Origin of the sequence: Desulfuromonas thiophila (genome assembly GCF_900101955.1) — a bacterium.
GTDB classification, from domain to species: Bacteria; Desulfobacterota; Desulfuromonadia; order Desulfuromonadales; family Desulfuromonadaceae; genus Pseudodesulfuromonas; species Pseudodesulfuromonas thiophila.
Window position 1 is genome coordinate 1 of sequence record NZ_FNAQ01000005.1, and the last position, 54,671, is coordinate 54,671.

General features: G+C 61.7%; 63 protein-coding genes and 1 other RNA gene (1 of these 64 running past the window's edge). 7 read left to right on the forward strand and 57 right to left on the reverse strand.

Going from position 1 to position 54,671, the window contains the following annotated elements:
• The 36 genes from BLR80_RS06315 to BLR80_RS06485 form a co-directional block, all read right to left on the reverse strand.
• The coding region (locus BLR80_RS06315; RefSeq protein ID WP_281241613.1) for a BRO-N domain-containing protein at positions 1–392 on the reverse strand (392 nt) is incomplete at its 3' end.
• Positions 393–777: 385 nt separating this feature from the next.
• Positions 778–1,188 carry a glycoside hydrolase family protein gene (locus tag BLR80_RS06320; RefSeq protein ID WP_092077476.1) on the reverse strand — a complete coding sequence of 137 codons (411 nt, stop codon included), beginning with the start codon at positions 1,186–1,188 and terminating at the stop codon, positions 778–780.
• Complete coding sequence (locus BLR80_RS06325) at positions 1,185–1,439, reverse strand: hypothetical protein (RefSeq protein ID WP_092077479.1); 255 nt, start codon at positions 1,437–1,439, stop codon at positions 1,185–1,187. The genes BLR80_RS06320 and BLR80_RS06325 overlap by 4 nt, the downstream gene beginning before the upstream one ends.
• Complete coding sequence (locus BLR80_RS06330; protein ID WP_092077482.1) at positions 1,412–1,918, reverse strand: DUF1353 domain-containing protein; 507 nt, start codon at positions 1,916–1,918, stop codon at positions 1,412–1,414. Before BLR80_RS06330 ends, BLR80_RS06325 begins: the two co-directional genes overlap by 28 nt.
• Positions 1,915–2,061 carry a hypothetical protein gene (locus BLR80_RS12905; protein WP_171906346.1) on the reverse strand — a complete coding sequence of 49 codons (147 nt, stop codon included), beginning with the start codon at positions 2,059–2,061 and terminating at the stop codon, positions 1,915–1,917. The genes BLR80_RS06330 and BLR80_RS12905 overlap by 4 nt, the downstream gene beginning before the upstream one ends.
• A gap of 18 nt (positions 2,062–2,079) precedes the next feature.
• Positions 2,080–5,328, reverse strand: a complete 3,249-nt coding sequence (locus BLR80_RS06335) for a host specificity factor TipJ family phage tail protein (RefSeq protein WP_092077484.1) — start codon at positions 5,326–5,328, stop codon at positions 2,080–2,082.
• Complete coding sequence (locus BLR80_RS06340) at positions 5,297–5,713, reverse strand: NlpC/P60 family protein (protein ID WP_092077486.1); 417 nt, start codon at positions 5,711–5,713, stop codon at positions 5,297–5,299. Before BLR80_RS06340 ends, BLR80_RS06335 begins: the two co-directional genes overlap by 32 nt.
• Positions 5,710–6,192 (reverse strand): DUF1833 family protein, encoded by a 483-nt coding sequence (locus BLR80_RS06345; protein ID WP_092077488.1) that lies wholly within the window; start codon positions 6,190–6,192, stop codon positions 5,710–5,712. The genes BLR80_RS06340 and BLR80_RS06345 overlap by 4 nt, the downstream gene beginning before the upstream one ends.
• Positions 6,192–6,833 (reverse strand): hypothetical protein, encoded by a 642-nt coding sequence (locus BLR80_RS06350; RefSeq protein ID WP_092077490.1) that lies wholly within the window; start codon positions 6,831–6,833, stop codon positions 6,192–6,194. Before BLR80_RS06350 ends, BLR80_RS06345 begins: the two co-directional genes overlap by 1 nt.
• Positions 6,834–6,842: 9 nt before the next feature.
• The gene (locus tag BLR80_RS06355; RefSeq protein WP_092077492.1) at positions 6,843–8,177 is read right to left on the reverse strand and encodes a hypothetical protein; all 1,335 of its coding nucleotides are present in this window, start codon (positions 8,175–8,177) and stop codon (positions 6,843–6,845) included.
• Entirely contained in the window at positions 8,177–8,575 is a 399-nt protein-coding gene (locus tag BLR80_RS06360) for a hypothetical protein (protein ID WP_092077494.1), read from the reverse strand. Before BLR80_RS06360 ends, BLR80_RS06355 begins: the two co-directional genes overlap by 1 nt.
• Positions 8,575–11,643 (reverse strand): phage tail tape measure protein, encoded by a 3,069-nt coding sequence (locus BLR80_RS06365; RefSeq protein WP_092077496.1) that lies wholly within the window; start codon positions 11,641–11,643, stop codon positions 8,575–8,577. Before BLR80_RS06365 ends, BLR80_RS06360 begins: the two co-directional genes overlap by 1 nt.
• A complete protein-coding gene (locus tag BLR80_RS06370) occupies positions 11,640–11,834 on the reverse strand; it encodes a hypothetical protein (RefSeq protein WP_092077498.1) in 195 nt (64 codons plus the stop codon). The genes BLR80_RS06365 and BLR80_RS06370 overlap by 4 nt, the downstream gene beginning before the upstream one ends.
• 110 nt (positions 11,835–11,944) lie before the next feature.
• Positions 11,945–12,358 carry a hypothetical protein gene (locus tag BLR80_RS06375; protein ID WP_092077501.1) on the reverse strand — a complete coding sequence of 138 codons (414 nt, stop codon included), beginning with the start codon at positions 12,356–12,358 and terminating at the stop codon, positions 11,945–11,947.
• Positions 12,359–12,424: 66 nt separating this feature from the next.
• Positions 12,425–13,111: a hypothetical protein gene (locus BLR80_RS06380; RefSeq protein ID WP_092077503.1), complete on the reverse strand. Its 687-nt coding sequence runs from the start codon at positions 13,109–13,111 to the stop codon at positions 12,425–12,427.
• Entirely contained in the window at positions 13,112–13,504 is a 393-nt protein-coding gene (locus BLR80_RS06385) for a gp17 family tail completion protein (RefSeq protein WP_092077508.1), read from the reverse strand. It abuts the gene before it with no gap.
• Complete coding sequence (locus BLR80_RS06390; RefSeq protein ID WP_092077511.1) at positions 13,501–13,890, reverse strand: HK97 gp10 family phage protein; 390 nt, start codon at positions 13,888–13,890, stop codon at positions 13,501–13,503. Before BLR80_RS06390 ends, BLR80_RS06385 begins: the two co-directional genes overlap by 4 nt.
• Positions 13,887–14,234, reverse strand: a complete 348-nt coding sequence (locus tag BLR80_RS06395) for a phage head closure protein (protein ID WP_092077514.1) — start codon at positions 14,232–14,234, stop codon at positions 13,887–13,889. The genes BLR80_RS06390 and BLR80_RS06395 overlap by 4 nt, the downstream gene beginning before the upstream one ends.
• The gene (locus tag BLR80_RS06400) at positions 14,210–14,965 is read right to left on the reverse strand and encodes a head-tail connector protein (RefSeq protein WP_092077517.1); all 756 of its coding nucleotides are present in this window, start codon (positions 14,963–14,965) and stop codon (positions 14,210–14,212) included. Before BLR80_RS06400 ends, BLR80_RS06395 begins: the two co-directional genes overlap by 25 nt.
• A gap of 14 nt (positions 14,966–14,979) precedes the next feature.
• The gene (locus BLR80_RS06405; protein ID WP_092077520.1) at positions 14,980–15,450 is read right to left on the reverse strand and encodes a hypothetical protein; all 471 of its coding nucleotides are present in this window, start codon (positions 15,448–15,450) and stop codon (positions 14,980–14,982) included.
• A complete protein-coding gene (locus tag BLR80_RS06410; RefSeq protein WP_092077523.1) occupies positions 15,447–15,665 on the reverse strand; it encodes a hypothetical protein in 219 nt (72 codons plus the stop codon). Before BLR80_RS06410 ends, BLR80_RS06405 begins: the two co-directional genes overlap by 4 nt.
• Positions 15,666–15,728: 63 nt before the next feature.
• Positions 15,729–17,057 carry a phage major capsid protein gene (locus tag BLR80_RS06415; RefSeq protein WP_216095183.1) on the reverse strand — a complete coding sequence of 443 codons (1,329 nt, stop codon included), beginning with the start codon at positions 17,055–17,057 and terminating at the stop codon, positions 15,729–15,731.
• 2 nt (positions 17,058–17,059) lie between these two features.
• Entirely contained in the window at positions 17,060–17,755 is a 696-nt protein-coding gene (locus BLR80_RS06420; RefSeq protein ID WP_092077526.1) for an HK97 family phage prohead protease, read from the reverse strand.
• 2 nt (positions 17,756–17,757) lie between these two features.
• The gene (locus BLR80_RS06425) at positions 17,758–19,749 is read right to left on the reverse strand and encodes a phage portal protein (RefSeq protein WP_092077529.1); all 1,992 of its coding nucleotides are present in this window, start codon (positions 19,747–19,749) and stop codon (positions 17,758–17,760) included.
• On the reverse strand, positions 19,749–21,449 hold the full coding sequence (locus tag BLR80_RS06430; protein ID WP_092077532.1) for a terminase large subunit: 1,701 nt from the start codon (positions 21,447–21,449) through the stop codon (positions 19,749–19,751). Before BLR80_RS06430 ends, BLR80_RS06425 begins: the two co-directional genes overlap by 1 nt.
• Positions 21,442–21,900, reverse strand: a complete 459-nt coding sequence (locus BLR80_RS06435) for a phage terminase small subunit P27 family (RefSeq protein ID WP_092077535.1) — start codon at positions 21,898–21,900, stop codon at positions 21,442–21,444. The genes BLR80_RS06430 and BLR80_RS06435 overlap by 8 nt, the downstream gene beginning before the upstream one ends.
• The gene (locus BLR80_RS06440; protein WP_092077537.1) at positions 21,887–22,654 is read right to left on the reverse strand and encodes a DNA methyltransferase; all 768 of its coding nucleotides are present in this window, start codon (positions 22,652–22,654) and stop codon (positions 21,887–21,889) included. Before BLR80_RS06440 ends, BLR80_RS06435 begins: the two co-directional genes overlap by 14 nt.
• The gene (locus BLR80_RS06445) at positions 22,641–23,207 is read right to left on the reverse strand and encodes a ParB/Srx family N-terminal domain-containing protein (protein WP_092077539.1); all 567 of its coding nucleotides are present in this window, start codon (positions 23,205–23,207) and stop codon (positions 22,641–22,643) included. The genes BLR80_RS06440 and BLR80_RS06445 overlap by 14 nt, the downstream gene beginning before the upstream one ends.
• A 163-nt stretch (positions 23,208–23,370) precedes the next feature.
• Complete coding sequence (locus BLR80_RS13370) at positions 23,371–23,841, reverse strand: HNH endonuclease (RefSeq protein WP_342743345.1); 471 nt, start codon at positions 23,839–23,841, stop codon at positions 23,371–23,373.
• 58 nt (positions 23,842–23,899) lie between these two features.
• A complete protein-coding gene (locus BLR80_RS06455) occupies positions 23,900–24,238 on the reverse strand; it encodes a hypothetical protein (RefSeq protein ID WP_092077545.1) in 339 nt (112 codons plus the stop codon).
• 39 nt (positions 24,239–24,277) lie between these two features.
• Positions 24,278–24,646: a VRR-NUC domain-containing protein gene (locus tag BLR80_RS06460; protein ID WP_092077548.1), complete on the reverse strand. Its 369-nt coding sequence runs from the start codon at positions 24,644–24,646 to the stop codon at positions 24,278–24,280.
• Between the two features lie 233 nt (positions 24,647–24,879).
• A complete protein-coding gene (locus tag BLR80_RS06465) occupies positions 24,880–26,232 on the reverse strand; it encodes an AAA family ATPase (protein WP_092077551.1) in 1,353 nt (450 codons plus the stop codon).
• A 51-nt stretch (positions 26,233–26,283) separates the two neighbouring features.
• Complete coding sequence (locus tag BLR80_RS06470) at positions 26,284–28,347, reverse strand: AAA family ATPase (protein WP_092077554.1); 2,064 nt, start codon at positions 28,345–28,347, stop codon at positions 26,284–26,286.
• Positions 28,348–28,374: 27 nt separating this feature from the next.
• A complete protein-coding gene (locus BLR80_RS06475; protein ID WP_092077557.1) occupies positions 28,375–28,938 on the reverse strand; it encodes a nucleoside triphosphate pyrophosphohydrolase family protein in 564 nt (187 codons plus the stop codon).
• Positions 28,939–28,986: 48 nt separating this feature from the next.
• Entirely contained in the window at positions 28,987–29,724 is a 738-nt protein-coding gene (locus tag BLR80_RS06480; RefSeq protein WP_092077561.1) for a hypothetical protein, read from the reverse strand.
• Positions 29,717–30,058, reverse strand: coding sequence for a hypothetical protein (locus BLR80_RS06485; protein ID WP_143012092.1), 342 nt, complete (start codon positions 30,056–30,058; stop codon positions 29,717–29,719). Before BLR80_RS06485 ends, BLR80_RS06480 begins: the two co-directional genes overlap by 8 nt.
• A gap of 58 nt (positions 30,059–30,116) precedes the next feature.
• Between BLR80_RS06485 and BLR80_RS06490 the strand changes: the two genes are divergently transcribed.
• Positions 30,117–30,431: a type II toxin-antitoxin system RelE/ParE family toxin gene (locus BLR80_RS06490; protein WP_092077567.1), complete on the forward strand. Its 315-nt coding sequence runs from the start codon at positions 30,117–30,119 to the stop codon at positions 30,429–30,431.
• Entirely contained in the window at positions 30,421–30,699 is a 279-nt protein-coding gene (locus tag BLR80_RS06495) for an addiction module antidote protein (protein WP_092077798.1), read from the forward strand. The genes BLR80_RS06490 and BLR80_RS06495 overlap by 11 nt, the downstream gene beginning before the upstream one ends.
• A gap of 60 nt (positions 30,700–30,759) precedes the next feature.
• On the opposite strand, the gene BLR80_RS06500 is transcribed toward BLR80_RS06495, so the two are convergent.
• From BLR80_RS06500 to BLR80_RS06540, 9 genes are all read right to left on the reverse strand, one after another.
• Positions 30,760–32,427 carry a DEAD/DEAH box helicase gene (locus tag BLR80_RS06500; RefSeq protein WP_092077570.1) on the reverse strand — a complete coding sequence of 556 codons (1,668 nt, stop codon included), beginning with the start codon at positions 32,425–32,427 and terminating at the stop codon, positions 30,760–30,762.
• Positions 32,424–32,849: a hypothetical protein gene (locus BLR80_RS06505; protein ID WP_092077572.1), complete on the reverse strand. Its 426-nt coding sequence runs from the start codon at positions 32,847–32,849 to the stop codon at positions 32,424–32,426. Before BLR80_RS06505 ends, BLR80_RS06500 begins: the two co-directional genes overlap by 4 nt.
• The gene (locus BLR80_RS06510) at positions 32,846–33,154 is read right to left on the reverse strand and encodes a hypothetical protein (RefSeq protein ID WP_092077575.1); all 309 of its coding nucleotides are present in this window, start codon (positions 33,152–33,154) and stop codon (positions 32,846–32,848) included. The genes BLR80_RS06505 and BLR80_RS06510 overlap by 4 nt, the downstream gene beginning before the upstream one ends.
• Positions 33,155–33,225: 71 nt before the next feature.
• Entirely contained in the window at positions 33,226–33,906 is a 681-nt protein-coding gene (locus BLR80_RS06515) for a hypothetical protein (RefSeq protein WP_092077578.1), read from the reverse strand.
• Positions 33,903–34,766, reverse strand: coding sequence for an ATP-binding protein (locus BLR80_RS06520; RefSeq protein ID WP_092077581.1), 864 nt, complete (start codon positions 34,764–34,766; stop codon positions 33,903–33,905). Before BLR80_RS06520 ends, BLR80_RS06515 begins: the two co-directional genes overlap by 4 nt.
• A 15-nt stretch (positions 34,767–34,781) precedes the next feature.
• Complete coding sequence (locus tag BLR80_RS06525; protein WP_092077584.1) at positions 34,782–35,603, reverse strand: hypothetical protein; 822 nt, start codon at positions 35,601–35,603, stop codon at positions 34,782–34,784.
• Positions 35,604–35,620: 17 nt separating this feature from the next.
• The gene (locus BLR80_RS06530) at positions 35,621–36,445 is read right to left on the reverse strand and encodes a ParB/RepB/Spo0J family partition protein (RefSeq protein ID WP_092077586.1); all 825 of its coding nucleotides are present in this window, start codon (positions 36,443–36,445) and stop codon (positions 35,621–35,623) included.
• A 2-nt stretch (positions 36,446–36,447) separates the two neighbouring features.
• Positions 36,448–36,888 (reverse strand): hypothetical protein, encoded by a 441-nt coding sequence (locus BLR80_RS06535; RefSeq protein WP_092077589.1) that lies wholly within the window; start codon positions 36,886–36,888, stop codon positions 36,448–36,450.
• Between the two features lie 136 nt (positions 36,889–37,024).
• A complete protein-coding gene (locus BLR80_RS06540) occupies positions 37,025–37,432 on the reverse strand; it encodes a hypothetical protein (protein WP_092077591.1) in 408 nt (135 codons plus the stop codon).
• A gap of 180 nt (positions 37,433–37,612) precedes the next feature.
• On the opposite strand from BLR80_RS06540, the gene BLR80_RS06545 reads away from it, so the two are divergent.
• From BLR80_RS06545 to BLR80_RS06555, 4 genes are all read left to right on the forward strand, one after another.
• Positions 37,613–37,819 carry a hypothetical protein gene (locus BLR80_RS06545; RefSeq protein WP_092077594.1) on the forward strand — a complete coding sequence of 69 codons (207 nt, stop codon included), beginning with the start codon at positions 37,613–37,615 and terminating at the stop codon, positions 37,817–37,819.
• The gene (locus BLR80_RS12910; protein WP_171906347.1) at positions 37,816–37,980 is read left to right on the forward strand and encodes a hypothetical protein; all 165 of its coding nucleotides are present in this window, start codon (positions 37,816–37,818) and stop codon (positions 37,978–37,980) included. The genes BLR80_RS06545 and BLR80_RS12910 overlap by 4 nt, the downstream gene beginning before the upstream one ends.
• Positions 37,977–38,303 (forward strand): hypothetical protein, encoded by a 327-nt coding sequence (locus tag BLR80_RS06550; RefSeq protein WP_092077597.1) that lies wholly within the window; start codon positions 37,977–37,979, stop codon positions 38,301–38,303. Before BLR80_RS12910 ends, BLR80_RS06550 begins: the two co-directional genes overlap by 4 nt.
• Before the next feature lie 83 nt (positions 38,304–38,386).
• Positions 38,387–39,553: a tyrosine-type recombinase/integrase gene (locus tag BLR80_RS06555; protein ID WP_171906348.1), complete on the forward strand. Its 1,167-nt coding sequence runs from the start codon at positions 38,387–38,389 to the stop codon at positions 39,551–39,553.
• Between the two features lie 122 nt (positions 39,554–39,675).
• Here the strand turns inward: BLR80_RS06555 and ssrA are convergent.
• The 12 genes from ssrA to BLR80_RS06615 form a co-directional block, all read right to left on the reverse strand.
• Positions 39,676–40,033: a transfer-messenger RNA gene (ssrA, locus tag BLR80_RS06560) on the reverse strand.
• A 73-nt stretch (positions 40,034–40,106) separates the two neighbouring features.
• Positions 40,107–40,565 (reverse strand): SsrA-binding protein SmpB, encoded by a 459-nt coding sequence (gene smpB, locus BLR80_RS06565; RefSeq protein WP_092077603.1) that lies wholly within the window; start codon positions 40,563–40,565, stop codon positions 40,107–40,109.
• A gap of 6 nt (positions 40,566–40,571) precedes the next feature.
• On the reverse strand, positions 40,572–41,090 hold the full coding sequence (locus BLR80_RS06570; protein ID WP_092077606.1) for a SoxR reducing system RseC family protein: 519 nt from the start codon (positions 41,088–41,090) through the stop codon (positions 40,572–40,574).
• Between the two features lie 35 nt (positions 41,091–41,125).
• The gene (locus tag BLR80_RS06575) at positions 41,126–42,421 is read right to left on the reverse strand and encodes an amidohydrolase family protein (protein ID WP_092077610.1); all 1,296 of its coding nucleotides are present in this window, start codon (positions 42,419–42,421) and stop codon (positions 41,126–41,128) included.
• Positions 42,418–43,275 carry a pantoate--beta-alanine ligase gene (gene panC, locus BLR80_RS06580; protein ID WP_092077612.1) on the reverse strand — a complete coding sequence of 286 codons (858 nt, stop codon included), beginning with the start codon at positions 43,273–43,275 and terminating at the stop codon, positions 42,418–42,420. The genes BLR80_RS06575 and panC overlap by 4 nt, the downstream gene beginning before the upstream one ends.
• A 32-nt stretch (positions 43,276–43,307) precedes the next feature.
• Complete coding sequence (panB, locus tag BLR80_RS06585; protein ID WP_092077615.1) at positions 43,308–44,111, reverse strand: 3-methyl-2-oxobutanoate hydroxymethyltransferase; 804 nt, start codon at positions 44,109–44,111, stop codon at positions 43,308–43,310.
• Positions 44,112–44,237: 126 nt separating this feature from the next.
• Positions 44,238–48,977, reverse strand: a complete 4,740-nt coding sequence (locus BLR80_RS06590; protein WP_092077618.1) for an NAD-glutamate dehydrogenase domain-containing protein — start codon at positions 48,975–48,977, stop codon at positions 44,238–44,240.
• Between the two features lie 127 nt (positions 48,978–49,104).
• The gene (locus BLR80_RS06595; RefSeq protein WP_143012094.1) at positions 49,105–49,698 is read right to left on the reverse strand and encodes a hypothetical protein; all 594 of its coding nucleotides are present in this window, start codon (positions 49,696–49,698) and stop codon (positions 49,105–49,107) included.
• Positions 49,699–49,740: 42 nt separating this feature from the next.
• On the reverse strand, positions 49,741–50,805 hold the full coding sequence (locus tag BLR80_RS06600; RefSeq protein ID WP_092077624.1) for a type IV pilus twitching motility protein PilT: 1,065 nt from the start codon (positions 50,803–50,805) through the stop codon (positions 49,741–49,743).
• Positions 50,806–50,846: 41 nt separating this feature from the next.
• Complete coding sequence (locus BLR80_RS06605) at positions 50,847–52,235, reverse strand: type IV pilus twitching motility protein PilT (RefSeq protein WP_171906349.1); 1,389 nt, start codon at positions 52,233–52,235, stop codon at positions 50,847–50,849.
• Positions 52,222–52,614 (reverse strand): DUF6812 domain-containing protein, encoded by a 393-nt coding sequence (locus BLR80_RS06610; RefSeq protein ID WP_092077629.1) that lies wholly within the window; start codon positions 52,612–52,614, stop codon positions 52,222–52,224. Before BLR80_RS06610 ends, BLR80_RS06605 begins: the two co-directional genes overlap by 14 nt.
• A 757-nt stretch (positions 52,615–53,371) precedes the next feature.
• Positions 53,372–54,364 (reverse strand): YhdH/YhfP family quinone oxidoreductase, encoded by a 993-nt coding sequence (locus BLR80_RS06615; protein WP_092077632.1) that lies wholly within the window; start codon positions 54,362–54,364, stop codon positions 53,372–53,374.
• A 122-nt stretch (positions 54,365–54,486) separates the two neighbouring features.
• Between BLR80_RS06615 and BLR80_RS06620 the strand changes: the two genes are divergently transcribed.
• Positions 54,487–54,671 carry the 5' portion of a winged helix-turn-helix transcriptional regulator gene (locus BLR80_RS06620; RefSeq protein WP_092077635.1) on the forward strand. The gene runs 160 nt beyond the window's last position, so 185 of the gene's 345 nt are visible here — the first part of the coding sequence; the start codon lies at positions 54,487–54,489; its stop codon lies beyond the right edge, outside the window.

Genomic DNA, 54,671 nt, shown 5'->3' on the forward strand with positions numbered 1-54,671 from the left:
AAGGCGACAACCTCTTTCGACGTGGCTGGCCCCTGGGACTGGGTAACGAAGGAGTAGCTGCCGGTCTTGCGAATGGTCGGCAGCACCTCTGCCGTGATCCACTTGCGAAACGGCTTGGCCTGTGGCTTGTTGGAGCGAAGCACCAGGGTGTAGAGGCCGGATTCGTTAATGACAGCTAGGCTTTGCTTGCCGCCAGGGGTAGGAACTTTACGCAGACCCTTTTCGTCGTCATCAAGTCGGCGTATTTGCTCCGTGCCCATCTCAAGGATCTCGCACGCGTCCTTAGCCACGAACCAGATCGAACCGTCTTCGTGCAAGAGGGTCCTGATTTTGTGCTCTGCGCTGTTGTGGAATTGAAACGAAAATACGGTGGGCTGTGCTGCGGTTTCCATGGCTGTGCTCCTTTTGTGGGGGGGGGGGGGGGGGGGTATTGCCCCTTTGCGTCGCCAAACGCAAAAAGGGCGACCGTGCGGGTTGGCGAACCGGCCAAAAGGCAAACCGGCGAGCCCGAAGGCTCCCCACACAGCCGCCCAGACAAAGCAGAGCAGACCATGCTGGACACAAAAACACCGCCAAAAAACATGCGGCGGCTGTATCCGCCAATTGGTTCGGGTCGCCAAACCCGGCTGCCGGATTTTGCCGGCAGCATTGGCACCCTAGCCCGTGGCGGTTGGGTTGTCAAGAAAGGAACAGCCCTCTTTTTGAGGGTTCCCGTTTGGGAGCTTTTCCCATTTGGGAAGACTTGTCAACTCAAAGTTCAACGATGAAGAAATGCTTTTACTCCCCTCCCCTCATCCGCTTGGCCAGCCGCAGCGCCCTGCGGCCGACCTGCTTGGCCCATCTGCTGTCCAGCATCTCGCGGGCGGCCAGGGCGTAGTCCCCGGTCGCGACGGCCGCCAGCATCCTGCGAAACTTCAACAGACCGGCAAAGCCCAGGTTGAAGCACATGTTCGTCAGCACGTCCTGCCGGACCGGATCAAGCGCCGGGAACCAGGGCAGCACCGCAAGCGCCGCCCGACAGCGGGCGACGTCGTTTCGTAGCAGGACCAGCGCCTCTTCTTTTGTAATGCCGACGTCCTCGATGTTGCGGCCAACGCCAATGGTCAGCTTGCCGGCCGGGCAGCGGTAGGGCTTGAGCGCCAGCTCCTCGTCCTCTATCAGTTGTTTTTCCAGGTCCGTCATGGTCATTTTCCAAACCTTAGCCCGGCGATGAACGCCGCGCCAATCAGCCCGATAATGGTCAGAAAGGCGGGGAACAGCCCCCGCTCGAACGACCGCCGCACCTTCCGGCCAAAGCGCAGATCATCCTGGAACTCGGCAACCTGCGCCGGGTCGTGAATGTCCACGCCCAGGATGGCGAAGGTCTTGGCGACGGCCTTTTCCGCCGCCTCCACCGCCTGCGGACAGGGCGTTATTTGTGCTGGGTTGTTGCAGTCCATTGGCCCCCCGCTGTCAGTCTCTCCATGCGGCCCCGATCGTCGCGGAGCCAGGCCCACCACCCGCCGACCCGGACGCCCGCCCAAACGAGCGCCGCCTGCCGAATCCTGAACTTCTCGCACAGCCCCCGCAGCAGGGCATCGGCCAGCCCCCGGCCGATCGGCTCACGGCAATCACGCCACACCGCGCCGTCCCGGACCTGGTAGACGCCCGCTGGCATCCGTCCTCGGTGCCGGTAGATCAGATCATGGAACAGTGCCGGGGTGTCCATGACACCGTGAGGCGCGAGGCCCAGCACCGACCAGACCAGCCGGGGAATGCTGGCCCCGTCGGTGATTTCACCGGCGAAGGCTCGAATCCGGCGGAGCTTGCCCGCGTGGCAAAAAACCAGATCACCGTCCGTCTCCAGCCGCGACAACCGCGTCCCGACGGCCCGGAACGGCAGGTGCTCCTGGGGCTGCAGAATAATCGGTCGCTTCATTTTCCGGCCAGCCTCCGCAAAACGCCACTGGCCAGCTGCACCCAGGAGTTGCTTTTCCACTTCGGGTTCAGCGCGATGACCTCGGAGCCGATCAGCAGAGCAACGGAGGCGTAGGCTGTAATCTCTGTGAGTGTGAGTTCCATTTTCTTCTCCTTCTTAAGTTAGCTGATCTTGGTGATCATCAGCGTGCCGCTGAACGACCCGCCGGAAATCGTCACCGTGCAGCTGTTGCCACTACCGCTGCTGGTCGCCGTCAGGCTGGCGCTGGTCGGGTTTCCGCCGCCATCGCCGGAACACCAGGCGCTGCCCGATCCGCCGCCGGTCAGGGAGGCGGTCACCGTTGCCGCGGTGGCCGTCGCCGTGCCGGTCAGCTGGTAGGTATAGCTGCTCCCGCCGGCCGGGCCGGTGAATGTGCCCGAGCCGGTCACCGTGTGGACCGAAACGTCCGCTGTCGCCGGCGTCACGGTCAGTGCGCCGGAGAAGTTCAGATCCCCGAACGCCTCGCCGTGCCCCGTCAGCGCCGCGACCTTGAAATGGTGGGCATAGCTGCCCGTCATGGCCAGCCCGCCGATGGTCGCGGCCGGCTGGCTGCCCCGGTAGACAACGTTGCTTTGCGTTGGCGTGAAGCCGCTCGATGAGCCGCCGTAACACACCACATACTCCGCCGCGTTTGCCACCTCGTCCCACGACAGACTCACCCCGTTGGCCAGCCGGGCCTGAAAATCCACCGTTGCCGGCGCGGCCAGGGCCGCCACATTGACGGCCAGCGACGCCCGCGCCGTCGGTCCGCTGGCCGTGTTGGCCGACAGGTAAACGGTGAATGAATCCCACGGCCCGCCAGACAGCTCCAGCTCCTGCATGGTCACGCTGGTGCTAGTGCCCTCGGCGTCGGTCCCCAGCACCTCCTCGCCGCCGACCTCGATCGCCACATCGTAACTGGTCGCGCCGGAGTAGGCGCTCCAGCTCACAGAAATCCCGACGTCGCTGGTGACCACGGCCAGGCCGGTCGGCGCCGCCAGAAACGCATGGTCGTCCGTCTGGGCGCTGCCGGTTTGCAATACGCCGCTGCCGTTGTAGGGCGTTATCTTGACCGTGATGGTGCTGGCCGTGGTCGTGAATGCCTTGCTGTGGCTGGTGTAATTGTCCTCCAGCGTCGCGTAGCCGCCGCCCTCGTTCAGCTCGATCTTGACCTTGGCGGCCGATCCGGTCCAGGAGACGACGAACGCATGATCGCTGCCGCTCTCGCCCGTGTGGCTCAGCGACAGGCCCGACAGTAATGGCGGAGTGCCGACGCTGGAGCCGACAGCCGGAGCGGTGCCGGGGTCCGCGTAAACATCGTCGTTGATGACCCGCCCGCTGATTTTGATCTTGTCGCGCCCCTGCGGCTGAACCTTGTTCACCCGCACGAACATGGGCGCTTGTTCCGCCGGGCCGAACAGGTAGCGCGTGGCCTTCAGGTCGTGGTCGCTCAGCGGCAGCAGGGCCGGGATTGTGCCCACAACACAATGCGCGTAATCGGTGGGCGTCACGGTGTAGGGGCCGCCGCTGCCGCCGTCGGGCAGGCTGATGTAGAGCGCGCCCTCGGACGCCCCGCCGAAATCGACCGGCTCGGACAGCCAGATCAGCCCCGGTTCGACCGCCATGATCAGCCCGTCCTGGCCCCAATCAATCAGGGTGTTGGGCACGAGAATCTTGGACAGCAGGTTCGGGATGTGGCCGATCAGCCCGGTGGTGAACTCGACGGCCGTCCGCTCCAGCCGGTCCTGCCAGTAGAGAAACATGCCGATTTCGTATGCCTGCTGCCTGCTGGCGCAGCCGTCCAGGGTGATCTCGCTGGGGTTGTCCTCGCTGCCGCCGAGCGCCAGGCAGACGACATCCTCCTCGTCCCAGGTGCCGGGGTTGGTGTAGGTCACGTTGACGCAGGTCGGGCTGTCCGGCGTCCGGGGGCTGGTCGTGATCGTCAGGTCGGCAATGTTGTCGCGGGTGAAAACGCAGGTCGGCAGCGCCTGCAGCTCGTCGCGCACCACCGAGAACAGTCCGCCCGGCATGTAGGGCACGGCCCGGCCGCAGGTGGTGGCCATCGCCACCGCGTCCATGACCGATTGCACAGAGGTGAACCGATAGTCGAAATAATGCCCGGCCGCCTCCCAATCGCCCCGCAGATCGTAAAGCGCCGCGAAGTCGACGATGGCGTCGGCCTGTCGCCCGCCGTTGTCGGCCGTCACCATGTAGGCGCAGACATCGGCGATGGACCTGGAGGCCGTCAGGGTCGTCCCGAAGCCAGAAGCGGTCACCGGATAGAGCTTGCGGGTGCAGATCACGTTGATCTGGCTGGCGGCGTCGCCGCTCAGCTGGTCGCTGGCCTTGATCTTCGCCTCGATCAGCGTCACGTCACCATAATCGGGGTGCGGCCCGCCGTGGGCCCGCAGGCCGGACAGGGCCACCTTGTCCATGGCGCTGCTACTGGTGCTGGCCTCCGTGGTGCGGCAGACGCGGAACTCGTACCGGCCGGGGCCGAGCGGGGCGGCAATCTTCCGCGAGTAGCGTAGCGGATCCTTGCTTCGGGCCGTGAACGTCTGAGTCTCCAACGTGGTCCAGGCGCTGGTGCCCGTGCCGCTGGCGTCGACCGTCCGTGCCTCCGTCTGAATGGTCACGCTTTTGGAGCGCGCCTTGCCCTCCTTGTTGTAGCGCACCAGCCCGGCCGGGAAGGTCAGGTCGTACTCCAGGAAATACGCCTCGGTATCGACGGCCGACACAACGTAGGAAATCCAGTCGGTCTTCAGCTCCTGGTTGCTGGCCTCGTTGCAGGTCCAGACCACGTTCGGAATCAGCGCGGGCGACCCGCCCGGCGCCACGACCTGGTAGGAGCTGTCGGCGTAATCGGTCAGCGGGGTCTTCTCGATAAAGACGCCCTCCACGTCGTACCGGCCAACGCCGAGAATCCCCAGGAAGTAGAGGTATTGGTCGTTGTCGATGTTCTGGACATAGCACTGCTGCGCCAGATCGGGAAAAATCCGCTGGCGGCCGAACGACTCCGCGAATGGCTCGCCGATCCGCAGCCGGTTGCGCCCGGTGCTGAAGCTGTAAATGCTGCTCGGGGTGCCACGGTCGCCCGCGCTGCCCGGCGACATGGACATGGCATACACGAGCGACCCAATAGACAGCACCACAGCGATTATTGCGACGGCCAGCGCGCCGGGGATCTCGACGAACATCACCAGCGCCCCGGCCGGAAACGGGTCATCCCATTGCGCCCGGCCCCAGGCCTCGCCGTTTACCACCAGAACAACCGGCCGGGCAAACGATAGCCCGCACTCGGCAATGGCCTGATTCGGGGTGCTGCCGTCTCGCGCTTCAAAGGCGGTCGCGTCCGCCGGGTTAAGCGGGTTTGTGCTGTGCAGTAGTTTCATGGGTCCAGAATCCCTGAATGGATAGCCCGTTGGCCCGCAGGGCCGGCAGGTCGCTGACAACCACGCCCAGACCGTCCAGCGCGTGGAGCACCTGCATTTTTCGGCCGGGGAAGATCACCATGCCGATATGGTGCGAGGTGCGGCCGTTACTCGATAAAAAAACCGCGTCACCCTCGATCGGGTGCGCGGTTGGGTGGTAGCCGAACAGGCTATCCGCGTCGGCGCTCATGATTCGCGCCGCTCGCCTCGCCAGGTGGTCCGGCGGCAGGCCGATCGGCGGCAGATCCCGGCCGAACTGCTCGCGGGTGATCCGCCGGAACCACTCATAGCAGTTGCATTCCGGCGTCCATGGCTGGCCGATGTATTTCAGCGCCCAATGGCTCACACGCGGCCCCCCGGCAATATGCCCGTGGTCATGATCCGGCGACAGAACGGGATGTTGACAAGGTCGGGGTAGAGGCAGGTGACCACCGTCTCAAAATCCCCCTGGAACTCGATCGACGCCACGGACAACGACACCGGCAACTCCGCGTCCGGCGCCACGCCGGGGCCGGTGTACTGGCGGTATTTGACGTAAACAGGGTCCGTCTCCTGCGCGGCGGCAAACAGGGCGTCCCGGTGGGCCTTCGGCAAACAGTTGATGGTCAGCTTCATCTGGCCACGAACGCTGCTGTCTGTTTCCGGCAGGCTCGCCTTGATCGTGGCCGGCCGGAAATCGCCCTGCGGCGTTGATAGCGCCCGATCGGCGTCCACCAGCAGGATGTTGTTCAGCCAGGTGCTGTGACTGATCTCGAATGTCTCGTACAACGTGACGGCCGGGTCGGCGTAGGCGTAGGCCTCCTTGATCGCCTCGGTCATATCCATCAGATCGCCTCCAGCGCGGCCAGGGCTGTATCGCGGGCGGCCAGGGTCGCCTCGGCGGTTTCGGCGGCGGCAACGGCGGTCTTCCCGCCCATGCGGGCCGCCTCGACGGCCGCGCCGAGGGCCATCCACCGCACCCGGGTGTCCGCCACATACCGCGCCTGCGCATCAATGGTGCGCCCGCAGGCGGTCGCCTCGGCCTGTAAAAACGGGTAGTCATCTAGGTCAGGCGTGCGGCCCTCGGCAAGCGCCCGCAGGTAGGCAGCTGCCTCCTCGGCCTTGGCCAGATAACGGCTCTCCTGCCCCACGCCCTGCGTGATGTGCCTCGCGCTGGCGTCACTGGCCGCCTGGTCGATGGCGGCGCGGGCCTCTGCCTTGAGCGTATCGAGGTCGCGGGCCACGGCCGGAAAGACGAACCGCCGGTTCTCCCCGTCGTAGACCGGCGCAAGGCCGTGCCGGTGGGTCTCGGGGTTGCCGATCGTCTCATAGACCACCGGCACCCAGCCCAGGCCGAACAGCGCCGCTTGCGGGAGGGTGTCGAAGCCGTTGATGGTGGCGCCGCCCGCCGTGGTGAAGCGTTGCGGCAGGGTTTGCGCGCGGCCGATCATCTGGAGCGTGTCAGGGTTGATCTGTGCGTATAGCATGGCTATTCCCTATGTTGGCGGCAAGATGCCGATGGTTGAGACGGTGAGAAGTTGAGTGCTGCCGGAGCTAACAAATTTCGTCGTCGCCCGGAACTGCTTATAACCCGTCAGAAATGTCTTGGTGCCGGAAGTGGGCGGAGGGGTTGAGATCCCCGCCCCCCACCAGAGGAACTGGCCGTCCTGGTGCTGGGCCAGACCGACATATTTGCTGGTGCTGCTGTAGTGCCCCTCCAGAAATACCGGAACCAGCCCCGCCGGCCGGCCGGTGGTCATGACGTAGGAATTTTTGTCAGTCCAGGTGCCGTCGGTATTGTAAAGCGAATACCCCCAATTTGGGCCAGTCGGCACGAGAACCCGCTCGACCCCGGCTACATTGTCAAAGCTGTCTGGTCGGGTGGCGGATGGAATTAGGCTGTGAGCCACGTTGTTTTCATCGACGATCCCCCCGAGGCCGGTCTGTTCAAAGAACGCGACCTGCACCGGGCGATAAATGTCCACGCCCGACGGAAAATAGGAACCCGCGGAACCGCCCCACGCCTCGATCAGGCCATCGGCGTTCTGCGCCAGGCCAACCCTCCCGCTGGCCCAAATCTTGGTGTAGCCCGCGCTGGTCGGATACCCGGTGCCAGCCCGGGGGGTGCCGAGGTGGCCGATCACGCCCGATGAGGTCAGATAGTAGAGGCCATACGTCACCGAGGAGTAGGTACAGTAGCAGTTAAACGCGATATCTATCAGTCCGCCAATCGCCGCCCAGCCTGGATATTTAGAGTCCACTGACACTCCCCACAGCCGCAGAGCCCCGCCGTCGGTGATGCCGCCCCAGATGCCGGTAAGCGCCTCGCAATCCACAAGCACGAACTGCACGTCTGTCGGCGCCGGATATGCTGCCGATAAATGCCCGGTACATTCCACCAGTCCCGCCGGCGACGGCTCACCCCCGCTGCCAGTCCCCGGCCCGGCGCTCGGCCAGAACGTATCCTCGGGCGCAGAGGCGGCATCCTGGATCAGCAGCGTCACCGAGTAATCGGAATACCGCACGCCCCTCCCCTTGCGCTTCGGGTAGCCCAGAATCCGCGCCCGGTGCGACGGGTAGCCCATCGCCGCCAGCCAGGGCGCCGAAAACCAGTTGACGCCGTGGTTGGCTGTCCGATCGCAAAAATACTGGAACGCCGCGCAATCCTCGTTGAACAGCCGGAACTGCACCGTTACCTGGTCGGGCGCGCCCGCTCCGAACCGGCGAACCTCGGCCCGGCCGCTCTGCCAGGTCTGGCGGGTCAGATTGCTGCCCGGCCGGACGCTGATGGTGCGCTGCGGGCCAGGCAGGTTGCTGGGCCATGCCGCCATTATTCTGTCTCCTCGGGCAGGTAGATTGCCGGATTGCCGTCGCCGTCCGTCTCCACCCCGGCGATGATCTCCACCGGCAGCGTCAGGGCCCAGCGGCCACCGCCCAGGTGCGACCAGCTCGGCGGCTCGCGCAGCCGCAAAAAATGGAACCCGTAGCCCATGGCCGCCAGCCAGGGCGCGGTAAACGGGGCGGATTGGTTCAGGGTCGTGTCCCACCACGCGCGGAACGCCGCCAGCTGCGCGGCGGTCATCATCATCTGAAACCTGGTGTCGCGCTCGGGGTAGGTGCGCAGCCGCTGTGGGTTGCGCTCTTCCTTTTCATCCGCCAGCCCACAACCGGGCTCGGCCTCGAATTCGGCCAGGGGTGATTGCGGCAGTGTGCCGGGCCATGCTTCCATCAGTAGCGCCTCCCGTAGCGCCGGTCGAAATACCCGGCCACGCCGGTGCCCCGGTCCATGCGGCCGACGATTTCCCGCTCGACTTGCTCAATGATCACGTCCAGCCCGCCATCGTCGCGTTGCCGGGTGGTGCTGGTGGTGCCGGGAGCCTCGTAGACACTGACATTCATCGGCTTGGCCGGGCCTGGGGTGCCTTGCCCCTGGTCGATCCGCGATAACACCCGATCAAGCTTGGCGCTGGTTTCGGCGGTGGTGACCCGCTCGCCCTTCTCCAGCAGCCAGGTGCCGGACTTCGGCACGGAGTCGATGCCGTCGTGCGCCATGCCGACGGCGGCAATGTTGGAGACAAGTCCGCCCATTGCCGCAGCAACCGACGCCATGGCTGCGAGGTTTAGTGGCCACGGGTTGTTTCCTGCTTTTGCGATAGCAGCCCAAAGATTTACAGTGGACTCAGCAATGGCAAACGCCTTGGACACGGCAAACATTGCCTTGTAAGCCTCTGACTGTTCGCCGGCAAACTGCGCCGTCATTTCCGCCATGCCGCCAAACATTGCTGATGCGGATGACAGGGCCATCTGGTAACGGGTGCCCTCGATCCGCGCCAGGCCCGCCTCGTGTTGCCGCTTAACCTCGGCCTCGCGCTCGTCCCATACCGCGTTCAGGTCGGCTTTTTGCTGCCGGTATTGCTCCAGCAGATCCAGCTGTTCGGAATACCACTGCTCCAGCGCCTCTGACTGCTGACTGAGCCGGTCGCCCTCCCCGTAATCGTCGAAGCCTGTCAGGCTGGGGGCTTCGGTGAACCCCTTTCCCGCCTGCTCCATGACCGCCCGGCCGTAGGTTTCGGCACTGATCGCCTCGGCCCGGTAAAGCTCGTCCAGGTGCTTCAGCTCGTCGGCAAGACGCTCAGTCTCGGTCCGCAGGCTGGCCTTAAGCGCGATGCCCTCGGCCTCGGCCTTCGCGTCGCGTTCCTTGGCCTCGATGGCCTCGTAGACGGCGCGGGTTGCCTCGATCTGCGCGGTACCTGCCTGTTCCTGCTCCAGTCGCCAGATGGCCGCCGCCTTGGCGCTCATGCCGAAGGTCTCGGCCTGCTCCTTCAGTGCGGCAATCTGCTGTTCAATCTGGCTGTCGCGTTCCTTGGCCTCGATGGCCTCGTAGACGGCGCGGGTTGCCTCGATCTGCGCGGTACCTGCCTGTTCCTGCTCCAGTCGCCAGATGGCCGCCGCCTTGGCGCTCATGCCGAAGGTCTCGGCCTGCTCCTTCAGTGCGGCAATCTGCTGTTCAATAGGGTCAACCGGCGCCTTGGGGTTCATGCGCCGGTTCAGCTCCGCCATCTGCTCGGCGTAGTACGCGGCGGCGGTCACCTTGTCGCCGGTGTCCGCGATGAACGCATCGCGGTCGGCCCGGTATTTCGCCTGCATGGCATCGTAAGTAGCCTGGGTGATCCGCTCCATGCTGGAGTAGGCAGACTGGTAGGCCTTGGCGGCGGCATCGCCCCCGGTGTTGGGCGTCTTGGTTTCCGCTGTCGGCGTGGGCGGCGTCTGGACGGTCCGCACCGCGCTGGCCGCTGCCTGGCCCTGACGCTCGATCTCGGCCAGATGCTGTTTTAGCGCCTGCAGGTTCTGCTGTTGCTGCTGCGCGTAAACCAGCCCGCCGACGCTGTTTTTGTAGCGCCGGGAGCCACGACGGTATTTTTCGAGCGCGGCCTCGACGTCGGCAATCTGCCCCTTGACCTCCTCGGCGCCGGTGCCGAGATCGACCGCCGAGACGCCGGCGGCCAGATCCTCGAAGTATTGCTTTGCCTGCCCGATCAGCAGCAGGTAGCCGGTCAGCGTGGCCGCGCCCTTCTTGCCGCCGAGGATCGCGCCGACAAAGCCGGCCTCGCGCACCACGGCGGGCAGGGCGTTCCAGCCCTCCAGCACGGTGGCCGACAGTTCCCCGGCGGCCCCGGCAATAACGACAAGCTGCCGGCCGATCTCGGTGGCGTTGCGGGCGAAATCGACAAGCTCGCCCCTGTTCTGCCGGACGTAGTCGGTCAGATCCTGCAGGTTCCGCCGCAGGTCGCCCTCGATGGCCTCGAACGACGCGATACCCACGCCCTCGATGGCCGACTTCAGGGTTTTGAAATCCCCGGCCACCGTGTCCAGCTTGACCTTGGCCAGGGCGTCGGTCTCGCCCCTGACGTTGCGCAGCTGGCCCTCCAGCTTGTGGTATCCGTCCAGCTGGTTCATCAGCACGAGGACGGACTTCGAGGCGATCATGCCGTAGTTTTCGGTCACCTCGTTGACGCCCCAGCCGGCCGCCTTGGCCGCTTTCAGGGTGCCGATCAGGTCGGTCTCGGCCGTGCCCAGCTCACGCGCCGCCTTTTTGTTGCGCACCATGGCCTGGCGCAGGTCGGTGCCTGAGTCACTGGCCTTGATGCCGGCATTGGCAAGGGTGCCAATCAGCGCCGCCAGTTGCTCCACGTCATACCCGAGCTGTGAGGCGATAGGGGCGGCGTAGCGCATCGACTCGCCCATCATCTCGATATTAGTGTTGCTGCGGGTGATGGTGCCGACCAGCACATCATTGAAGCGGGACAGATCCTGAACGCCCATGCCCATGGCGGTGAGGGAGTCGGTCACAATGTCCGACGCCCGGCCCAGATCGAGTCCGCCGGCAGTCGCCAGATTCAGCACGCCCGGCAAGGCGGCGACGGCCTGCTCGGCGCTCCACCCGGCCATGCCCATATACTTCAGGGCCTCGGCCGACTGCGTGGCGCTCCACTCGGTGGTTTCGCCGGCCTGTTTGGCGGCAGCCGCGAGGGCCTGAAACTCCTGCTCCGACGCCCGCATGACGCCGCGAACCGTCGCCATTTCGGATTCGAAGCGGGCACCGGTGCTGACCATGGCGGTGGCCAGCCCGCCGATCCCCGCCACGCCCGCCAGGGAGGCAAACGAGGTGGTCACCCCGCGCACGGCGGCAAGCGAGCGCTGGCCGAACTGCTGAGTGGTGTTCTCGGCGCTCTTCAGATCCTTTTTGTACTGGTCCGTTTTGGCACGGATCACAACGTCAGCGGTTCCGAGTCTCATTTTTTCGCCATCCTCTTCTTGGCGTCTTCCGCCCGCACCCGCTCAACCTCGGCGGCCAGCAGCTGCACATCCCGAACACACTCCGCCGCGTCGTCCACCCCGGCCAGCCGGATCGCATCCATCAGCGGCACCGGAACCACGGCGGAACACTGGCAGTAAATGGTGATGGGGCCTTCAATATCGTCCGTCATCGGCGGGCGGCAGGTGGCGCAGGGCGGCTCGCCGCCAAACTCCGCCCAGGTGAATTGGCAGGTGGGACAGTCGAGGCGGTCAATACCGGACAGCCACTCCGCCCACCTGATCAGTTTTTTTCGCGCGCCTCGTCCTGCTTCTTGATCTCGGCCGCCAGCTTGCGCCGGCAGTCCTGCACGAACAGCACGAGCGCGGCGAAGTCCGCCTCGGATAGCTCGCGGCACAGGCGGAGCCTGTTTTCCGCGGTGCATTCGAGGGGTGCGCCGTCAGCGTCAAGAATGTTTTTCCACCCGGCGACGGCCTCGGCGATCACCCGCTCCCGCTCGCCTGCCCCGTCGGTTTCGAAGATCGGGATCGGCTCCAGCTCGCCGGATTCGCCCTTGCGGAACTCAAAGCGGCGCTTGCTGGTCGCCTCGGTGATCTTGGCGATTTCGCCGGCGCGAAGGTGTTTGATTTCAAAGGCCGCACCGTCGGGATCGCCCGGCAGGTCAAACCATGCCTGTGTCATTTTCTGGAGTTTCATGCGTCACCCTTCAAAAAAAAAGCCGGCTACCCGCAGGCGACCGGCCCGGTTTTGGCTGGCTGCTGGTTACTCGGTCACGCCGATCTGACCGCCGTGGATCCTGGTCCCGGCCAGCGCCGATTCGGCCGTCAGGGTTCTCACCTTGGCCGTTACCGTCAGGGTGCCGGCCGCGACGGCGGTGACGATGCACGCAACGTCGTCATTACTGGTGCTGCCCTCGATGATGATGGTGTCGCCCACGGAGAAGCCGGCGGTGACAAAGCCGCTGCCGGAATCGGTGATCGTGGTCGTGGTGAACGCCAGCGTGGCGCCGCTGACGTGGGCGTCGAAGCGGGCCAGCAGGCCCTGCACCAGCAGGGTGGCCGAAAACGGGATGACGCCGGACTTGGTGACCTCGGTGCCGGCCACGCCCTTGACGTAAATCACGCTGCTGTCATCGTTCGCCAGGTCGGGCGCCCAGAAGTCGGACTCGTTTTCGTACAGGCGCAGGTTTGGCAGCCCCTCGTTGTCGAACAGCCGCTGGCGCAGGACGGTCTGGCCGGTCGAGTCGTTGCCGACATAGTTGCCGGCCAGTGCGCCTTCGGTCCACTTGGCCGAGGTGGGGACGGTGAAGTCGAAATCCTGGTCAAATTCCTCCACGTCGATGGTGTTGCGCTCAACGCCGGGGATGGTCAGGCTGTTCAGGCCCTTGATGGTGGTGGTGCCAATCGCTGCCTTGGCCTTGGCGCCCTTCTGGTAGTTGGGTGTGCTCATTTATGTCTCCTGAATGATGGTGGAAAACTCGATGGCCGCCGCCCATAGGTCGCCATCGCGCCAGGGCGGGGTCTGCATTTCGCGGGTGATCATGATGTCGTAGCCGTTGACGGTCAGCACCGCGCCATCGAACAGCGCCCGGCAATGGCTCAGGATCACGGCAACCTCCTGGTAGGTGCCCGAGCCGTAGACGTTCACCTGAAAGCTGAAATCGTCCAGTTCCTCGCTGAACGTGTCGGTGGGGAGGCTGGTAACGCCGAAGAACACCGCGTAGGGGGTCGCCCCTTGCGGCAGGGCCTCGCCGTAGGAGAACCGGCCGCCGATGGCGCTGTAAAAAGCGTTGTGCGGCTCGGTCGCGAACAGGGCATGAAGGGCGTTGAAAAAGGCGTTCATTGCTTCAACCTATTTCTGAACTTTTCTTGGACAAGTGTTCGGTTTCTTTTAAGTGACGGCCGCAGGTAAGGCTTCGCCTTGATTGGCCTGCGAGACTTCCCCTTGCGTTTTCCGGCCCGGTAGGTCGTGCCAGGAGTGCCAAGCTCGACAAATCGCGCAACGTGCCCGAGCTTGTCGCCGCCTGCCTTGACATAGGCCCCGATCGCATCTGGCTTTTCCCATGTGGCAACCTCGATGGTGTTTTTCAGCTCGCCAGAATCCACCGGGCAGAGCCGCCGGGCGTCGGTTGCAATAGCCTCGGCACCCTCGCGGATTGCCTCGCGGCATTCGCCCCTCACCTCGGCGGTCAGTTGCGCCCCGTTCCAGTCCAGCCGAAAGTTGCTCATTTCAGTTCCTCGCACAGCAGGTCGAGGTAGAGGTTCGCTTCCTCGGGGTTGACGATGCCCTTGATCTCGAAGGAGCGGCCGTCGAACAGGACGCGCATGGTCTCATTGATGCCGGGCCGGTAGTCGATTCGGATATTGTGCGTCACGGTCACGCCCTCGCGCATGTTCTCCCGCGCCTCGCGGGCCGACGTGGGCCAGATGGCCGCCCGCGTCGTGCAAACGGACGTCACGGCCTTGTCAATCACACCGCCCGCGCCGATGGCCTCGCCGTCGGCCACAATGGTGGCCGGGTGACGGAATGCTGCCCGTGGTGTCCGTTTCAAAACCGCCTCCAGATTCTCCACGGCGTCAGCAGCGCCTCAACCGCCCGCGTGTTGTACCGCTGCACGTCCGAAACGCTCTCCCGGTTCTGGTAGAGGTCGGCGAGCAGGATCTTGATCGCCGCCTTGATCGGCTCGGGCACGGTCTGGCCGACGCAGGTCCATTCGACGGTGCCATCTGTTACGGTGCCGCCAATCGCAACCGGCCAGGCCGGTTCGGTGGTGCCGGTATCGCCCGCCGTGGCGCATTGGTACGCCAGGCCGTTTGCCGTGGTCGGCGTTACGGCATCGCCTTCCACGGTGGCCGTCTCCGCCGCCCAGGTCTCGCCCGCGTGCCAGCCGCAGGTGAAGCGAATCCGCACCGGGTTGACCGGCCACGGGTCCGCGTCCGGCCACTCGCCGCCCTCCGGCAAGGCGATGAACCCGGCGTCGTCGGTGTCGGAGACGGTGCGATAGTTCGCCGCGTCCCATTCGGTTTCGGCCTCGGTCGTGTCGGTGTAGTAGACACCCCCCACGGATTGCAGGCTTCCCCAGGGGAGGTACAGCCGATCCTCCCCTGGGAAGCCGCCGGGGTAATAATCCCATGTCTGCGTGACCAGCCTCCGGCCCGTCTCCTGCTCGGCGGCGGTGATGGCGGAAAGCAGCAGCGCATGAATCAGCGTGTCGTCGTTGTCGTGGCCGAGATTCAGGTGCGCTTTTGCCTCGGCCAGCGTTACCGGCGGACGGGACGTTCCGGAAACCCGTTTGCAGATCATGGTTTGCTTACTCCTTAGTCAACAGTGGCCGACGGCGGGGCGGCCTGCTGGTAGCGGCCTTCGAGCAGGTAGGTTGCCTGCACGATGTTGGCCGCGTTGCTGGCCCCGGCCTTGACGCAGATGCAGTCGTAACCGTCGCCCAGCGTTACCGGGTCGATCTCGAAAATGACCTGCTTGTTCTTGACGGCGGCGGAGGTGGTGAACGCCACGGCGTCGGTCTGCCGGGTCAGGGTATCGCCGGCGGCCGTGTCCTCGTTGGCCCAAAGCTTCGCGGCGGTGGTGATGGCCGTCGAGCCGGTGCCGTCAACGGCGGTGGCCTTTTCCAGCGTCAGGGCGACGGTCGCGGCGTTGCCCTGGGTGAGGGACACGGCCACGATGGCGCGGGTGCAGTGCTTCAGGCTGACATAATCGCCGTCAACGGCGCTGCCGCCGGCCTGCGGCGCGATGGCTTCGACGATCTTGAACTGCTCGCAGAGTGCTTTCATTTGTGGGGCTCCTTATCCTTGGCGGCCGGGCGTCCGGTCGCGGTTTCTCTTTTTTCGGCCTTCGGGCTGGTGGCCGCCTCGACGGCCGCCGGCTTTTCGCCGGTGAAAAATCTGGCCTTGCCAAGGCCGATCAGGCGACGGGCCAGGGTGATCTCGATATCCTTGACCTCCCCTTTCTTCCAGCCGTCATGGTCATTCAAAAATTCAATAATCATGGTGCGCTCCCTTTCAAGAGGACCAGGCAGCCGGTCCTCTTGATTATTCCCTTTTGGGAATTATTAGGCCCGATTAGCCAGCGCGACGAAGTGCGACAGGGTGTTGGTGCCGTTCTTCGGCGTGATGGCGGAGGCCAGCACCGGCTGGCCGTCGAAGCGATAGGTGAAGCGGAAGGCCGCCTCGTCCTCGACGAACTTGACGTGCATCGACACGTCTTTTTTCATCGCGCCTTTGTCGATGGCGACATACTGGCCGAAATCGCACAGCATGATGTCGCCCTTGTCGCCCAGGGTCTGCGCCTGCTCGATGGCAATGACCGGCCGGCCAAACAGCGTCCCGTAGGGAGAAGCCGAAGCGCCGCCGGGGGGCAGGTAGACGGGGCCGCCGCCAGCCGTGCCGACAGCCAACGACATGGTGAACAGCTGTGGCTCGATGTCCTGGTTGATGATCCAGACCGCGTTGCGGCGGCTGGAGGCAATCATCCGCGCCCACATTTTGCAGATGTTCTCATATTTCACGGTGTCCGCCGTCTGACCGCTTTCCTTGGCGACCGTGACCAGCGAACCGGCGTTCATGATGCCGAGCGGCTGCCCGGCCCCGGTGCCGTTAATAACGGCGTCGGTGATGCGGAAGTCGAACTCACTCTGGAAGCCGGTGGAGATAACCGATTCCAGCGCGGTGGCGTCGGCCAGGAGCTCGTCGGTGGCGTAGCACAGGCCAATCAGCTTGTTGAGCTTCAGGTCGATCTGGCGGAACTTGGGTTTACTGCCGGTGGCGCTTTCGGCCTCGCCCTTCCAGTAGGAAACGATGCCGCCGGCCCGGCTGCCATTCGCCCGGCTGGTTTCGTCCAAACCGTTGATGGAGAGCGAATTGGCCGCGCCGCCCAGGGTGATCTTGTTCAGCCGCTTGGGAATCTCGCCGTTCTCCCACACGTTTTTCAGCAGGCCGGTTGCGTGTTCGGTCTGCACCAAAAAGCCGCCGTCGGCGCCGACACCCTCATTGAGCCCGCTGGCGCGGGTGGTGATCAGGCGTGGGTCAACGGATCGCTCGGAACTGCACGCCCGGCGCACGGCGACGAGCATCTCCCCGAAGCTGTGGAACTTGTCGCGGGTTTCCTGCTCGTCACGGCCAACCTCAATGCGGCTGTGACTGTTGGGATCCGGCTTGATCACTTCGCCTTTTGGTTTTTCGACCCGACTGATAATGTTCTGGGTGCGCTCCTCCAGGGCAATCTGCTTTTCCAGCTCCTCCACCTGGTCGAGATGATGCGCCATGTTCTGCCGCTCCTCCTTGGAGGGGTCGCGGCTTTCGGCCCGGCAGGTAGCGCGGATTTCGCCCACCTTGCCAAGATGCTGATTAACTTCTTCACGCATTACGGTCAGTGTCTTCATGGTCAGAAATTCCTTTTCCAGTCGTTGAGTTGGTTGAATCTTGCCTCAATCTCTTCTGCCGTCGGCGGATCAGCGGCCATTGGGCTTGATTCCTCGCCGGTTGGAGCCTGCCCGGTCTCATTGGAGCCGGTCGGCGGGTTATGGTTGGTGTTTGCGGCGCGGGCTGCCTCCAGGCTACGGAAAGCAACCTCCAGCCCAACGTCCCGGATCCCTGCCTTTGCATCCAGATAGGCCGGAAACACCACATAGCTAAAATCGTAAAGCTTCCCTATCTTGCGGACCGTCCGCACCGGGGTGTCCTTATCCAAATCGCTCCACTCGTCCTCTAAAACGGTGAAACCAAAGCTCATTTCCCGCACGTCGCCGCGCTCGATGGACTCCAGCAGGGCGTCGACAAAGGCGTTTTTCCTTGGCGGGTCCGCCTCGATCTCGACGCCCTGGTCGGTTTCGATGGCACGTAGAGTGCCGGAAGATTGCCGGGCAATCGGCAACAGGGTTTTTGATTCGTGCCCGTACAGCAGCAGTGCGTCCGACGTTTTCAGCGCCTCGGCAGCTGCTCCGGGTGCGATATATTCAAAAAAACCCATATTCTCGGAGCTGCGGTTATAAACAATCGGCATTCCCACCAGCTTTTTTTCTCCGTTTTCAGCGGCGCGGACCTTGATATCAAAAGCCCGCCGCTCGATCTTGTTTTCCATCTTCACCCCGCTGTCAGATAGCAATCACAACCGCGATGCAGCGGCGGATGCGCCTTGGTTCCGTTGATCGGCATGGCGTCCTTGCCCTCGGGCGTGATCTCCTGCCCGTTTTCCACATAGGACTGGCCCCGGACAATCCTTTTGCCGTTCAGCTCCTTGCAGTAGGGGCAGGTTTCAGCCCCACGAACACGCCAGACCGTGCCCAGGCCCGCCGCAAAAACAACGGCCTGATAAACGGCATTGCTGGCCCGCGTCGTTTCGTTCCGGGCGATTTTTTCCGGCCTGGTTTCGCGCCATTCATCCACACGCTGTTCCAGATCGGCTATTGCTCCGGCCAAAAGCGCCCGCAACTGACCCTCGGATGACTCAATGTGTCGCTCGGCGTACCGGGCCACGAAGTCGTCAATCAGCTTCCTGACTTCCGCGCGGTCCGGGTCAATGCCGACCTCATCGCCGGCCGCGTCGCGGATCGCCTCGCAGAAGCTCCGCAGGACCGGCCCCATTTTTTGCCGGATGTACTCGGGAAAATCCCGGTAGAACTCTCCCAGCCATTCGTCCATCGACCGGAAGGCGCGGCCGGCGGTCATTTTCGTTACCTGCGCCTTGACGGCCTTGGCCTCGCGGTTGACCACCGCTTCGGCTGCGCTGCGGATCAACGGATGATACTGTTTGGCAATCCGGTCGCGGACCAGGATTGACCGGGTTTCCCGCGCCGATTTCCCGTCCCGGCGCTCGACGCTTCGCCCCTCTTCGCCGGGTTGGGGCGCGGGCTCCTTCGCTATCTGCGCGGCCTGGTCGGCGGGGATGAAGTTCAGCGGCACATAGGTTTTGTCGCCCTCGCCCGCGGGCAGGGGGTTCATATTCTCCTTGCCCCGGATCTCGTCTTGCGTGATCGCGCCGACCTGCCAGAGCTTGGTGTAAAAATCCGCCCGCGCCTGGCTGTCGCCACGCAGGAGGCCGGCCAGATTGAACTCGAAAAAAAACCCGGCCAGACGTTCGGCGCGGGTCAGTAGTTGTTGGTTGATGCAGCACTCCCAGCGCCTGACCCAATGGATCAGGCAGGCGTCGATATAGTGCTGGTTCTCCTGTTCCAGGTTGTTGTAGTTGCTGTTCGCGCCGTGGATGGCGATTTTGTGCGGCGGGACGTGGTACATGCCGCAGATTTCGATTTTCTGGAAGTTGCGCGTCTCCAGGAATTGGGCGTCCTCCAGCGGTATCGTCAGCGGCTTGAACTCCTCGCCGTTGGAGAGCACCATCAGGCTGTGAGCCTTGCCCAGCCCGGCCCACTGCTCTTTCAGCGCGGCGTGATACTGCCCCGCCTTCTCGCCGAGCTTGACCCCCTGCGGAAACTGCACGACGCCGGTCGGGTGCGTGCCCTCGCCGAAGTATCTGGCACCGAACTGCTCCACGCCCAGGCCCAGGCCGACCGCCTCGCGGGCGACGGAAATCTGGGACATGCCCTTGAGCCCGTTGAAGCCGAAGCCGGGGACGTGGAAAATCTCGTCGCGTCCCCTGTCAACCGTCCTGCCGCCCGCGTCCCATCTGTAACGTAGTTCCCCCGCGCCATTCCGGTACACCTCGACATTGCCGGGGTTGTCAAGCGGCCAGATTTCAACCACTCGGTTACGGTCGTTCCGCCGCACCAGGCTGTAATGGTTGCCCCACAGCAGGTTCTGGCCGATGCCCGCCTCGCGCCAGTTGAAACTGTTGATTTCATCATTTGGGGCGTTGTGGAGCAGGTCGTAAATCACCTGGTCCGTGACCGTGTCCTTGCCGCCGTCCCTGCGTTTCCGGTACAGGTTGAGCGGCAGTCGGGCCACGTCGCCGGCAATCAGGGACACGCAGGCATAAATGGTCAGGTATTTGATGGCCGTCTCTTCGCTCACGCGGACGCCGGCGGACGTTGCCTGCTGGGCGCCGAACGGGAAATACCAGTAGTCGTCAAGGGGTCCGGCCGGACGCGACCGCCTGAAAATCTTGTCAAAAAGTCCCATTAAACCCCCATCGGCATTGAAATCTCGCCGCCGTCCTCGACCATGGCCCGGCACATGGCGTTGATCGTCGCCACCGCGCCGTCGATCTTGTTTTCGTCGCCCTCCTTGAAGGGGAAGACGTTGTCCTTTTTGTCCTTGCGGGCCATCGTGTTGGCGAAGCACCAGTAGGTGACCGGGTTACCATCGTGGTGGAGATTGCCCGCCGAGATGATCGCGTCCAGCTCCTTCATCGGCTCGGAGAGCATGTTGACCGTCTGGCTGATCTCGGTGACCGCGATGCCCTCGTTTTCCAGCCCGGAGACGAGCTGCTGCGCGTTCCAGGGGTCGTTGCAGACCTCGCCGCCGCCGTTATCGGCGCCGGAAAGATCGTGATCCCTGGCCAGCTGCTTGATATCGTCCTCGATATGGCTGTAATCGATCCGGTTGCCGGGCGTCGTCATGATGTAACCGTCGTGCGCCCAGCCGGCGTAGTGGGCCTTGTCTTCCCCCCTGGTTTCCTCCTCGGGAAGGTAGTAGCGCGAAAAAAGAAAATAATCCGGCCCTTTGCGGAACAGGATCATCAGCGCCGCCAGGTCTTTCTTGGCCGCCAGGTCGAGGCCGACATAGGCCGGTTCGCCAAAAAAATCATTGATGTCCAGGGTTGAATCGGCACATTTCTCGAACTCGACCATGTTGAAGAACGCCTCGCCGGCGTTGCTCCAGATGTTCAGATGCTTGCACTTGAGGATGTTCTGCTTCCGCGCGTCGCGGATCGCGGTTTGGTGCTGGCGGCGAAGGTAATCCTCAAAAACGGAAACCCCGTAATTCGGATTCGCCTTCTTCCAGACCTCGAAATCCGTCCAGTCGTCGTCGGCGTCAACCGTATAAATCAGCGCGAACAGCTGATCGTCCACGACCTCGCCAGACAGCACCTTGATGGCCTGCTTGCGCCGGTGAAAGCAGGGGCTGGCGGTGTTGGTTCCGGCCGTGGTGATCACCGCTAAAAGCGGCTGCTCGCGGCTCCCCATGCCGGTGGCGAAACAGTCGTACATGTGATCGTTCTGGTGCTCGTGGTATTCGTCGACAATGCCGCAATGCACCGACGCGCCGTCGCCCGGCTTGCCGATGACCGCCTCGAACCGGCTGCCGGTCGCCATCGAGTAGATGTTGCCGGGGTTCTTGTCGGTGCCGCCCAGCTCCACGCCGAACCGCTGCCGATAGCCGGGCAGTTTCTTCGCCATGAGCCAGGCCGGCCGGAAAACCTCCATCGCCTGATCAAGCGAGGTCGCGCCGCTGTAAACCTCCGCGCCGGGTTCTCCGTCGGCGGAAAACATATAGTTGCCGATGACCGCGCCGAGGGAACTTTTCGCGTTCTTCCTCGGGATTTCCCAATAAATTTCACGAAATCGGCGCTTGCCGTCGCCCTTTTTGAGCCAGCCGAACAGGACGCACAGCGCGAAGCACTGCCACGGCTCCAGCGTGATCGGCCCGCCCGCCCACTTGCCCTTGACGTGTGGCATCAGCTCGGCGAAGCCGCAGACCCGCTGCGCCGCCGCCGCGTCCCACCGGTACGGAAAGGCGGCCGTTTTTTCCCGCTTCAGGTCGTCAAGGTGGCGCTTGCACGCCTGAACGACATACAGGCAGGCCGGAACCTTGCCGGCCACCACGTCGCGGGCATGGCGGTTCGCCTTGTTGACATGCGGGTGTTTTTCCTTAGCCACCGAACGCGCTCCAGGGGTCCGCCGTTTTCTTCTTGCCCTCGCCGGCGCAGACCTTCGCCCGGCTGCTCGGCGTCATGCCGAACTCGGTCAGGAATTTGTGGCACTGCTCCATCGCCTTGTTCGCCACCCACATGGCCGGAGAGGTCTGGACGTTGCCGTTGATCGTTTTGTAAAGCTCGCCCTTCTCCGCGATGATTTTTTCGTACTTCACCCACCGCCCGTAAGCCTGGCAGTACATGGCAAGCTCGGTCCGGTCCAGTTCCGTCAGCAGGCCCAGCCGGTCCAGCTCAACGGTTATCCGGCCCCACTCCTCCAGTGCCTCGGCCGAAAGGTGCGGCGGCGGATCGGGGATACAGGCTTCAGGTTCCGGCTCACTGCTATTACGCCGGTCGGCCCGGTCGGTTCCCTTGAGGATGTGAAGTTTCGTTGGGATTTTTTTACGTCCTGCCACTTGCCACCTCGCTAAACGGTCGGCCTGTCGCCTCAAGCACCGCCGACTTTCCCGTAAAATGCTGCCAACGCCGCACAATCACGTCGCAAAACAGCGGGTCCAATTCTACCAGGCGCGCAAGGCGGCCATGCGCCTCGCAGGCGATGAGAGTAGACCCGGACCCCGCGAAGAGATCCAAAACAATATCGCCTTTGCGAGTTGAATTCTTCAGCATCGAAGCAATTAACTCCGGCGGTTTCATCGTCGGATGGTCGGCCGAGGATCTCGGCTTTTCCGCCCGGAACAGCGACGAGCAGACCGGAGTCGCCCGCAGATTTTCGCCAGAAATAATTAAGATTTCGCCCCCGACCGTCACCGTCACCGACCCATCGTCATTTACCGCGAACGCGGACCCACCACCATCGACCAGGGTGGTTTGTTTCCGGCCACCGTACCACCTGTGCGCCGCACCAGGCTTCCATCCGTACAAAATCGGCTCGTGCTGCCACTGGTAGTCGGACCGCCCAAGTACTAAAGAGTTCTTCGCCCAAACCAGACACCCCGACAGCTTGAATCCGGCGCTCTGGAACGCCGACCGGAACGCCAAGCCCTCTGTGTCGGCGTGCGCGACATAGATCGGAGCACCGGGCTTCATTACCGCGAATGAGGACTCGAACGCCCCGCGCAGAAGATCCAGAAACGCCTCCGCCTTAAGGTTGTCATTCTTAATTTTTCCGGCCTGCTTGGATTCGTAGTTAACGTTATAGGGGGGGATCTGTCCAGCATGCGTCCGCCATTACGCCGCCCATAGCCCGGTCAATATCTGTGATGACCGTCGCGTCACCGCAGGTCAACCGATGCTGGCCCAACAACCACACATCGCCCTCCAACGAAACCGCGACTGACTCGAGCGGAGGCCCCTCGTCCCTGTCCAACGGGGTGTCCGATTCTTCCTGTAGGTCAAAGCCCGTCAGCAGCGTGTCGAACCCCTCCGCCCGCAGCGCCTCAAGCTCAACCCGGACCAGCGCCTCGTCCCATGTCGCGTTTTCGGCGATCCGGTTGTCCGCCAGGATGTATGCTTTCTTTTGCGTCTCGGTCAGGTGCGCCAGCTCGATTGCCGGCACCATTTCGAGCCCCAGCTTCCTTGCCGCGAGCAACCGGCCATGGCCGGCGATGACACCCTTTTGGCCGTCGCAAAGTATCGGGTTGTTGAATCCGAACTCCCGGATTGACGCCGCGATCTGCGCGACCTGTTCATCGCTGTGCTGGCGCGCGTTGTTGACATACGGGATCAGGTCCGTGACCCGCATCGCCCTGACTTCGATCACGTTTTGCCCCCCCCCTTCAAAATGGCACAGCGAAAAAAAGGCTGCCCGTCCGGTCTATAGCGTTAAAATCACAGCGATTTTGACCGCCCTACCCCCGTACTTGCCCACCAGGCGCGCCAGGTTGCCCCGTGTCGCGTTTTTCTTGCGAGAGGCGGGGGTAAGCCTACCCATTGCCGAAGCCGCCGTCCTCGCGGGCCGTCTTGGCCGAGTGGCACCGATGGCACAACGCCTGAAGGTTGCCCAGGGCCCAGAATTTTCCCTTATCGCCCTTGTGCGGCTCGATGTGGTCGACGTCCGTCGCCACCGTCACCCGGCCTCGCCGTTGGCACTCGGCGCACAGCGGATGCTCGGCCAGGAACGCGGCCCTCAGCTTGCGCCACCGGTGGCCGTAGCCACGCGCCGCCGCCGATCCCCGTCGCCGGTCCTGCTCGTTCGCCGCCTGCTTCCTCCTCGGCTCGCACCGGTCACAGTACCCGCCGGCATTGCGCGTTGGGCGCCTGCAACGCCTGCATGGTCTCGCCGGTGAGGTTGGCATCCTGGCCCCAAAATACGAACGCCCGACGGGAAGCCGCCGGGCGTTTTGATGTTGTTTTTTAGTTTTTTCGTGCTGCTCACACGAATTCCACGATGACATTTTTGTATCACAAAAACCCTCTGCATGAAAACAGGTTTTTTTCACACTGTCATTTTTTTTACGGCCGCTCCAGATATCGGTCTCCCTCGGCCAGCAGCTGGCGAGCGGACAGCCGGGAATAGAACCCCCGCATCGCCCCGCCACACTGGCGAATCTCCAGGCACGTCCATTGCCCCTCTGGCGCCAGGTGCGCCCGGATGACCAGCTTCCGCAGACAGTCAATCGCCGGCAGGCAGGCCAGGTAATCCACCGCCCACTCGATGATCGGCCGCTGGCCCGGCAGGCTCGACGACTGCACCCGGGTGGCCGCCGCGTGATCCATCGCCTTGCAGCCATTGCACTCCAGGGCCTCCACCGCCAGTCCGAACACGTCCTTCTGATGCTGCGTCAGCGCCATTGCATCCTCCTTCGCCTCGCCCGGCTTCCGGGCCAAGAATCAAACCCCGAGGTAATCCCTGACCACCGCTACCGCCTCACGCCAGCCCCGGCAGACCTCCACCCGGTAGCCCTGCGACCGCAGTAGTTCGTGGAACCGCTTCTGCTCGGCCGACACCGTTCCGCCCGCCTTCCGCTTCATCTCGATCCGCAGCCCGCAGCACTCACCACGCCGGACAGGCAGGTCGATGTCGGGAACGCCAGGCCGCAGCCCTTGCCCCTTCAGCCTTGCCCGCAGACTCGGCGATACGCGAATGCCGTTCATCGAGCCGTTGGCCAGCTGCAGCTCGGGGATCCGGATCTGGTTCGAGATGACCCACCGGAAAAATTGCTCCTGCTCCCATGACTCCAGGGGTGTTTGGTTTTTCATTTTTCTCCTCCCGTCTTTCGGGTCTCCCACTCCCAGGGAGGAGAGAGACCCTTTCAAGGGACTCTCTCTCCCTTAAGGGAGAGTGCACAGACTGCACAGTCTAAGTATTTGTTTTTGCGCTACTTTTGTCTGTGCAGTTGACTGTGCAGCGACTGTGCAGTGCACAGTCTAAGTTGTTGTTTTTAAAAGGTTCGTCTGTGCAGTGTGCAGTGCACAGTCGTCAAACTGCACAGTCAACTGCACAGACGATTTCGGGGGAAAACGTATGTTTTCGAGCCGCGTGCCCCACCCTCGATTTCAACGATCAGGCCGCAATCGCGGGCGTCGAGAATCCTGCCAATTGCCGCGCGCTGCTGGATTCCGCCCTCTTCCGCCACCATCAAACCGAACGTCCTCTGCCCCTCGATCCGTCCACCGGCCTGCGTCAGAACATCGACCACGCATTGCAGCCGTTCATCCTCGACCCTGGCGGCCTTGTGCTCAGTCAGCTCGAACGATAGACCCATCGTCCTGGTGATATAGAAGGGATCCGCCTGCTCGAAGTTGCGGGCCTTGTCGTGGATAACCCTGATCCGGGCCTCGCCGTCCTCAACGCGGTCCAACTCCAGTTCAAGAGCGTTCGCCGCCCAGTCCCGAATCGCTCCCGCACCTCGGGTTTTCCCACTGCCCTTCGTGGTGTGGTGGGTAACAACCACGGTCACGCCGGTATCGGCCAGCGCCGCCATGAACGCGTCCAGGACGCGCCGCATCTGCGTGTTGTCGTTTTCGTTGACGGGATTGAACGAGATCAAAGGGTCGATGAACAGAACGTCGGCGCCGGACCACCGAATGGCCCTCACGATCTCCGCATGGAACGCTGGATCGTCCAGCTTCCCAACCACCCGGCATTTGGCATCGTCATACGGCGCACCCAGCATAAAAACACGGTCGTTCGCCAGCTCCGGGTTGTCCGTCAGGAGTCGGCCCAGCCGGTCCCGTTGCGCGAAACCATCGACCTCCGCCTGAACGATAAGCGAGACGGCGGGGCGCGGCACCCTGTAGCCCCACAGCGGGCCGCCGCTCGCCAGAACGTGCGCCAGATAGTTGACCAGCAGGCTCTTGCCGATACCGGCCGGGCCGGAAATCAGCAGGGACTCACCCCGGCCCAGCAGCCCGTCGATGATCGGCTCCGGCGACTCCCTGTCCATTTGCAAAAGGCTGCTGACGTTGATCGGGGAAAAGCTCGGCGCCTGCCAGATCCGCCGCGGGATGTAGGGATCATAGACGTATGACATCGCCGCCTCGGCCCGAAGCGTCCTCAGTACCGATATCGCCTCCTCGCTCTGGACGACGCCGATATAATGGCCGTCGCCGTCGTTGGCGTAGCCTTCCCGCCAATCTTCCGACATGCCGAAAAAGATATTCCGGCAGCCTTTTTCAAACCCATCGAAAAAGATGAAATTCGGGTACTCCTCGCGGTGCTCGGCAATCCGCGTCAGCTGCTTGTTCTCGCCGAAGCAATCCAGGGAAACGCCCTTCGGCACCTCGTTTTCCGCCGCGAACGCTTCCATTTTCTCCTGGTTCCAGAACACTAAAACCTTACTCATGGCTGCTTTCCTTTCCGTTGTTGGTGGTGTTTTGTCGAGGCTTCGGCCACCCTAAAAAGGTATTGCCACCAGGACGATTCTCGGTCGCCCAATGGCGGAATCGCTCGCCTCGACTTCATATAATCTTTTCTCATTGATCAGTTTTTCAATCATCCACTCCATGTCGACCGCCCGCCGGAAACCGGGAAACTTGTCTTTCATTTCCCTGGCAATCCCGTCTCCCGCGCCGCCCTTGACCAGGTCCAGCCGGGTATATTGCCGGGGGTCCAGCGTGATCTTCTCGATCAGGGCCGCCGCCATCTTTTCTTTGTGTTCCCTGCCCGGCTCGGTGTATTCCAGCACGCCACCCTCGCCCCGGCGGAAGCAGATCACCCCCGGCAGATCGGCCGCGTAGTTGGACTTTGGCGCGTCGAACAGGACATACTCGCGTGCCCGCTCAACGCCCAGCCTGGCCGCCATTTTGTCGTCCATGCGCACCAGCCCGCCCTGCCAGCGACACCCGTCCACAATGGCGGAACTGCCCCGACTCATGTTCTGGCTGATCTTCCCGGCACTGTCCTTGCTGGTGTGGTGACTGAAAAGGATGGTCAGGCCATGACGCTTCGCCAGGCCCTCAAGCGCCTGGATCCATTGCGTCGCATGTTCGCTGTTGTTTTCGTCCAGGCCGTAGAAGCGGGATTTCGGGTCGATGATCAGCAGTTCCAGCCCCGGATGATTCTTGATGGTCTGCTCCAGCCAGAAATAGGTGTCGGCCAAAACCGGCAACGATCCGTCCAGTCGCATCAGCGGCCCCAGCTCGCCATAAACGGAGGCCGCGTGCAGCTGCTCGGGAAACTGGCCGTGGCCGATATCCCACAACCGCCGGTCCAGCTCGTCCTGCGTGTCCTCGCCGACGATGACCAGGGTCTTGACGGGCGACGGCGCCCGGATCGGCCCGAAGTTGCCGCCCGCGGCCCCCGCCATCGCCAGCGACAGCAGGAAGAAGGTTTTGCCGGTCCCGCCCGTGGCCGTAAGCACCCCGATCACGCCGCGCGGGATCAAGCCCTGGTCGTTGAATTTAAAAATAAATTCGAGGGGTTTTGGCCTAAACTTCAAGCGGTTTCCAACTTGCGAACCGGCCGGGGACAACGGCGGCAGCCGCCCCCGCTCACCCGGATTTTTAATCTGCAGCGCAACGGTATCGTTACCGGCCACCGCCGCCAGATCATTGAAGTCCGACCATTTCAGGGCCTGGTCGTCGCCGCCCGGAATGCCGTCGAAACAAGGGAACACCAGCGTTGCCCCCGTGGCCTTGGCTGCCTCGCCCGCCTTGGTGATCCCGGGGTTTCCCGCCGTGAATCGGTCGTTGTCCGCGCAAATGGTCAAAGGGGTAGTGGGGCAGCGCTCCCGGAACGATCGCGCCACGGGCGGCAGATTCCCGGCGTTGAACGCGCAAATCACCGTTGCCCCCGTGGCCGCGTGAATGCTCGCTCCCGTCGCCACGCCCTCGCAGAGCATGACCCGCCCGTCGCCCGGAATGGTGAACGACAGCCCCTCGACACGGCCGCCGAACAGAAACTTCTTCTCCCCGCCCGGCTTGATGAACTGGACGTTGTGAATCGCTCCGTCGGCGTCGCGCAGGGGCGCTATCAAGTCACCCCGGCCCGTTTTCAGATCGCGACACGCCACGCCCTTTTTAACCAGATAGGGATGATCCGGCGCGGCCGGCTCCGCCCGGTCCCAGATCTCGCCCGCCTTGACCCTGGCCTCGGCCTGCAGCCGGGCCTCTTCCTCCTCCCGCTGCTTTTTGGCCCGCTCCACCGTGCGCCGGTATTCCTCCGCCTGCGCGTCGGTCAGCTCGCCGGGCCCAAACTGACACCAGTTTTGCTTGTCACCGGATTTCCAGCTGCCGAACGCGCCGGCCGACACCTCACCAAGAAAAAAAACGTACCAGCCGGCCTTGTCGCCCCGTTTGTCGATGTCAAACCGGACCAGCCGGCCGCTGGGGTCGATGCTGTCGGGGGCAAGGCCATACTCCGCCATCGCGCCCCGGAAGGCCTCGACCGGATCATCGGGAACGGCCGGCGGCCGGTAGTATTCCCTGCGCTGTTGTGACGCCACTGAAAGGTCAATCATAGGGTGTCCCGTCCTGGGAATGTGGCGTCAGAGCGAGGCTGATGGATCGCCGCTGGTGGCCCTTCCCCGACTCGCCGCGGCGCTGAACGCCTCCGGATACCGCCGCCACAGCTTCTCGACGTTGGCGTCCAGCACCCGCAAAAAATCGCCCCCTGCCGCCTCGCACATGGCGGACAGAACCCGCAGCAGGTAGCCGACGGCCGTCCGTAGCGTATCGCCCCGGCCGGCTGGGCCAGGTAGGACGCAATGGAAGCAGAGCCGGATATTGTTGACCCCCGTCCAGGCGTCCAGGGCCAGCGCCTCCAGGTCCCGCTGCCGGCAGGACGACAGCCGCCAGCAACCGCCCAAATCGCCACACTCGGCCGTCGTGCAGATCGCCGCCAGATACCAGCAGCAATCCCCCACCTCCTCCGGCAGCTTGGCCAGGTCGTGGCCGTGGTAGAGGTGCTTTTTGATGACGTCGATCACCTCGCCCACCTCGCCCATGATGCCGAGCAGGTAATTGTTCAGCGGATTCTCGGTGTCCCGGTTCAGCGTCCGCGCCGCGTCTTTTTGGTACTGGTTCAGAATTTTCCTGACAGCGTTGTCCATGTCTTGCCCTTCCTTTTTCCCATTTGGGAATTCTGGGGCCAAAAAAAATCAGGCCAGCCCGTGGCATCGTTTCCGCCACGAGCACCACTTGCATTGATAAAAGTTGGGGTCTTGGCTCAGCCTCGGCAGCTGCTCCCCCGCCAGGCACGCCTGGAGGATCCGCCCCGCCTTGGCGTCCAGCGCGGCCACCGCCTGCGGGTTGTGGGGCACCGCCTCCCAGTAAATTTCCATCGTATCCGCATTGACCGCCGAAAATAGCGCCGGGTTTTCAGTCAGGCCGAACCGATCCATGTAAACCTGGCACTGTGCCCAATAAACGGGCTTCTCCTTGCGCAGCCCGTGGGAAGAGAGCGCCCGCCAGTCATCGGCCTTGATGCACTTGTTCTCCCACAAGCGGGGGAACGGCCCAAACGACTCCGGCCCGCCGGTCAGTATCCCGTCGCAATGGCCCTGGAACAGCCCGTCGAAGTCTGAAAAACCGAACTGCCCGCCGCCCTCGTCCTCGATCAGGATCGTCACCCCCGCCAGTTGCAGCCACCGCACCACCGCCGCCTCGGCCCAGTGCCCCCGCTCAAAAACCCGCAGGATCCGGCCTGGAAAATCCTTCTCCGGATCCTTCGGCGTGGCGAAAACTTCATACTGCAGCTGCCGCTCGCACTCCACGCCCAGGCGGGAGCCACCCAGGTAGCGCCGGGCCTCCTGCTGGTCGCGTTCGGCCTCCAGCGCCGCATCGATGATCGGGTTCAGGCGGCCTGAAAGCATTTTTTTGGATGTCAGGTCAATCACGGGCTCCTCCCTTCGGCCGTGCCCCCAACCCGCGCCGGTCGGGAACATATCGCGCCACAATCTCCTCCGGCGCTCCCAACTCGGCCAGCGTCTGCCGCAGTGACCGGCCCCCAGGCGTCCACCAGCGATATTGCGGATGACAGTCTGCCGGAAAGATCAGTTCTCCCCTCTCAATCCGTGGCGGCTGCCAGCCATCCACCGGCACCGCGTCCGACGGGCACGACAGCACCGCCTCACACAGGTAGATGACCTCCTCATGCGTCATGCTGAAGAACGATTTGTCCATCAACCGGCGCGCCATGAGCTTTTCAGCGAGACTTGGCAGATCGATCACGGCTTCCTGACCTTCCTTTTTTGCTTGCAATCTGTATCCTCTGAGATACGCTAGCGGCATGAATTATCTCCTGCGCAGCACCAGACAATTTGATAAATGGTTTTCCGGCATAAAAGACCGGCAGTGCCGCGCAAGAATCGCCCAGCGGATCGACGCCATGACCGTTGGGTCGTTCGGCGACCACAAACAAATCGGTGACGGTCTTTTTGAACTGCGGCTGTTTTTCGGCCCTGGGTTTCGCGTGTATTACACGGTGCGTGGGCGCGAAATCATTTTTCTGCTGGCCGGTGGCGATAAATCGACGCAGAAAAAAGATATTGCTCTGGCACAGCAGCTTTTGAACCAGATGGAGGACTGCAATGATGGCCCTTGAAACACGACCCTTCGACATTGCCGAACACCTGGAGACCGAGGAAGATATCCGCGAGTTTCTCAAAGCCGCGGCGGAGGACGGCTCCCCGGACGTGTTTATCCACGCTCTGAATACAGCCGCCCGCGCCATGGGCATGACAGAGGTGGCGAAAAAAGCCGGTGTCACCCGCGCCAGCCTGTACAAATCGCTGGCCGAGGGTGGTAATCCGCGCTTTGACACCATTGTCAAGGTGACGGAAGCGCTGGGCTGCAAGCTCAAGGTGGCTTGAACGATTTGTCGGTTCACAGCACCCCCACGCCCGCCGTGGCGGCCAGGGCTTTCAGGCCGGTCATGCCGCCACCCCCATGACCCGCTCGATTGTCTGCCGGTTGAAGTTGAACGTCAGGTGCGCCGCCGCCTCGATCTTGGAATAATGGCCACCCGCGTAGCCAAACCGCCCCAGCGTCTGCTCCTGTTTCTGGCTCGCCGGGTGGCCCATCCAGCCCGCCGCCTTCTTCGCGCTGCGGCTCGTTTCGTTGGCCCGCATGAAGTCATCCGCCGATGCCACCGCGCCCACCCGGTTGGCAATGGTCAGCAACTGCGCCTCGCGCCCCTGGCCGCCGATGGCGAACCAGTTCTCACCGTCAACAGAAGTGACCGCCGCCCAGCTATCGAACCCCGTCGCCACCAGCACCCGGTCGGAGTCGAACAGCGAAATCCAGCGGAACGGCGAGTTGTTGAGCAGGTCAATCTCGATCAGCCGCAACTCCTCCAGCTCGTTATAAAAACCGCCCTCGGTCAATTCGACCTTGAACTCGTACCCGCACAGCGGACACTCCCTGACCTGGACCGGCAACTCGGCCTTGCACTCCGGGCAGCTCTTTTTCCTGGCCTCGCCCTTTTCGGCCGGGTCTTTCGCTTTCCCGAGCACCGCGTCAACGTTCAGGTCGCCGTGGGTCAGCAGGGAGATGCCGAAATCCAAAATCAGGCAATCGCGCTTCACCCGCCCCGGATACCGCCGGGGGTCGAGCTTGCGCAGGCCCCGGCCCGCCATCTGGATCATGGTGGACTTTTGGGAGCTGGTTCGCAGCAGCAGGATTGCCGAGCAAATTTGAGCGTCCCAGCCCTCGGTCAGAATCATCGGATTGCACAGCATGGGGATTTCGCCCCGGTCATAGGCCGCCAGAATCGCCCGGCGCTCTTTCGTCCCAAGCTCGCCGTGGACCGCCTCGGCCGCCACGCCCGCCACGCGAAACGCGTCCCGCATGTCCTCGGCGTGCTTGACCGTTGAGCAAAACGCCACGCTCGGCCGGTCGCTGGAGTGCTCCAGCCAGTAATCGACAATCTGCCGGTTGTGAATCGTGGTGTTCTGGATCGCCTCGACCTCGGCCATGTCGTAGTCGGCCGCCGACCTTTTCACCCGCCGCAGCTGGTCCTGCGTGCCGATGTCAATCACCCGGCCGACCGGCGGGACCAGATGCCCGGCCCGGACAAGCTCGGTTATCGTGATCGCGTCGGCCACGTTATCAAACGTCCCGGCCAGCCCCCGCCTGTCCGACCGCTCCGGCGTCGCCGTCACGCCAAAAACGGCAAGGTCGGGATTCAGCGCCCGCGCCCGATCGATTATCCGCTGGTAACTGTCGGCCGCGACGTGGTGCGCCTCGTCAATGACCAGCAGATCCAGGCGGGGCATGGAATCCAGCGCCGTGTCCCGGCACAGGGTCTGCACCATGCCGAACGTGGCCTGCCCCCGCCATGACTTTTGATCGGCGCAGTAGTAGGAAACGGGAAAATCCGGACAAACCTGGCGAAACGTCCGGCTATTCTGGCCGGTCAGCTCGTCGCGGTGCTGCAGGACCAGCACCCGCCCGCCGCCCGTCAGCCGCTCGCCCGCCACGGCCGAGAGCATGACCGTCTTGCCCGATCCGGTCGCGGATACCAGCAGGGTGTTGCCGTGTTTTTTGAGGGCGTCCAGGCAGTTTTTCACCGCCCGGCCCTGATACGGCCGCAGGATCATTTCAGCACCCCCTGCCGAATAAGGCTCAAGGTATTGCAGGCCGTGCGCTGGGAGCAGCCGAGTTGCTCGGCAATCTCCCGCGAGCGCATGTCGGGATGTTCCTTGACCATGTCCATGATCAACCGTGCGCATGTCCCGGCCTTCGGCCGCCTGATTCGCATCGATTGCCCCTGCCGTTTCAGCACCCCCTGCTGTTTCAGCACCCCCTGCTGTTTCGGCTGCGCCTGCTGTTTCGGCTGCGCCTGCTGTTTCGGCTTGTCGCGGTACTTGACGCAGGCGTTGCAGCACTCATGCAGCCCGCTTCTCCGCTTGGCCTCGCAGCTGGCCAGCCAGAAATTTGGCTCTCCCTCAAGGCCGGGGATCTCGGGACAATAGGTATCGGGCAGGCTCCAGCCCAACTTGCCGGTAGGGGTCGCCCTCATTGCCCGGCTCGCTCCATCCGCGCGATGTACTCGCAAACATCCAGCTGTACCGGCGCAACCTGCCCGCGAACATCCTCGTTGGCCGTGTCTTCCTCCTTCTTCCCCCTGAAAAAATCCTCGATCCCCCGCTCGCACTCCACCTGGACGGCCGCCAGCCGCCGCCGCAGCTCGGCGTTTTCCGCTGCCAGCTTGTTGACCAACTCGTGCAGGGCTTTGCGCCCATCCTTCAGCGCCGCGATGACGGAATCCTTGTCCTCGATGTTCTGCCGCTGCCAGTCAATAATCTGTTCCGCGTGGCTATTCATTGGTCCCTCTCCTCAAAAATTCCCCAGCGGCCCAAGGAGGAAGCCGCCGGGGCAAAGGTTGGTGCTGTCCGCTATTGCGCCCAGGCCGGCACGTTCTGTTTCTGCTTCGCCGGCGGTGCGTCGCTGTCGCCCGGTGGCGGCGCCTGCTGCCCCCATCCCGCCGGTGGGCCACTGGCCACGCTGCCCGCCCCGGCCGGTGCCCCCGCCGGAATCTCGGGCAGCGGCTCGTCGGTGATGACCTCGCCGCCGCCCATGACGGTTTTGAACTCCTCGTCCTTGACCGTCAGCACCTTGGCAATGTTGTTGTTGACGTACTGGTCGCCCGCCTTCGGCTTGTCGACCCCGACCTTGGCGGGGAACTCCAGCCCGTGCAGATCGAACCAGCTATTGATGTTCCGGTTGCCCGCCGGGTCGTCCGGATCGATGCCCCGCGCCGCCTCGATGATCGCCCGGCACCGGGCAAATCCGCCGTTGCAGACGCCTTCCTGGCCCTTGGTCAGCTGGATGGACTGCATGGCCGGGGGCAGGAAAATATTCTCCCAAATCCGCGAGCCCTCGAACCGGCCGGACACCACCGTGAACTCGCAGTCCAACCCCTTAAGCCCGCTGGAGCAGATCGTGACCGCCGCGTCTTGCGGGTCGGCTTTTTTCGGCTTGCGGATCTCCAGCCGCACCTTGACCAGGCTTTTGGGCGGGATCTGCCCCGCGCCGCCGTGCTCTTTCTGCTCTTGTGCTTCGCCCAGATTGATCATTTATCCTTCTCCTTTTCGGCTCCCTTTTGGGAAGTGGTGGACGTGTTTTTGACGCACTCCGGCACCGCATAGCGCCCGCCGGTGGCCTTGCTCAGCTCCCGGTGGAACGCCGCCCAGGTCTTGTCCTGGCCGATGTAGATTTCCGGCGGCAGCCCCCAGCGGTTTTTGGCCAGGTACGCGGGCCGCTCCTCGGTGTAGATCACCCGCTCGCCCGATCCCTCGCCGCGCTTGATTTCCTTGTTGAAGCCCACGTCGGCCGAGTGGATGCGCGTCTTGTAGTTGCAGAACAGCACCATGTCCGCCCACTCCTGCCAGAGGGCGAACGCGCCTCGGTGCAGCTTGATGCCGTAGCGGTCGAAGGGGTCCGTTTCCGGGCTGTCGTAGCGCTTGACCTCGGAGTGGGCCACCAGCACAACGGTCATGCCCTTGCGAAACCGCAGGGAGTCAAGCCCGCCCATCAGATAGCGCCACCAGTCGAGCGCCATGTGGTAGCCCTTGCCGAAGCCATAGTCCTCGATGTTCTTGACCTCGCGGCCCTTTTCGCTGTGCGGCATGGCCTCGATCTGCTTGACCCACACAATCGGTTCCAGCCAGTCGAGCGAGTCGAGGACCAGGGTTTTGAACAGGTGCTCGCCATGCAGCGCGGTAATGACCGCCTCCATGTCGGCGAACGTGGTGATCAGTTGCGGGAATGTCGGCACGTTAAGCGCGCCGGCACCATCCTCCGTGCGGGCGATGATCGGCGCCTCGAACGTCGCGCCGAAAGTCGTCTTACCCAAACCCTGGACCGAATAGACCAGGATCTTCTGTGCCTGCCAGTTGGCGTTGGCCGGCTTGATTGCGTCAAGGGTGAAGCTCATGGGAGTGTCTCCTTTTTAGATTGCCTTCGGTATTGCCGCACTTGAGTGATACTTCAATATCTTGATTTTTATCCCCTTTCTGGCGTTGTTCCAGGCCAGAAGACAGCGGTACAACACCTCTTTGTCGCTTGGCCTGCTCGTGCCCTTCGTGATCAAAAACTCCCTCAAGAGGTACTCGGGATCATCGCAATACAGCTTCTCCCCCGTTTTTACGTTTTCCCAGAAAACATAGGCAAAAGAATCGTCCTTCTCGAACGTTTCAAAAATGGCATGAACGACGGCGCCCCGCCTCAAGTGTGCAGATTTGCTCCAGGGCTCCAGAACCTCGGCCAAGAACTGCCCATGCTTGACAAACCTTTTCAGGAGTTCCGCTTTCTGGTTTTTCGTTGCCCTGTTTTGATACATTCCCAGCTTCATGGCGGCGCCCGTCACGACGAGCTGCACAATCCGCTCCTTCCACTCCAGGCCCAGGGCTTTCCCCTCCACAATGGAAACGTCCCGCAGGCTTCGAACAAGATTGTTGTCGTAGCGGCGGAACAGATCGCTAACGTCGTCCTTTGTTTCGCACTGGTACCAGGACACGACCGCCTCGATAGGTATGCCCGACCGCTCAACCGCTAAAATTGTGTGCTGCCCGTTCACCAGATATATTCTCCCGTCCAGCCTTGCGAGGCCAATATCGCCGGTCAGGAACGTGCCGCGCCTGATCTCGTCCGCCAGCATGTTGACATGGCTCTCCCGGACATTTCTTTGCCCATCAAAAATGTTGTGCTGCCGCAGCCTTTCCGCGTCGCAGGGCTCGATAAGCTCAAGTTCTCTTCTGGTTTTCTTGAACATCTCCTCCTCCTCTGTGATTACCTGTTGAGAAAAGTTAAAATCTCTTCAATGCTCTCAACCGCCGCGTATTTCGGCATGTCCGGCCAACCGTCCCGGTCTTGCGCCGCCAAAAAATTAAAAAGGTCTCTGTGCAACGACTGATATCTGACGGGGGAAATCAGCCGGAAGTGTTTTTCTTTCGGACTGGCCTTCCTGCCCTGCCGCGCAGCCGCCTCCACTGCCTTGACGCCCTTCGTCTCCTTGAAGGCTCCATTGACGGTCTTGTTCAACTTGGCCCGCAGCTCGTCGGCCTGCTCCACCTCCCCCCGCTCCTTCAGGGTGTCGATCACCTCAACCACCTGCGCCGCCTTCTCCGCCGTGCGCGGTTTAAGCCCCACCTTTTCGGCGGCAATGTCGCGGGCTCTGCCTTCGGGTTCTGAATAGGGCAAATTTGCCCCATTCAGACTTTGCGGCTGGTTCCTTAATGCGCTCTCAACCTGCCGTCCCTTCGCCCGCCCCGCCTCAATCTGTTTCAACCGGGCGAACTCCCGTGCCCGCACCTCGGTGGTCTTCTCGCGCTGGCGGTTGTTGTGAATCACCGCTTCCTCCTCATCGCGCAGGGTGCCAAAATCCACCACCAGCACCGGCACCTGCTGACCCGCCAGCTTGGCCGCGTGGCAGCGCCGGTGACCCGAAATGATCACCCCGTCCATCGTCACCAGCAGCGGCTCCATCACGCCCTGTTCCTTCACGCTTTGCACCAGCTCGGCGTCGGCCCCGTCGCCGTAAATCTCCGCGTTCAGTGGGTGCGGTTCCAGCGTTGCCGGGTCGCGCAGCTCGATCTCCATCTCAATCCGTTTCATGCCTATCCCCTCCACTCCAAGTCGAAGGTGATCTTCGGCGTCCCCGCCTTGACCTCCCGTGCCTCGGCAAAGATCGCTCGCACCGGCTCGGGGAAGAATTTGTAATCTTTTTCGGGAACGCTATACGTCGTCTTGCTTCTCATGTAGGCGTCCGGCTCGTCGCCATACTCGGCGATTCTCGCCCGGAGTGCCGCCAGTTTCTCCTGATCCCACACCACCCGCTTGTCAACGCAGTGCTTGACCATGACCCCCTGGACCAGCACGTCAACCGTCCCGGTGTCCTTGGCCGCCAGCCGCCGGGCCTCGGCAACCGGTCCGGCAATCTCGATCTTGATCGACTCCTCCACCTCGGTCAGCTGCTCAAGCACCGCTGCCGCCTGTGCGTTGATTTCGGCCAGCGTGGCGTTGATGGCGTCGCGCCGTTCAATCAATTTTTTCAGCATTGAAATCCCCTTTCCGTGACCCTGGTCACATCTTTTTAAAACGGTTTGCTGTAGGTTTATTCCAGCCAGCTCTCTGGCCACCTTTGAAATAGTCCCCCAAAGGTTCCCAAATGGGAACCTTTGGGCGTGGGACACACTACTCCCGCTTCATGGCGTCCTCCAAAAGTTTCTCAACGTCGATCCCGGCCCGACGCGCCCGCAAGATCTTCGCCCGCAGGGATTCGCTTTCGACCGCCGCGATGCCGTCGAGAAAGCTTTCCTCACGCTCACTCAAGCCGCCCTCCTTTGCCGCTTCTTGTCTCAGCTGCTCCACAGTCACAAACCCTTTCTCAATAAGCGCCAACAGATGTTTTTCCGACACGGCCCGGCCGTGTCGGGCGAAGCCTTTATACTCAGCCAGGCGGTTGGTTGGGACGCCGGTTTGCCGGGAAATTTCAATATCCGTCCAGCCCTTGTCGCTGTTCCAACGCTCCAGGCACTTGCCGACGGCCACGGTTATTTTTTGCAGGAGTTCGCGCTTCTCGTTCCGTCTCAGGATTTCCATTTCGTCCCTCTCCCCATTGGAAAATTAATCATCCAGCAAGCCGACTTTACACAGGCTCATTTTACCCTGTCAAGATAAATTCCCAAAAGTTTTCCCAAATGACTTCCCAAAATAATTATTGACTCTCTTGGCCTGGTGGGCTTAGGTTGGTTCCCAAATGGGAACCCGAGGGAGGAAGTCATGACGAATCGTCGTAAACACCTGAGGACATGTCGCCGCAAGAAGAAATACGGAACCGAGCAAGACGCCAAGGCGCGCGCCAGGGGGCTGTGGCGCCAGGGAATCAGGACGGTCACCTACCTCTGCCCTGTCTGTGGCGGCTGGCACCTCACACACGCCAAGGGCAGCCCCCTTTCGATTTTTCGTCAACTGGAGGACCAGCCATGAATCCGACGCGGTTCTTCGCCAATCTGTTGGTTTCAGCCCTGCCGGCGGATGCCTCCGACGATGCTGTCATCGGGGCGGCGCTGGCCGGGCTGGCGGTATTCGGAATCCTGCTTTGCCTGGCCGTTTATTCCGCGGTCAGGCTCCTGGAGGGCAAAAAATGAAAGCGAACATCAAGTTGTTTCGTGATGGTGACCAGATGGTCGGCAAGTTCCCGGCCTCACGGGCCGGGCTGAATGCTGCCCTGCGCGTGCTGCGGTGCCAGCCGGCCGCCATGATTGTCGAGGCGACAGACGGGGAGTGTTTCGCGCCGCTGTTCGTCGATCCGATCACGGTGAGAGACCTGCCCCCGGAGTTCCTGACGGCCCCAGCCCCGGCTATTTATGCCGAGCTGGCGGGCCTTCACCACAGGACGGTCGTAAGCTACGAGCACCTGTGGGCGGCGGAGGAGCAGCAGAGAGTTCAGAGGTCGACCAGGGCGCACTGATTCCCAAACGGGAACGCAACCTGGCGAAAAATAAAAGAAAATCGGACTTGCGAATGCAAACGGCCCTTGGTATGTCCCTTTGCATGAAGGGGACAATCACAACCCGGCAGCGGTGCCCGATCTGTGGGGCGAAATTCGTACACATTGAGGTACGCGCCGCTCTGCTCTGCCCCGATCACCCGGAGCTGCGGGCCTCAAAGTTCATCGTCCGTTTCCCGCCCGCCGTGTTTAAGAATTTCAACAGTTACGAACAGGCGGCCCGGTTTCTGACCGGCCTTCGGTACAAAACCGACGAGGGCACGTTCGATCAGCGCGACTACCAGAAAGACAAGCCGCTCAGTTTTACTACCCTGACCGAGCAATATCTCAACCGCAAGCGGTCGCTCAAGTCGTTCAAGGAGGTCCGGAATTACATCGGCAAGGCGCAAGACTATTTTCAGCAGAAAAACGTCAAGGAAATCAACGGCGCCGACATCGAGGACTTTCTTTTTTCGCTCCAGGGCATCAGCGAAAAAACCCGCCACAATTACAAATCCAGCCTGCACGACTTCTGGCAATTCCTGCTGCGCCGCAACGTGATCAACCTCGCCCAAGTGCCGACCTTCCCCCGGATCGAATACGAGCTGGCATACCGCAATTTCACGAGCTGGGAGGTGCAAAGCCAGATCCTCGATAAAATTTGCGAACTGGCCGACCCGATCAATCCTAAAATCGGTTTCGGCGTCGAGATGCTGGCCACCTATACCGCGCTGCGGCCCGACGACTTGCGCCGGGTCACGGAGGCGGATTTCGATCTGGAAAACAGCGTCCTGGTCATTCGCCGCCCCACCAAGCGCAAAAACCACATGAAAACCATCCGCCTGATACCGGAGCATGTCGAACGAGTCCGCCAGTTCAGGGCACAGTTCCCCGGCGTCGGCGAAGCCCCGTTCTTCCGGCACAGCGGCAACCTCCAGGGGTGCGCCGCCGGCTCCCCCTTCGGCCCGGCGTATTTTCGGAAATACTGGCACCGCGCATGTCAGACGCTGGGAATAAAGGGGCTCGACCTGTACGGAGGCACCCGGCACACCACTACCACGGAGCTGAGCCGGAACTACTCAACCGACATGGCACGCAAGGCCAGCGGCCACGAAACAAACAAAGCGTTTGATCGGTATTGCCAGGTCCAGGATTCAACGGCGCTCGAAGCGGCCCGGATCGTCGCCGGCCGGCGGGAGCGGGTCGTGGAGTTGAAGAAGGCGAAGAAATAGCAGGAAGGAATAGAGAGGAAAAAGCAAAAGCCCCGCATACAGACGGGGCTTTTGCTTTTGTGCGGGCTGCACGCCTGCACAGGGTTTGCACAGGGCTAAGACTAGCTAAGTATTTGAAATCATGGTGGAGGTGGCGGGAATCGAACCCGCGTCCGAAAATCTTTCACGCAAGGCGTCTACATGTGTAGTCTGTGTTTTGAATTTAGCTGGCAGCAGCCCCCACAGACAGGCTCTTGCAACCGGCGATTCCATTAAGGTCTTACTTTCGCGCCATGGACAAACCCGAAAGCCAGCCTGCTAAATGACGTCTACCGGAAGCCCGCAGGCGCGGCAACCAGAGACGTGGCGGCCCTTAGGCTGCCAGTGCGTACGAAACGTCAGAGTCGGCGTTTGTATGTGTGCCAGTTTTTTAACGAGGCCAACTGGCGTCCCCGACATGCTACCTTCGCTTCCAATCCCCGTCGAAACCAGGTCACCCCCTCGTATGTGATGTTAGTCAAATCTTGCGGCAATGTTGCTGGTTTTTTGTATTCTACATCAATGATTTATATCGTCAACCTTTACGATTTTCTTTAAGGATTTTTTCGATCTCTCGGCTGGCTTGTTTCTGCTTGAGACTTTCGCGTTTGTCGAAATGTTTCTTGCCCTTGCCAACACCGATTTCCAGTTTGACACGACCCTCCTTGAAATAGATCTTCGTGGCGATCAGGGTCAGACCTTTTTCCTCGGTCTTGCGGGTCAACCGGTCGATTTCATGCCGGTGCAGCAGGAGTTTACGCACCCGGGTCGGATCAGGATTTTCCCGATTGCCCTGCTCGTATGGACTGATGTTCATGTTGTTGATGAACAACTCGCCGTCCTTGATGCGGCAGAACGATTCCTTTAGATTGACATTGCCCTGCCGCAGGGATTTAACCTCGGTGCCAGTGAGTACTAAACCGGCTTCATAGGTCTCCTCGATAAAGTAATCGTGGTAGGCCTTTTTGTTGGTGGCAATGATCTTGATTCCCATGCGCAACTAGCCATCCTGCCTGGATGAGGTTTCCGGTGTAATTTCGATGATTTCAACAATACGGGCCAGAGCCGTCTGCACCACGGCCTGACGGCCGAAGCGGAAGACACCGAAGGTCCCGACCAAAAAGGTGGTGCCAATGAGCAATGCCAATAGCGCCGCCGGCACACCTACGGGCAGCAGACTGGCGATACCATAGCCGAGGGCGAGTCCAAGAGCAAGCATGATAAAAGCAACAATATAGAGCAGATTGCTGGAATCAAGCAGGCCGGCGCTGGTTTCAATCTCCAGGCGGACACGATCACCAACACGGGCCTGGGGCAAATTGTCGGCCAACAGTCGCCGTTGTCCGTCGCCACCGCCCTGACAGCAGTTGCCGGCCGCGCCACAGCCAGAGCAGCCTCCTCCAGCACAGGCCACCAGTGCCAGGCGTTTGGGCCGTAGTTCGATTACGGTGCCGGTTTCTGACAGGATTTTCTGTGGATGCAGCAGTTGTTGCCAATAAGTGGTCAGAACGGATTTCATCGGCGGTTCCCTGTTAACAACGGATGGTTGGTGTTTTAAGAAAGTGCTACCGGCTGCCCGTCGCGGTAGAGGGCGATCACCTCGTCGCCACGCTGTGGTTGACAGAGGAACTGGCCCAATTCCGCCAGCGGTGGCAACCGCTGAGGCCTCAGAACCTGAAATGAGGCGCGATAGCCGGGCGTTAGCTGGCCGATGTCGCGCAGTCCCAGCGCCTGGGCACCGCCCAGCGTGGCCATGCGCAGCAATCGTGGCGGGGTTAACACCTCGCCAAACTGCTGATGGCAAAAGGCAATCTCATCCCATAACGACAGCGAGCTGTTACTGGCCAGGCTGTCGGTCCCCAGTGCCAGGGGCACGCCCTGACGCACCAGTTCAGCAACTGGCGGTGTGCCGCAAGCCAGATAGGCATTCGAGCGGGCGCAAAGTACCAGGATTGCACCGGCCTCGGCAATGTGATGAATGTCTGGTGTGGTCAGATGTACGCCATGCACCAGCAGGCAGTCGGGTCGCAATCCGCCCGCCTGTTCGACGGCCTGTAATGGGCGCAGATGACGCGGCGGAGATAAGTGCTGTTGCCAGTGAACAAAGGGATACAGCTGGCTGGCCATGGGACCGCTGGAATTCTCCAGCAGGGCTACCTCGTCAGATGACTCGGCGACATGGATGGTGCAGGGCCATTGCCGGGCAGCGGCCTGGCGAAAACTAAGTCGCAGCAACTCATCGCTGAGGGTATAGGGGGCGTGCGGCGCGACGCCCCAGTGCTGCTGGGGCCAACGGAAAATGGCGTCTTCAAGGCGCTGGAGCTGGGCATGAACGGCGGCAGGATCCTGTCCGAGAATTTCAACGTAAACCCGCCCTGGCAGTAGCCGGGCGGCATCGTCCAGCAACTCCGGCGTTGTTACAATGTCTCCCAGATAACCGGTGCCGCTGGCTTGCGCTTGCTGCAGGCCGGAATGCCAGGAGCGGCGATAGATTTCCGCATCGCGCCCCAGAGTTTTTTTCAGGCGGATCAACTGCAGCAGCCAGGCGGTGAAGCCTTCGGGCGGAGCCTCTGGTGAAGCCTGCAGCGCGAAGTCGATATGGCGCTGCCACAGGGGATAGTCGGTCAGCTCCAGATGGGTATGGGCATTGACGAAACAGGGCAACACCAGGGCTTCGCCAAAGTCAGTCTGCAGCGCTCCGGGATAGCGAGCCAGCAATTCGGCCTGATTACCGACCGCAACAACCCGGCCTTGAGCCAGCGCTAACGCGCCCTGCTCCAGAGGCGGGGTAGCAATGGGCAGCAGGTAGCGGGCGCAGATCAGCTGGTCAACGCTGGGCTCAGAAGTCATGCCGGGAAAGGCTGCAGCAGTAGATGGTTATCGATCAGGCGAGTCGTGCCGAAATAGACCGCCAGCAGCAGCACCGATTGCGCGTCCACCTGGCTGACAGGTTGGAGCGTCTGTGCCTGACAGATTTCGCAGTAATCGATGCGTGCCGCGGGTTCCTGGCCAATGCGACGATGCACCAAATCGAGCAGAACGGCTGCATCGCGCTGGCCCTGGCGTGCCGCCGCACTGGCCTGACGCAATGCGTCGCTGAGGGAAAGGCCCTGCTGGCGCAGTTCGGCCGTCAGGTAGCTGTTGCGCGAGCTCATGGCCAAACCGTCTGATTCCCGGACAATGGGCATGCCGACGATTTCGATGGGCAGGTTCAGGTCGCTGGTCATCTGGCGGATCACGGCCAGCTGCTGAAAATCCTTCTGCCCGAACAGCGCCAGCTGCGGTTGTACAATGCCGAACAATTTGCTTACCACCGTGGTGACGCCGTCGAAGTGCCCGGCACGGCTGGCGCCGCACAGCCCTTCTGTCAGTCCGCTCAGGTGGACCTGGGTCGCGAAACCGGGCGGATACATCTGCGGCGCCGAGGGAGAAAAAATGACATCGACACCCGTGGGTTGAGCCAGGGTGCTGTCACGGTCCAGATCACGCGGATAACTGTCGAAGTCCTCACCGGCACCAAATTGGGTCGGGTTGACAAAAATGGACAGCACCAGCCGGTCAGCCCGCTGGCGGCCTGCACGCAGCAAGGACAGGTGCCCTTCGTGCAGATAGCCCATGGTGGGGACAAAGGCAATGGTTCGCCCCTGGCGCCGTTCGGCCAGGGACCATTGCTGCATCTGAAGCGGGCAACGAATGATTTCCATTTCAAGATACCGTAGAGTTGATGTGCTGTTGGTTAGTTGAAGCTGTGTTCGGCCGTGGGGAATTCGCCGGTCCGTACCTCGCGGATATAGGCGTCGACGCCTTCACGAATTAAAGGCGCGATATCGGCGTAACGTTTAACAAACTTGGGGGAGTACTTTTCACACAGACCGAGAATGTCATGAATCACCAGCACCTGGCCACTGCAGTCAACACCGGCACCGATGCCGATGGTGGGAATCGACAGCTCGGCGGTGATCTGGCGGGCCAGGGATGCCGGTATGCCCTCAAGAACCAGAGCGAAGGCACCGGCCTGCTCCACCGCTCGGGCATCAGCCAGCAGTTGGCGGGCCTGTTCATCCTTACGTCCCTGCACGCGATAACCGCCCATGCGATGAATGGATTGCGGCGTCAGGCCGATATGGCCCATCACCGGGATATCCATGCGAACGATGGCGGCAATGGTTTCGGCCATGGGTTCGCCCCCTTCGAGCTTAACGGCCTGGGCGCCGGCCTCCTTGACCAGCCGGCCGGCATTGCGGCAGGCTTCGGTGACATCGATCTGATAAGACAAAAACGGCAGGTCGGTCACCACCAGGGCCTGCCGCACAGCCCGCACCACCGCACGGGTATGGTAAACCATGTCGTCCATGGTGACGGGCAGGGTGTTGTCGTAGCCGGCTACTGTACTGCCGACCGAATCTCCCACCAGAACGATGTCGATACCAGCTTCGTCCATGATGCGGGCAAAGGGATAGTCATAGGCGGTCAGCACGGTGATTTTCTCACCCTGCAGATGCATCTTTTGAATTTCAGGAATGGTCATCGGTTTACGCATGGGCTTGCCTGTCAGCTGGGGCGCAGGGCGTGGCCGGCTTCTGGCCGGTCGCTGGCGCCATGATAAAAGTGAATTGAATAACACAGCGTTTGAAAAAATGTCCAGCCGTTTTACGCAGACTTCCGGTCAGGTCCTGTCAGCCTGCAGCAACCGCTCCAACTGCTCGAACAGCACCACAAAGGGATGGAAGGTGGCTGGCGGATTTTCCTGCAGCTGGCCAAGATAACTGCGATAGCGCTGCAAGGCGCTGCGCTGGGCCGACAACAGGCGGTCGAGGTTGCCGGCGTGGTTGCGCATGACCTGCTCAACCAGCTGATACAACAGCTGGGCCACCCGGCTTTTCAGCAGACTGCTGGCACGCTGGTCCCAACGGTCACGCAGAGGAACCTGACCCAGTTGCTGACGCACCTGGTCCAGCGCAAAGGCGCGACTGACATCGTTGAGGGTCACAGCCAGCGAATGCAGATCGCTGTTGGTATTGCGCATCAGTTGCAGCAGTGGTGGCAGATTGACCAGGTGGCGACAGGTGGCCAGCAGCAGAGCGGTGTTTTCGGCTAGCCCCAGCTCCTGCAGGTGTTGCGCCTGCTCCATCAGTTGGCTCCAGCTGCTTTGATCCACCACGCTGCTGAGGGTGGCGCGGTAGGGCTGCAAGGCTGCACGGAAGGTCTGGAAGCTGTCGTGATTCAGTTCCCACCCCAGCCGCAACGCCCAGTCGCACAGGCCGGTCAGGGCATCTTCCAGCTGCAGCAACCAGCGGTACTGTTCGACGGCCGGCAAGCGATTGTCGCCGGCAAACAGGGCATCGCGCAGGCTGGCGCCATCAATGGCCACATCGAAAAAGACATAGGTGCGTGCTACCTGGGCCTCTGTTACCCGATGGCGCCGGGCCAGACGGAAGCAGAGGCTGGCACCGCCCTGATCAATCACCTGATTGGTCATCAGGGTTGCGGCAATCGGGTGGCGCAGCGGATGCCCGCTCAGCTGGGGGTCGAAGCGGCGATCGATCTCGGCCGGGAAATACTGGCGCAGGAAAACCCGACTCTGTTCGGCGTCGAAGGGTTCCTCTTCCAGCAGCGCCTGATACAGCTGCATCTTGCTGTAGGCCAGCAGAATAGCCAGCTCTGGCCGGCAGTAGCCGTCGGCCCTGGCCAGCACCTCGCGTGCGCTTGGCAGGGCCTCACTAACCGGATCGAGCAGGCCGATATCCTGCAGGCGGCTGGCCAGATCGACAAATACCGCCGGTTCCCGCTGACAACGCAGCCGATCAAGCGACAAACACAGGCTCTGGCGATAGTTGTTGGCCAGCACCGCCAGACAAACCTCGTCGGTCATGGATTGCAGCAGCGCGTTGCGTTCCTGCACGTCAGCGATCAGGCCCTGCTCCAGCAACTGCTGCATGAAGATCTTCAGATTGACCTCGTGGTCACTGCAATCAACCCCGGCGGAATTGTCAATGGCGTCGGTGTTGATGCGGCCGCCCGCCACGGCATATTCGATACGGCCACGCTGGGTAAAGCCGAGATTGCCCCCCTCACCCACCACCCGCGCCCGCAACTGGCAGGCATCAATACGGACAGCATCGTTGGTCCGATCCCCCACATCGGCAGCGCTTTCCTGGCTGCTTTTGACATAGGTGCCGATGCCGCCATTCCACAGCAGATCAATCGGCGCCTGCAACAGCAGATGAATCAGGCTGTCGCCATCCAGACTTTCGTGCCGCACGCCCAGCCACTGACGCACCTGGGGGGAGAGCGGAATGTCCTTGGCGCTGCGCTCGAACACGCCACCACCGGCCGAAATCCGCTGCAGATCGTAATCATTCCAGCCACTGCGCGGCAGACTGAACAGGCGCTGGCGTTCGCTGAAACTGACCATCGGGTCGGGATCGGGATCAAGAAAGATGTGACGATGGTTGAACGCCGCCAGCAGCCGGATCTGGCGCGACTGCAACATGCCGTTGCCGAACACATCGCCGCTCATGTCACCAATGCCGACAACGCTGATCGGTTCGTTTTGTACGTCGATCCCCAGCTCACGGAAATGGCGCTGGACACAGACCCAGGCGCCTCGCGCCGTGATGCCAAGGGCCTTGTGGTCATAGCCCTGCGAACCGCCACTGGCAAAGCCATCGGCCAGCCAGAAACGGTATTCGGCACTGATGGCGTTGGCGGTATCGGGCAGATGGGCCGTGCCCTTGTCGGCCGCTACCACCAGATAGGGGTCGTCGTCGTCGTAGCACACCACCTCGGCTGGGGGCACCAGTTCGCCGGCCAGGCGATTGTCGGTCAGATCGAGCAGGCCCCGCATCAGGGTCTGGTAGGCGGCCTTCGACAGAACCAGACCCGTTTCGCGGTCGCTGAATGGAGTCTTGACGATGAAACCGCCCTTGGAACCGACAGGTACGATCACGGCATTCTTGGTCATCTGGGTTTTCATCAGACCCAGCACCTCGGTGCGGAAATCATCCGGCCGATCCGACCAGCGGATGCCGCCCCGCGCGACCAGCCCCCCCCGCAGATGGATGCCCTCCATGGTGGCACTGTGGACATACACCTCGAACAGGGGCCGCGGCACCGGCATTTCGGTAATGCCGATCGCACTGATCTTGAAGGAGATAAAGAACTCCGGCGCATCCAGGCGGCGAAAGAAATTCGTCCGTACCGTTGAATCAATGCAGTTGAACAGAGTACGCAAGATGCGGTCTTCATTGACGTTTTCAACCGCCGCGAGGGCTTCGATCAGCGCCATGCGAGCGGGAGTCAACACTTGCTCCTCGCGTTCGAGCGGATCGTTCCATTCCGGTAGCGGCCTGAAGCGGGCCTCGAAATAGCGGAATAGCGCCAGCGCGGCACGAGGATGGTTAATCAGGGCGAAAGCGACGGTTTTTTTGGTGAACGGCGAGCCCAGCTGGAAATAGTAATTGCGGTAAGCGCGAAAGACATCAATCTGCTGCCAGTCCAGGCCGGTGCGCAGCAGCAGACGATTAAGATAATCGTTTTCGGCCTTGCCGCTGCGGATAGCCCTCAAAGCGGCCAGCAGATTGTCGCCACAGACGGTCAGATCGCCCCCCTGCGGCGCTTGATCGAGTACGCCGAAGCTCTTGATGAAATAACGACGCCCGTAAACGTTGACGGTGAAGTCGATTTCATCCACCACCGTCAGATCGAGGTTGACCAGTCCCGGCATCAGATCGTTGAGATAGCCAGGTTCGGCCGTGTACAACTGCAGGCAACGAACCTGGGGGTCACTGCCGGCCAGGGGCCCCCACAGTTCGACCTGTTCACCCTGACCATCGTGCAGTGCTTCCAGCCGCAGGATATCGCGAACACTAAACAACGGTTCCACCCGTGCCCGGTAATCCCGGCAAAAGGCATTCTGGTACTGGCGCCACAGAATCATGCCACGGCGCACACCCAAAGCCTCGGTCAGGGCCTGCCGCAAACGCTGCTCCCAACTCAGCAAGGCTGAGGTCAGTTGATCCGCCAGGCTGTCGAGAGGGGGAACCTGCAAGCCGCCAGCTGCTGCCACATGGGCCAGAACAATGCTGTCTTCGCTGCTGACATGAAGTAGCCGGCAGCTGACACTGTCCGCTGTGCATTGTTGTTGCAACAGGCTGGTCAACTCGGAAAAATCGGTGCCGGAACTTAAGGCGGCGGGAATCACCAGCAGCAGGTTGCGACTGGTGCGATCCGATTCGAGACTCAGCACCCTGACCCGCGAGTGCTGGTAGAATAACAGGGTGGCAATGGTGTCACGCAGGCGCTCAAGAGGGACGAAAAAAAGCTCGGTCTTGGGGAAGGCCGCCAGCAGTTCCAAGGCCCGACGGTAGTTGTAGCTGTCGGGCGAGACATTGAGTTCTTTAAGGGCCGCCAGAATTTTGTGCTGCAGCGCCGGCAGATCCAGGGCCGAGCCTTGCTGGGAATGGTGGGTGAACAGACCGGCGAACTGATGGATAGTGCTGCTGCCATCGGCCCGTGTTTCCTGCACCAAAAGCAGATTGAGCAATTCGTCGCGCCAGATGGGGCTCAGACAGGCGGTCTGCATGACTGCAACGGGCCGGGGGTGTTGCAGGCAGACCCGGGTCTGGGCATCGCAGTGCCACAGCAGCGCGGTTGGTTCGTTGCTGTTGACACAGTCCTGCAAAGCCAGGCCCAGAGCGCTGTCGGGTACAGGCACAAGGCTGGTGCCATCGGCTGCCAGGTTCAGCTGGCGATAAGCCAGGGCGGCAAAATTGTCTTCCAGCAGCCAGTGCCAGAAATCGGCTTGACCCGCCTGCTGGGCCAGGGGTTGCATCTGTTCCAGCCGTTGTTGCAGTCCACCGCGATCTGTTGCTACCCGCAGCACCGCGTGAAGAACCTCGCCAATCTGCGCCACCATCTCGTCACTGGTCAGCACATCTTCGACCTGCACGACCAGCAAGGCTTCGTTGGCCAGATTCTCCGCTGCTTCAGTCAAACGCTGCAGGCTGCCCTGCTGACGCTGCACCCGCAGGCGCAGATGGGTCACTACCTGCCAGCACAGCTTCTGCCGCCGCAAATAAAGCAACAGCGAATCAAACAGAAAGGGAGCATCGACACAGCTGCACAGCAACAGTCGCTGATCGAGGCCGGGCAAGGGCTCAACCCTGACCGCAACCTCGTCCTGGCGCTGACGCAGCAGCTGGTAGATGGCCAGAATCTGGGTGGCCAGTTGAGCCGCAGCCAATTCGCACAATGCGCCTGGCACAGCGTTTTTCCGTAACAGCTCCACCAGGGTGGCCACCTGTTGTCGCTGGGCAGCGTCGAAATCCTCCGGCAGCAGTGTGGTCACCTGTTGCAGCAGTGCATGAAACTGTTCGACATTCTTTTGCAGACCCTGTCCGTTCATTCATCAGCCTCCTGAAAGACCGGCAGCCCTGCTGCCGGTGGCGCAGTCGCTTGAACCCGCTGGCGCGTTGCGAACGGAGCAAGTGTAGAGGAGCAAGGGCGGATTTGCAAAAAAAACAGGCCGCCGGCTAATAAGCCAGGCGCAGCAGCCGGTCGCCTGAGCTCTGTAATGGCCCGAGAGGATTACGTTCTTCGCGACAGGTAGCGATAGCCGCTGTGCCACTCCACAGCCGGTAAACCACCTGATCGCGATGCAATACCAGCAGCATTTTGAAACGCCAGCCGGAGACCGCTGTTTTGCGGTGAAAGTTGAAAAAATCGGCCCAGAAGTTGCCGACCCGCCGTGAGTGCAGTCGTTGCAAGTCATAGACACAGGCACGACAGGCATCCGGCTGATTGAGGCAACCCTGCAATTCAGCCGGCAGCGCTTCAGACGGGGTACTCTGAAACAGGACGGCCAGTTCGGTGGCATTGAGCAGTTGCAGATTGGGCGTTTTTTCCAGATCAAAACCCATGGCGGCCAGATCGGCCAGGCTGCTGCCCGGAACGATCTGGTCGTATGCCGCCTTGATCTGCTCGAAGCTGTGCCATTTTGACCGGGTGACCTCCTGGCTGCGGGGCAGCAGCCGACTACAACCCGCCAGAGCGGTCAGCAGCAACAGACACACCAGCACAACGCCGATCCTTCCGCTTTGAACATTGCCATATATTCCTGTTCGCATCGTCTTTCTCCTGCCAGAACAGACAATTCGTCAACCCAGTGTTCACTCGGCCGCGGCCTGCTGCAGCTTGAAGCGGTTTTTATCCTGTGCCTTGAGATAGGCCTCCTCCGGACTGATCAATTCACGCTTGAGGTAGTTGGCCAGAACGTCGTCCATCATCTGCATGCCCAAATTCTTGCCACCCTGGATGATATTACGAATATTACTGATGTTGTTTTCCCGGATGCTGGCGGCCAACCCCGGGGTCGCCACCAGAATCTCGTTGGCAGCGATGCGGCCACCACCCTGTTTCTTCAGCAGTAACTGGGCACAGATGCCGCGCAGGGATTCGGCCAACAGGGTGCGGGCCATGCCTTGCTGATCCGCAGGAAAGACATCGATGATCCGGTCGATGGTTTTCACCGCCGAGTTGGTATGCAGCGTGCCGAACACCAGGGTTCCCATGGCGGCGGCCGACAAGGCCAGCGAGATGGTTTCGTAATCGCGCATCTCCCCCACCAGAATCACGTCGCAATCCTGGCGTGTGGCGGTACGCAGGCCATCACTGAAGCTGCGGACGTCGCTGCCCACCTCACGCTGACAGAAAACGCTGCGCTTATTGGGATGAACGAATTCGATGGGCTCCTCGATCGTGAGGATGTAGCGGGCCGAGGTTTCGTTGATGTAATCGATGATGGCTGCCAGGGTGGTCGACTTGCCACTGCCGGTCGGACCAGTAACCAGCACCAGCCCCGCACGCAATGCGGCGAAGGATTTGAGTACCTCCGGCAGGTGCAGATCCTGCAGGGTCAGGATACGAGTCGGAATGACCCGGAAAACGGCGCCCAGGCCATGCAACTGGCCATAGTAGTTGGCGCGAAAACGGGCCTGCTCGTCTTTTTCGTAGGCAAAATCGAGATCATTGCTGGCCTGAAACTCGGTCCATTTCTCCGGCGGACAGATTTCCTTAAGATAGGCCAGCATACGTGCCTCATCAATGGGGTCTTCACCGGCCAGTGCCACCAGCCGGCCATGTTCGCGGATTTTCGGCGGCTGGCCCTGCAGCAGGTGCAGGTCGGAAGCACCCCGCGCCAGCAGCTGGTCAAACAGGCGATCGATCTGAGCCATGGGAACCCTCCCGGGAAAAGAAAATCGTTTTTCAGTGCTGTTCAGGCCGTCTCCCGCTTTGGCTCAAAGGCGGTAAACAGCGACTTGTTGGTGGCGGCGAACCAGGCCTCGCTGCCGTCAATCTGACCGCTTTCCACCAGTTGCTGCAATGAATCTTCCAACTGACACATGCCCTTGTCGCGGTTGATCTGCATCAGGGTGGGCAGCTGGAACATGCGATTTTCGCGGATGAGATTGCCGATGGCCGCCGTGTTGTAGAGGATTTCCAGGGCCAGCGCCCTGCCCTCGCCGTTTTTGTGCGGAATCAGTCGCTGGCAGACGATGCCGCGGATGGATTCACTGATCATTGAGCGGACCTGCCCTTGCTGGTCGGGCGGGAAAAAATCGAGCAGCCGGCTAATGGTCGGACCGGCGCCGGTGGTGTGCAGCGAGGCGAACACCAGATGGCCGGTTTCGGCAGCGGAGATGGCCAGGCTGGCGGTTTCCCGGTCACGCAGCTCACCGATCAGGATCACGTCCGGATCTTCGCGCAGGGCAGCTCGCAAGGCAGCGGAAAAACTCAGGGTATGAACGCCAACCTGTCGCTGGCTGATGTGAGCGCGCTCTGGCTGGTGCACATATTCGATGGGGTCTTCCAGGGTGATGATGTGATCGTCGCGGCTTTGGTTGATGCATTGCAGCATGGCTGCCAGCGTGGTGGTCTTGCCGCAGCCGGCCGGGCCAACCACCAGCACCAGCCCCTGATGGTATTCCGTCAGTCTTTTAAGGTGGTCGGGCAGCTGCAGGGCCTCGAAGGTGGGAATCTGCTGACTGATGACGCGAAAGGCACCATCCCAGCCACGGTTCTGGCGGGCAAAGCAGCTGCGAAAGCGTCCCAGGGTGGCAAACTGGCAACAGGTATCGAGGGACAGCTGCTGACGCAATACGGCGGTCTGACTGCCATCAAGAGCACTGAACAACAGCGTTTCGGTCTCCTGCGCGGTAAAAGGCTCCCGCTCCAGCGCCACCAGCTGACCCTTCTTGCGCAACAGCGGCTGACAGCCGGCGTTGATGTGCAGGTCAGATGCGCCTTCAGCTCGCGCCAGAGCCAGATAATCCTCCAGCGACTGCAGGGCGGTAACCGGGGTGGCAGATGGCGCCGTGATCTGGGAGTCGGTGCCCGTTTCGCTGGCAGCCTGCCCTTCGGCTTGCACCTCGGCCGGCAACGGCGAAGGGGCCTCCATGGTATCGGCCGCAGTCTGACTAGCCGCGAAACGCGCCCGAATCTGGCTGACCTGTGGTGGTTTGAGTACATTGGCCCGCACCAGCAGATCCGCCAGTTCCAATTCAGGGTGACTGGCCAGATAGGCCTTGGCCTTGTGCAGCAGTTCCGTGGTCGTCAGCCGGTTGTGCAGCACCACCTTTTCGACAAAAATATCAAAGGCCGTCATGGCCATCCTCCGCCAGCGGCACGTCGAGATCCAGCGCGTCCTGTTCCTGTTGCGCCTCAAGAGCCTTGCGGCGTTGCTCCAGCAGCCAGGTGCCGAGGCTGCCCATCTCCTCAGAATCGCACACCACCTCTTCCGCTGGCAGAATCACCTCGATCTTGTCGCGACTGACATTGATGAATCCCGCCTGCAGCAGATGAATGCCACTCTGTCGTTCCCATACCTGGGCCGCTGCCACGGCGATAAAGGGTCGCGCCTCACAGACCGCATCGGTCAGCCGGGCTCCCTTTTTAACGTAAACCCAGCCCACCACGCGGTAGTTATGCGTCAGGATAACGACGTTCATCATGTTCTTCGGTTCCTGGCCAAGATTCAGCACCATCGCATTTTCCCTTCAGCTAGCGGCAAGTCAGGATCAAGACTTTTGGCCGGAGTCGGCGCAACAATCTTCGCCCAAGACCGAACAGGATGCCAACAAGAATTTAAGGTAATGGCACCGCTCTTTTGGCGGGAGGGCACGGAAGTCCCCTGCTGTTTTCTGTCAGAACAAAAACAGGCACCTGAGATTGCCTCAAGTGCCTGTTTTTATTTATGGAGCGGGAAACGGGATTCAAACCCGCTCCGTGAAGCATAACTTATCGAATTTACTATTATTTTTTTGGCCCTGACCAACGCCTGACCGACAGCGGCAAATAAGCGAACAGTTTATGGGAGATCAGAATCGGCATGGTGGCAGTCTTTTTAGGCTGCGGACCTGCCGTACCGCGTGGGTAGCGGATCCGCATGCCGGATGGTTGTGGGACCAGCTACCCGTGTTGGGCCTGTTTTGGGCAGCCGAAGATTCATCATCCATGTCGTGATCATGGTCGAGTCGTCTGGTGGCGGATTGTTTCGAAGGTAGTCCCTGGGAAGCGTCTCATTCAAACATTTGTTTTTTCGTTCCAGCAAGGGAGATCCCCTCAAATGGAGCAAAAAATGGACAGTTACGAGACGATCAGTGGGAATTTATTGCCCCATTACTCCCCGGAAAAAACAGTGATTGCGGTGTTACTGCCAAGGAAACCAGTGAGATGGTTAAACTATAAAGCCTTGAGAAATCAAGGCATTATAGTTTAACCAGGGCCAATCTTGATAAGTTGCTAGAGCCTGACCACCACGCGCCGTTTGACCTGTCCTTTGAGCATGGCTTGAATTTTTTCCTCCAGTCCTTCGAGGGAAATTTCCTCACTCAGTTGTTCCAGCAGCTTGGCATCCTTGTTTTCGGCCAGATACTGCCAGGCGTGCAGGCGGCGCGGCATGGGGCATTCGGCCGAGTCGATGCCGATCAGGCGTACGCCGCGCAGGATAAAGGGAAACACATTCAGATTCAGATCGGCCGATCCCACCAGCCCGCAGCAGGTGACTACGCCGTCGTAGCGGCAGGCTTTGATGGCCGCTTCGAGCATGGTGCCGCCGACGCAGTCCACCACGCCGCTCCAAAGCGGTTTCAGCATCGGTCGCTCGCTGTTGGCAGTTACTTCCTCGCGGCTGATCACATTGGTTGCACCGAGGCGCTTCAGGTAGTCTGTTTCGCTGTTCTTGCCTGTTGCCGCTGTTACCTGGAACCCGGCCCTGGTCAGCACTGTCACGGCCAAGCTGCCGACGCCACCGGTAGCCCCCGTCACCAGGACAGGTCCCTGATCGGGGGTAAGACCGCTGTCGACCAGAGCGGTTACGGACAGAGCTGCCGTCAGGCCGGCGGTGCCGAAGATCATGCTCTGCTTGAGGCTCAGTCCGTCAGGCAGGGCGACTGCCCAGGCGCTGGGGACCCGGATCAGCTGGCCGAAGCCGCCGTCGGTTTCCATGCCCAGATCGTAGCTGGTGACAATGACCTTATCGCCGGGCTGGAAGCGGCCGTCACTGCAGGAGACGACCTGGCCGGCTGCGTCGATGCCGGGCGTGTGGGGAAAGTTGCGCGTGACGCCGGGATGACCGCTGGCCGACAGGGCGTCTTTGTAGTTGAGAGAGGAGTACTGAACCCGGACCAGCAGTTCGCCCGCGGGCAGATCATCGCTATTGCGTTGCACGATCCGGCGCGTAAAGGTTTTATCTTCGTTTCGATTGACCTGCAGGGCGGTGAAATTTTCTGACATGGCGTTTCTCCTGTTACTGAAGTTGAAAAGGAAGGTTGTTGGAAGGCTAAAACCATTCTATACTTTTGATAAGTACCAACAATAAAGTCAGCAGGTATACAAAAAGTAACCATGGAGAATGCATGAGTGAGACGGCGTCAGAATTTGAAATGGTCTATCGCTGTGGCGTGACCGTGACCTTGGAGGTTATCGGTGGGAAGTGGAAAGGGCTGATCCTGTGGCACCTGCGGTTGAAGACGCTGCGCTTCAGTCAGCTGCAGCGACGTCTGGCCGGGGTGACTCAGAAGATGCTGACCCAGCAACTGCG

Bases quoted from the DNA above. Each gene is read 5' to 3' on its own strand.
- BLR80_RS06425 (WP_092077529.1), bottom strand. From the start codon at position 19,749: ATGGGACTTTTTGACAAGATTTTCAGGCGGTCGCGTCCGGCCGGACCC.
- BLR80_RS06510 (WP_092077575.1), bottom strand. From the start codon at position 33,154: ATGAATAGCCACGCGGAACAGATTATTGACTGGCAGCGGCAGAACATC.
- BLR80_RS06405 (WP_092077520.1), bottom strand. From the start codon at position 15,450: ATGAAAGCACTCTGCGAGCAGTTCAAGATCGTCGAAGCCATCGCGCCG.
- BLR80_RS06390 (WP_092077511.1), bottom strand. From the start codon at position 13,890: ATGAGCAACTTTCGGCTGGACTGGAACGGGGCGCAACTGACCGCCGAG.
- BLR80_RS06345 (WP_092077488.1), bottom strand. From the start codon at position 6,192: ATGGATATGACCGAGGCGATCAAGGAGGCCTACGCCTACGCCGACCCG.
- BLR80_RS06500 (WP_092077570.1), bottom strand. From the start codon at position 32,427: ATGATCCTGCGGCCGTATCAGGGCCGGGCGGTGAAAAACTGCCTGGAC.
- BLR80_RS06355 (WP_092077492.1), bottom strand. From the start codon at position 8,177: ATGGCGGCATGGCCCAGCAACCTGCCTGGCCCGCAGCGCACCATCAGC.
- BLR80_RS06320 (WP_092077476.1), bottom strand. From the start codon at position 1,188: ATGACCATGACGGACCTGGAAAAACAACTGATAGAGGACGAGGAGCTG.
- BLR80_RS06455 (WP_092077545.1), bottom strand. From the start codon at position 24,238: ATGGCGCTGACGCAGCATCAGAAGGACGTGTTCGGACTGGCGGTGGAG.
- BLR80_RS06520 (WP_092077581.1), bottom strand. From the start codon at position 34,766: ATGAGCTTCACCCTTGACGCAATCAAGCCGGCCAACGCCAACTGGCAG.
- BLR80_RS12905 (WP_171906346.1), bottom strand. From the start codon at position 2,061: ATGGAACTCACACTCACAGAGATTACAGCCTACGCCTCCGTTGCTCTG.
- BLR80_RS06505 (WP_092077572.1), bottom strand. From the start codon at position 32,849: ATGAGGGCGACCCCTACCGGCAAGTTGGGCTGGAGCCTGCCCGATACC.
- BLR80_RS06600 (WP_092077624.1), bottom strand. From the start codon at position 50,805: ATGGCTCAGATCGATCGCCTGTTTGACCAGCTGCTGGCGCGGGGTGCT.
- BLR80_RS06470 (WP_092077554.1), bottom strand. From the start codon at position 28,347: ATGATTGACCTTTCAGTGGCGTCACAACAGCGCAGGGAATACTACCGG.
- BLR80_RS06365 (WP_092077496.1), bottom strand. From the start codon at position 11,643: ATGAGACTCGGAACCGCTGACGTTGTGATCCGTGCCAAAACGGACCAG.
- BLR80_RS06615 (WP_092077632.1), bottom strand. From the start codon at position 54,364: ATGTCAGAAAATTTCACCGCCCTGCAGGTCAATCGAAACGAAGATAAA.
- BLR80_RS13370 (WP_342743345.1), bottom strand. From the start codon at position 23,841: ATGTCATCGTGGAATTCGTGTGAGCAGCACGAAAAAACTAAAAAACAA.
- BLR80_RS06335 (WP_092077484.1), bottom strand. From the start codon at position 5,328: ATGAAACTACTGCACAGCACAAACCCGCTTAACCCGGCGGACGCGACC.
- BLR80_RS06475 (WP_092077557.1), bottom strand. From the start codon at position 28,938: ATGGACAACGCTGTCAGGAAAATTCTGAACCAGTACCAAAAAGACGCG.
- BLR80_RS06330 (WP_092077482.1), bottom strand. From the start codon at position 1,918: ATGAAGCGACCGATTATTCTGCAGCCCCAGGAGCACCTGCCGTTCCGG.
- BLR80_RS06530 (WP_092077586.1), bottom strand. From the start codon at position 36,445: ATGAAACGGATTGAGATGGAGATCGAGCTGCGCGACCCGGCAACGCTG.
- BLR80_RS06595 (WP_143012094.1), bottom strand. From the start codon at position 49,698: ATGCGAACAGGAATATATGGCAATGTTCAAAGCGGAAGGATCGGCGTT.
- BLR80_RS06495 (WP_092077798.1), top strand. From the start codon at position 30,421: ATGGCCCTTGAAACACGACCCTTCGACATTGCCGAACACCTGGAGACC.
- BLR80_RS06525 (WP_092077584.1), bottom strand. From the start codon at position 35,603: ATGTTCAAGAAAACCAGAAGAGAACTTGAGCTTATCGAGCCCTGCGAC.
- BLR80_RS06535 (WP_092077589.1), bottom strand. From the start codon at position 36,888: ATGCTGAAAAAATTGATTGAACGGCGCGACGCCATCAACGCCACGCTG.
- BLR80_RS12910 (WP_171906347.1), top strand. From the start codon at position 37,816: ATGAATCCGACGCGGTTCTTCGCCAATCTGTTGGTTTCAGCCCTGCCG.
- BLR80_RS06575 (WP_092077610.1), bottom strand. From the start codon at position 42,421: ATGACTTCTGAGCCCAGCGTTGACCAGCTGATCTGCGCCCGCTACCTG.
- BLR80_RS06545 (WP_092077594.1), top strand. From the start codon at position 37,613: ATGACGAATCGTCGTAAACACCTGAGGACATGTCGCCGCAAGAAGAAA.
- BLR80_RS06325 (WP_092077479.1), bottom strand. From the start codon at position 1,439: ATGGACTGCAACAACCCAGCACAAATAACGCCCTGTCCGCAGGCGGTG.
- BLR80_RS06400 (WP_092077517.1), bottom strand. From the start codon at position 14,965: ATGATCTGCAAACGGGTTTCCGGAACGTCCCGTCCGCCGGTAACGCTG.
- BLR80_RS06550 (WP_092077597.1), top strand. From the start codon at position 37,977: ATGAAAGCGAACATCAAGTTGTTTCGTGATGGTGACCAGATGGTCGGC.
- BLR80_RS06370 (WP_092077498.1), bottom strand. From the start codon at position 11,834: ATGACGGACGATATTGAAGGCCCCATCACCATTTACTGCCAGTGTTCC.
- BLR80_RS06460 (WP_092077548.1), bottom strand. From the start codon at position 24,646: ATGAAAAACCAAACACCCCTGGAGTCATGGGAGCAGGAGCAATTTTTC.
- BLR80_RS06590 (WP_092077618.1), bottom strand. From the start codon at position 48,977: ATGAACGGACAGGGTCTGCAAAAGAATGTCGAACAGTTTCATGCACTG.
- BLR80_RS06380 (WP_092077503.1), bottom strand. From the start codon at position 13,111: ATGAGCACACCCAACTACCAGAAGGGCGCCAAGGCCAAGGCAGCGATT.
- BLR80_RS06360 (WP_092077494.1), bottom strand. From the start codon at position 8,575: ATGGAAGCATGGCCCGGCACACTGCCGCAATCACCCCTGGCCGAATTC.
- BLR80_RS06605 (WP_171906349.1), bottom strand. From the start codon at position 52,235: ATGACGGCCTTTGATATTTTTGTCGAAAAGGTGGTGCTGCACAACCGG.
- BLR80_RS06555 (WP_171906348.1), top strand. From the start codon at position 38,387: ATGAAGGGGACAATCACAACCCGGCAGCGGTGCCCGATCTGTGGGGCG.
- BLR80_RS06570 (WP_092077606.1), bottom strand. From the start codon at position 41,090: ATGAAATCCGTTCTGACCACTTATTGGCAACAACTGCTGCATCCACAG.
- panC (WP_092077612.1), bottom strand. From the start codon at position 43,275: ATGGAAATCATTCGTTGCCCGCTTCAGATGCAGCAATGGTCCCTGGCC.
- smpB (WP_092077603.1), bottom strand. From the start codon at position 40,565: ATGGGAATCAAGATCATTGCCACCAACAAAAAGGCCTACCACGATTAC.
- BLR80_RS06385 (WP_092077508.1), bottom strand. From the start codon at position 13,504: ATGAACGCCTTTTTCAACGCCCTTCATGCCCTGTTCGCGACCGAGCCG.
- BLR80_RS06410 (WP_092077523.1), bottom strand. From the start codon at position 15,665: ATGATTATTGAATTTTTGAATGACCATGACGGCTGGAAGAAAGGGGAG.
- BLR80_RS06490 (WP_092077567.1), top strand. From the start codon at position 30,117: ATGAATTATCTCCTGCGCAGCACCAGACAATTTGATAAATGGTTTTCC.
- panB (WP_092077615.1), bottom strand. From the start codon at position 44,111: ATGCGTAAACCGATGACCATTCCTGAAATTCAAAAGATGCATCTGCAG.
- BLR80_RS06540 (WP_092077591.1), bottom strand. From the start codon at position 37,432: ATGGAAATCCTGAGACGGAACGAGAAGCGCGAACTCCTGCAAAAAATA.
- BLR80_RS06375 (WP_092077501.1), bottom strand. From the start codon at position 12,358: ATGAAACTCCAGAAAATGACACAGGCATGGTTTGACCTGCCGGGCGAT.
- BLR80_RS06415 (WP_216095183.1), bottom strand. From the start codon at position 17,057: ATGAAGACACTGACCGTAATGCGTGAAGAAGTTAATCAGCATCTTGGC.
- BLR80_RS06350 (WP_092077490.1), bottom strand. From the start codon at position 6,833: ATGCTATACGCACAGATCAACCCTGACACGCTCCAGATGATCGGCCGC.
- BLR80_RS06515 (WP_092077578.1), bottom strand. From the start codon at position 33,906: ATGATCAATCTGGGCGAAGCACAAGAGCAGAAAGAGCACGGCGGCGCG.
- BLR80_RS06420 (WP_092077526.1), bottom strand. From the start codon at position 17,755: ATGGAAAACAAGATCGAGCGGCGGGCTTTTGATATCAAGGTCCGCGCC.
- BLR80_RS06610 (WP_092077629.1), bottom strand. From the start codon at position 52,614: ATGGTGCTGAATCTTGGCCAGGAACCGAAGAACATGATGAACGTCGTT.
- BLR80_RS06465 (WP_092077551.1), bottom strand. From the start codon at position 26,232: ATGAGTAAGGTTTTAGTGTTCTGGAACCAGGAGAAAATGGAAGCGTTC.